The sequence below is a fragment of the Streptomyces sp. NPDC048338 genome, from assembly GCF_043201055.1.
In the GTDB taxonomy this organism is placed as follows: Bacteria; Actinomycetota; Actinomycetes; order Streptomycetales; family Streptomycetaceae; genus Streptomyces.
In genome coordinates, this window is the sequence record NZ_JBICYQ010000008.1 from 1 (window position 1) to 57,671 (window position 57,671).

Here is a 57,671-nt window from a genome sequence, read left to right on the forward strand (position 1 = left end):
GTTGATTTTTGGCACGCTGTTGAGTTCTCAAGGAACGGACGCTTCCTTCGTACTCACCCTCTCGGGCTTTCCTCCGGGCTTTTCCCTTCGGTCTTTCGTGTTTCCAGCTTAGCAGATCCGATTTCCGTTTCTGCCACCCGCTGGAGCGGGCTGCCTTTCGGGAATTCGCTTTCGCGCTTTCCTTTCCGGCGGTTCCGACTTTATCAGAGATTCTGAGTCGGATTTCCCGCCTCCCGTTCGGCCGTTCTGGCACACAACGGTGCCGGGCTCACGTTCAGGCGGAGATGTCAACGTACTGGAGCGGGGCGCCCCGATGCAAATCGAGGGGCCCCGCTCCAGGTCGTGCGCGTGGTGGTGCCGGAGGATCAGACCTCGACGACCACCGGAAGGATCATCGGACGCCTGCGGTAGGTGTCCGAGACCCACTTGCCGATGACGCGCCGGATCAGCTGCTGGAGCTGGTGCGGTTCGACCACACCGTCCTGGGCCGACTTGTTCAGGGCCTGGTCGACCTTCGGGATGACGGCGTCGAACGCCGAGTCCTCGATGCCGGAACCGCGGGCGTGGATGTTCGGGCCGCTGACGATCTTGCCGGTCGAGGAGTCGACCACGACGAAGACCGAGATGATGCCCTCGTCGCCGAGGATCCGGCGGTCCTTGAGGTGGACGTCGGTGACGTCGCCGACCGAGAGGCCGTCGACGTACACGTAACCCGCCTGGACCTTGCCGACGATCCGGGCCTTGCCGTCGACCAGGTCGACGACCACACCGTCCTCGGCGATGACGATGTGGTCCTTGGGGACACCCGTCATCGCGCCGAGTTCCGCGTTGGCGCGCAGGTGTCGCCATTCGCCGTGGACCGGCATCAGGTTCTTCGGCTTGCAGATGTTGTAGAAGTACAGGAGCTCGCCGGCCGAGGCGTGGCCCGAGACGTGGACCTTGGCGTTGCCCTTGTGGATGACGTTCGCGCCCCAGCGGGTCAGGCCGTTGATCACGCGGTAGACCGCGTTCTCGTTGCCGGGGATCAGCGACGACGCCAGGATCACGGTGTCGCCCTGGACGATCCGGATCTGGTGGTCGCGGTTCGCCATGCGGGAGAGCGCCGCCATCGGCTCGCCCTGGGAGCCGGTGCAGACGAGCACGACCTCGTCGTCCGGGAGGTCGTCGAGCGTCTTGACGTCGACGACCAGGCCGGCCGGCACCCGCAGGTAGCCCAGGTCACGGGCGATGCCCATGTTGCGGACCATCGAGCGGCCGACGAAGGCGACCCGGCGGCCGTACTCGTGGGCGGCGTCCAGGATCTGCTGGATGCGGTGCACGTGGCTGGCGAAGCTGGCCACGATGATGCGCTTCTGGGCGTTCGCGAAGACGTTCCGCAGGACGTTGGAGATGTCCTTCTCCGGCGGGACGAAACCGGGGACCTCGGCGTTCGTCGAGTCGGTCAGCAGGAGGTCGATGCCCTCCTCGCTGAGCCGCGCGAACGCGTGGAGGTCGGTGAGCCGGCCGTCCATCGGGAGCTGGTCCATCTTGAAGTCGCCGGTGTGCACCGCCATGCCCGCGGGGGTGCGGATGGCGACGGCCAGCGCGTCGGGGATGGAGTGGTTGACCGCGATGAACTCGCAGTCGAAGGGTCCGAGCTGCTCGCGCTGCCCCTCGACCACCTCGAGGGTGTAGGGGCGGATGCGGTGCTCCTGGAGCTTGGCCTCGATGAGCGCGAGGGTCAGCTTGGAGCCGATCAGCGGGATGTCCGGCTTGAGCCGGAGCAGGTACGGGACGGCGCCGATGTGGTCCTCGTGGCCGTGCGTGAGCACGATGCCCTCGACCTCGTCGAGGCGGTCCCTGATGGTGGTGAAGTCGGGCAGGATCAGATCGATGCCCGGCTGCTCCTCCTCGGGGAAGAGGACGCCGCAGTCGACGATGAGCAGGCGGCCTTCGTACTCGAAGACCGTCATGTTGCGGCCGATCTCGCCGAGCCCGCCGAGCGGGGTGACGCGCAGGCCACCCTTGGGGAGCTTCGGCGGGGCGCCGAGTTCGGGATGCGGATGACTCAAAAGACTCTCCTCACCACACGCGCCACGTACCGCTCGGGCACGTGGCGCGCGTGACATTCGTGCACTTGCTGTTGTCTGTCGGTCGGCCTCGTCGGACGCGGGATGCGCGGTTCGTGCTGCGTGGTGCGTCCGCAGGCCGGTATTCACTTGTGAAGTCCGATGTCAGAGATCTACCCCGCCGGCGGCGAGATCGATCTTGAGCTGGGCGGTTTCCTCGGGCGAGAGCTCCACGAGCGGCAGCCGCAGGGGGCCGGCCGGGAGTCCCTGGAGGGCGAGGGCGGCCTTGGTGGTGATCACGCCCTGGGTGCGGAACATGCCGGTGAACACCGGGAGCAGCTTCTGGTGGATCTCGGTGGCCTTCTGCACGTCGCCGTTGAGGTGGGCGTCGAGCAGGGCGCGGAGCTCGGGGCTCACGACGTGGCCGACGACGGAGACGAAGCCGCAGGCGCCCACGGAGAGCAGCGGCAGGTTGAGCATGTCGTCGCCGGAGTACCAGGCGAGGCCGGACCGTGCGATGGCCCAGCTCGCGCGGCCCAGGTCGCCCTTGGCGTCCTTGTTCGCGACGATCCTGGGGTGCTCGGCCAGACGGACGATCGTCTCGGTGGCGATCGGGACGCCGCTGCGGCCGGGGATGTCGTAGAGCATCACCGGGAGGCCGGTGGAGTCGGCGATGGCCGAGAAGTGCCGGTACAGGCCCTCCTGCGGGGGCTTGTTGTAGTACGGCGTGACCGCGAGCAGGCCGTGCGCGCCGTCGCGTTCGGCGGTGCGGGCGAGCTCGAGGGAGTGGTGGGTGTCGTTGGTGCCGATGCCGGCGACGACGTGGGCGCGGTCGCCCACCGCCTCCAGTACGGCCCGTACGAGCTCAGATTTCTCCGCGTCGGTGGTGGTCGGGGACTCGCCGGTGGTGCCGTTGACGACGAGGCCGTCGTTGCCTGCGTCCACCAGATGGGCCGCCAGTCGCTGCGCGCCGTCGAGGTCGAGTGCGCCGTCCGCCGTGAAGGGCGTGACCATGGCGGTGAGGACCCGCCCGAAGGGGGTCTGCGGAGTGGAGATCGGAGCCATGGGTAACACGCTACTCGCTGCTCAGCGCCCGGTCCCCCCTCGGGGGACGTGTGAAGAGGAGCCCGGCACTGCCTGCTCGGGGGTTCAAGCAGTGCCGGGTCCGTTTGATCAGCCTAGATGAACTTCGTGAAACGCCGCAATACGGACACTTCGTGTGAGGGTTCGTACTGGTGTGCCTTACGGGGCCACACGGCCGTTCTGATTGAAGGCCGCGTAGGTCAGCGGCATGAGCTCGGCCCAGTGCCGCTCCATCTTCTCGCCGACCATCTCGATCTCCCGCTGCGGGAACGACGGCACCTTGGCCAGCTCGTGCTGGGTGCGCAGGCCGAGGAAGTGCATGAGCGAGCGGGCGTTGCAGGTGGCGTACATGGAGGAGAAGAGACCGACGGGCAGGACCGCGCGGGCCACCTCGCGGGCGACGCCGGCGGCGAGCATCTCCTGGTACGCCTCGTACGCCCGGACGTAGGAGTCCTCCATCGTGCGGCCGACCAGCTCCTGCTGGGCCTGGCTGCCCTCGACGAAGACGTACTTGCCCGGACGGCCCTCCTGGACCAGCTTGCGGGAGGCGTCCGGCACGTAGAAGACCGGCTCCAGCTCCCTGTAGCGGCCCGACTCCTCGTTGTACGACCAGCCCACGCGGTGGCGCATGAACTCGCGGAAGACGAAGATCGGGGCGCTGATGAAGAAGGTCATCGAGTTGTGCTCGAACGGGCTGCCGTGCCGGTCCCGCATCAGGTAGTTGATGAGCCCCTTGGACCGCTCGGGGTCCTTCTGCAGCTCTTCGAGCGACTGCTCACCCGCGGTGGAGACGCGGGCCGCCCACAGCACGTCGGAGTCGGCGGCACTGTGCTTCACCAGCTCGACGGTCACATCGCTGCGGAAAGCGGGCTTGAGGTCTGCGGTGGGGGTGTCGGTCACCGACGGGTCCTTCCGATGGCATCGCACGGGCGGCGCCCACTCTACGGGGACCCACCGACAGCCCCGGGACGCACCCGCCCGGACGACGTTCTTTGGCCGATTCGGGGAAAACTCAGGGAAAACGGCACCGAACGGCGACTTCGCTCGTCTGTCTCTGTGACACCGCACACCACGCACACAGCCCTGAGGAGTGTTTCCGATGTTCCGCCGGCGAGAGCCCGTCCCGTTCTCCTTCGTCGCCGAGGCCGACCGTTTCCGCAGTAACGTCACTCCGCCGCCCAGGGAGCGCCTCGCGGCCTCCGAGGTCGTGGGCCGTACGCTGGTCGGGCTGACCGTCGTGGCCGGGCTCGTCGGGTCGTTGCTCTTCGGCATGCCGTCCCTGCAGTCGGGCGCGGCGGAGGGGCATCGGCAGCAGTCCGAGGCGTCCGACGGCCGTTGATCTGTACGGCCACCCTGGGGTGGCCCGGTCGGGACCATCTGGGTAGCCTCACCGGGCACAGCCCCTTCGAGCGTGCTTGTGAGTGAGGATCAGTCGTGCCCCTGCCCTTCCTGACGGCAGACCGCGCTTTCGACGCGACGGACGACGTCGCGCTGCCCTTCGACGACCACGACCAGTGGCGACGTCCCTACCGACCGGGCCCCTGGCGGGTCGGCGCCGCGGCGCTGGCGCTGCTGCTCGCGTCCTTCGTGCTCTTCGCCGCGGTGATCATCGCCGCCGCGGGGGCGATGTCCGGCTCGATCGCCACCTTCGGGCTGGCCACGCTGATCATCGCCGCCTCGCTGCGGATGCTGCGCGTGGGCGCCTGGGTCAGTCGGCACGGCGTGCGCCGCGTGGGGTTCTTCTCCACCACGACCGTCGCCTGGCAGCAGGTGACGGCCGTGCGCACGGCCCAGCAGCCGGTGCGCTGGCTGGGACTCCCCCGCACCGTGCAGGGCCAGGCCCTGCTGCTCGACTGGCGCGGCGGTGAGCAGGTCGCCCTGCTCACCGACCACAACGCCGACTTCCTGTCCCGCATCGAGGCCTTCGACCGCGCCGCCGACACCGTCGAGGCGTGGAGCGCCGAGTACGGCGCCCCCGCTACGCGCTGACCGAGGGGGCCGCCGGGCGGCCCTCGTGGAGCGCGATCGCCCGCTGCATCGCCTTGCGCGCGCGAGGGGTGTCGCGGGCGTCGTGGTACGCGACCGCGAGCCGGAACCAGCAGCGCCAGTCGTCGGGCGAGTCCTCGGTCTCCGCGCGGCGCCGCGCGAAGACCTCGTCGGCCGAGTCCCGGTCGATCCGGCCGCCGGCCGTACGCCTGAGCTCGTCCACCGGCAGGCCGCCCTCGGCCTCCAGCTCCTCGGCGAGGTGCTGGGCCCGGCGGGCGAAGCGGGTGTTCTTCCAGAGGAACCAGCCGCCGACGCAGGGCAGCAGGAACGCTATGGCGCCCATGCCCATGGCGAGCGGCTCGCCGGTGAGCAGGAGCAGGACCCCCTCCATCGCCACCACGCCGAAGACGAGCACCAGCACGGTGGCGAGGAAGAAGTACGTGATCTTTCCGCCCATGGCCGTCAGCCCAGGTCCAGGAAGTGTTCCAGGCCGAAGGTGAGGCCGGGAACGTCGACGACACGGCGGGCGCCCAGCAGGATGCCCGGCATGAAGCTGGAGTGGTGCAGGGAGTCGTGGCGGACGGTGAGCGTCTCGCCCTCGCCGCCGAGCAGCACCTCCTGGTGGGCCAGCAGGCCCCGGAGCCGTACGGCGTGCACGGGGACACCGTCCACGTCCGCACCACGCGCCCCGTCCAGCGCGGTCTGGGTCGCGTCCGGCTGGGCGCCGAGGCCGGCCTCGGCGCGTGCCGCCGCGATCAGCTGCGCGGTACGGGTCGCCGTGCCGCTGGGGGCGTCGACCTTGTTCGGGTGGTGCAGTTCGACGACCTCGACGGACTCGAAGTACGGGGCCGCGAGCTGGGCGAACCTCATGGTCAGGACCGCGCCGATGGAGAAGTTCGGGGCGATCAGGACGCCGGTCCGCGGAGAGCCGTCGAGCCACGTCCGCAGCTGCGCGAGGCGGTCCTCGGTCCAGCCGGTGGTGCCGACGACCGCGTGGATGCCGTGGCGCACGCAGAAGTCGAGGTTCCCCATCACCGAGGCGGGGGTGGTCAGCTCGACCGCGACCTGGGCGCCCGTCTCGGCGAGCGTCTCCAGCTTGTCGCCACGGCCCAGGGCCGCGACCAGTTCCATGTCCTCGGCGGCCTCGACGGCGCGTACCGCCTCGGATCCGATGCGGCCCTGGGCTCCGAGGACCGCCACACGCAGCTTGCTCATTGCTCTGAACTCTCTCTAGGAGACGGATTCGTGCAGGCGTGCCGCCTGCTTGTCCTTCAGCGGCCCGATGACCGACAGCGAGGGGCGCCGGCCGAGCACGTCGCGGGCGACCTCCCGGACCTCGTCCGGGGTGACCGCGGCGATCCGGGCGAGCATGTCGTCGACCGACATCTGCGTGCCCCAGCACAGCTCGCTCTTGCCGATGCGGTTCATCAGGGCGCCGGTGTCCTCCAGGCCGAGGACGGTCGAGCCGGAGAGCTGCCCGATGGCGCGGGCGATCTCGTCGTCGGACAGTCCGTCGGAGGCCACCTTGTCGAGCTCGTCCCGGCAGATCCCGAGCACGTCGTGGATCTGGTTGGGGCGGCAGCCCGCGTACACGCCGAAGAGGCCGCAGTCGGCGAAGCCGGACGTGTACGAGTACACGCTGTACGCCAGGCCGCGCTTCTCGCGCACCTCCTGGAACAGGCGCGAGGACATGCCGCCGCCGAGCGCGGTGTTCAGGACGCCCAGCGCCCAGCGGCGCTCGTCCGTGCGCGCCAGTCCCGGCATGCCGAGGACGACGTGGGCCTGCTCGCTCTTGCGGCCGAGGACCTCGACCCGGCCCGCGGTGCGGATGGTGCGCCGGCCGTCGCGGGGGGCGACCGGGCGGGCGTCGGTACGGCCGAGGGCGCCGGCCTTCTCGAAGGCGCCGCGGACCTGGCGTACGACCGTGGCGTGGTCGATGTTGCCCGCGGCGGCGACGACCAGGTGGGTCGGGTCGTAGTGCTTCTTGTAGAAGCGGGCGATCCGGTCGCGGTCGAGGGCGTTGATCGTGTCGACGGTGCCGAGCACCGGGCGGCCCAGCGGGGTGTCGCCGAACATGGTGTGCGCGAACAGGTCGTGCACGACGTCGCCCGGGTCGTCCTCGGTCATGGCGATCTCTTCGAGGATGACGCCGCGTTCCGCGTCGACGTCGCTCTCCAGGATCAGTGAGCCGGTGAGCATGTCGCAGACGACGTCGATCGCCAGTGGCAGGTCCGTGTCGAGGACCCGCGCGTAGTAGCAGGTGAACTCCTTCGCGGTGAAGGCGTTCATCTCGCCGCCGACCGCGTCGAGCGCGGCGGAGATGTCGAGTGCGCTGCGCCTGCCGGTGCCCTTGAAGAGGAGGTGCTCCAGGTAGTGCGTGGCGCCGTTGAGAGCGGGGGTCTCGTCACGGGAGCCGACGTGCGCCCAGATTCCGAAGGTGGCGGAGCGCACGGAGGGCAGGGTCTCGGTGACGATCCGCAGGCCGCCGGGGAGGGTCGTGCGCCGGACCGTGCCGATGCCGTCCTTGCCCGGGAGAAGCGTTTGGGTACGGGCGACGGCCCGCCCCTCCGAAGAGGTGCGGGCCGTCGTCACGGAACTACGGGACGTCACTGGTCGGTGTCGTCCTTCTGGTCGGTACCCTCGGCGGCACCCTCCTCGTCCGCGATCACGGGGATCAGGGAGAGCTTGCCGCGCTGGTCGATCTCGGCGATCTCGACCTGCACCTTGGAGCCGACCGCGAGCACGTCCTCGACGTTCTCCACGCGCTTGCCACCGGCGAGCTTGCGGATCTGCGAGATGTGCAGCAGGCCGTCCTTGCCCGGGAGCAGGGACACGAACGCACCGAAGGTGGTGGTCTTGACGACCGTACCCAGGTAGCGCTCGCCGACCTCCGGCATGGTCGGGTTGGCGATGCCGTTGATCGTGGCGCGGGCGGCCTCGGCCTGCGAGCCCTGGGCGGCACCGATGTAGATGGTGCCGTCGTCCTCGATCGTGATGTCGGCGCCGGTGTCCTCCTGGATCTGGTTGATCATCTTGCCCTTGGGGCCGATGACCTCACCGATCTTGTCCACCGGGATCTTGACGGTGATGATGCGCGGCGCGTTCGGGGACATCTCGTCCGGAACGTCGATCGCCTCGTTCATCACGTCGAGGATGTGCAGACGCGCGTCACGGGCCTGCTTCAGCGCGGCGGCCAGGACCGAGGCGGGGATGCCGTCGAGCTTGGTGTCGAGCTGGAGCGCGGTGACGAAGGTCTTCGTGCCGGCGACCTTGAAGTCCATGTCGCCGAACGCGTCCTCGGCGCCGAGGATGTCGGTGAGGGCGACGTAGTGCGTCTTGCCGTCGATCTCCTCGGAGATCAGGCCCATGGCGATACCGGCGACGGGGGCCTTGAGCGGCACACCGGCGTTCAGCAGCGACATGGTGGAGGCGCAGACCGAGCCCATGGACGTCGAGCCGTTGGAGCCGAGGGCCTCGGACACCTGGCGGATCGCGTAGGGGAACTCCTCGCGCGTCGGCAGCACCGGCACGATGGCGCGCTCGGCGAGCGCGCCGTGGCCGATCTCGCGGCGCTTGGGCGAGCCCACGCGGCCGGTCTCACCGACGGAGTACGGCGGGAAGTTGTAGTTGTGCATGTAGCGCTTGCGGGTCACCGGGGAAAGGGTGTCCAGCTGCTGCTCCATACGGAGCATGTTGAGGGTGGTGACGCCCAGGATCTGGGTCTCGCCACGCTCGAACAGCGCCGAGCCGTGCACGCGCGGGATGGCCTCGACCTCGGCGGCGAGCGTACGGATGTCCGTGATGCCGCGGCCGTCGATGCGGACCTTGTCCTTGATGATCCGCTCGCGGACCAGCTTCTTGGTCAGCGCGCGGTAGGCGCCGGAGATCTCCTTCTCGCGGCCTTCGAAGGCCGGGAGGAGCTTCTCGGCGGCGAGCTCCTTGATGCGGTCGAGCTCGGTCTCGCGCTCCTGCTTGCCGGCGATGGTGAGCGCCTGGGCGAGCTCGCTCTTGACCGCGGCGGAGAGCGCCTCCAGGACGTCGTCCTGGTAGTCGAGGAAGACCGGGAACTCGCCGGTCGGCTTGGCGGCCTTGGCGGCGAGGTCCGACTGGGCCTTGCACAGGACCTTGATGAACGGCTTCGCGGCCTCGAGACCGGCGGCGACGACCTCCTCGGTCGGCGCCTCGGCGCCGCCCTTGACGAGCTCGATCGTCTTCTCGGTGGCCTCGGCCTCGACCATCATGATCGCGACGTCGCCGTCCTCCAGGACGCGACCGGCGACGACCATGTCGAAGACGGCGTCCTCGAGCTCGGTGTGCGTCGGGAACGCGACCCACTGGCCCTTGATCAGCGCGACACGGGTGCCGCCGATCGGGCCGGAGAAGGGCAGGCCGGCCAGCTGCGTGGAGCAGGAGGCGGCGTTGATCGCGATCACGTCGTAGAGGTGATCGGGGTTGAGCGCCATGATCGTCTCGACGATCTGGATCTCGTTGCGCAGGCCCTTGGCGAAGGACGGGCGCAGCGGCCGGTCGATCAGGCGACAGGTGAGGATCGCGTCCTCGGAGGGGCGGCCTTCCCGGCGGAAGAAGGAGCCGGGGATCTTGCCGGCCGCGTACATCCGCTCCTCGACGTCCACCGTCAGGGGGAAGAAGTCGAGCTGGTCCTTCGGGCGCTTGGACGCGGTGGTGGCCGAGAGGACCATCGTGTCGTCGTCCAGGTAGGCCACGGCGGAGCCGGCGGCCTGCTTGGCCAGGCGGCCCGTCTCGAAGCGGATGGTGCGGGTGCCGAAGGTGCCGTTGTCGATGACGGCCTCGGCGTAGTGGGTCTCGTTCTCCACTAGCAGTTTCTCCTACGTGTTCGTCTTTGCGTCCGGGGCCCGTGTGGCCGGGGACGGTGTGAGGAGAAGCCCGCCTTCGGTGCGGGCCGGTCTTCGATCGAAGCACCCGGGATTGAGGGGTCCGGGAGCCACTACCGAGGACCGGCGGCGGGCCGGCGGCTTCTCGCTCGTGAATGTGGCGTTGTGCGACCAGACTAAGTGCCGGTCGGCACATTGCGCACGTACAGCAAAGGGAGCGGCCCCCTATTCGTGGGAACCGCTCCCTTCACGGCGTCTTACTTGGCACCGCCGGCCGCGCCGCGGCGGATGCCCAGGCGGTCGACCAGCGCACGGAAGCGCTGGATGTCCTTCTTGGCCAGGTACTGCAGCAGGCGGCGACGCTGGCCGACCAGGATCAGCAGACCACGACGGGAGTGGTGGTCGTGCTTGTGCTGCTTGAGGTGCTCGGTGAGGTCCGAGATACGGCGGGAGAGCATCGCGACCTGCACCTCGGGGGAGCCGGTGTCGCCCTCCTTCTGGCCGAACTCGGCGAAAATCTGCTTCTTCGTAGCGGCGTCGAGAGACACTCGGTACTCCTCTGGTGTTCGTGCGCCCACGAGTGCCCCTGGTCTTGGTCTCAGGGGAGCTTCCGTGACTCGGAGGCGAAGGTCCGATGAGCGCAGCTTCCAGAGGATCCGGGATCCTGGGATCCGAGGATCAGGTGGATTCCGGGTGGTTCCGGGAGCGCGTACACAAACGGCCGTCACACAGCGTACCAGCTCGGCGGAGCGCCGTTACTTGCCGGTGAGCGAGCGGGCCGCCATGAAGACGTCCAGGACCGCGAGGCAGAGCGGGACGAGGGCGAGCAGGACGAAGCCCTCGGCGAGGTCGAGGAGCCGGCCCCAGAAGGGCGAGAGGCCCTTGCGCGGGATGATCAGGCCGATCGCGGTGACCAGGGCGGCACCGGCGGCGACGGCCGCGGTGAGCCAGATCGTGCGGATGTCCAGGCCGCCGCGGTCCCCGTACATCAGGAGGTCCTTGACCAGGTCGGCCGGCGGGTTCAGGGAGAGGCCGAGGATCAGCAGCGCGATCGCGGCGATGCCGGCGACCAGGACGCAGGCGACCTGCGAGGTGTAGCGGAAGAGGCGGGCGCGCAGCAGCATCGCGAGGCCGGCCGCGAAGGCCAGCAGCTGGCCCCAGACGTTGCCGGCGAAGCCGAGGACGGCGGCGGAGCCGACGACGACGGCCGCGCAGCCGCCGACGAGGCCGAGGAGCATCTCGTGGCCACGGCGGGCCTGGAGCGCGATGCGCTCGCCGTCGACGGGCTGGACCTCGTCGGGGAGGGACTGCCCGGGTTCGGCGTGGAACTCCTCGTCGGTGGCGCTGCGCGGGGAGGCGTAGCCGATGGGGAGGCGGGCGAAGCGGGCCGACAGGCCGGGCAGGAAGGCGACCAGTCCGATGGCGACGGGAGCGCAGACGGCGGCGGTCTCGGTGGCGGACGACTCGGACAGGATCGCGAGGAAGGTGGCGAGGGTGCCGACGGTGGCCAGGAAGGTCGCGGCCACGAAGGGGGCGTCACCGCTGGGGGTGAGCGCGACCAGGGTGACGGCGGCGACCAGGACGGTCACGCAGCCGAGCAGGAACTGCAGGCGCCCGGGTCCGTCGCCGGCGTCGGGGCCGATGATCCCGGAGCCGGCGATCAGCAGCAGCGGGAGGGCGCCGAGCCCGAGGGCGACGGCGGTGCCGCGGTCCTTGTAGACGCGGGCGCGGACGCCGGCGAAGGCGGTGAGCAGCGCGCCGACGGCGCCGGCGACGACGCCGGGCAGGCTGTGCATGTCGTGGTGCACCGGGTCGGCGAACCAGAGCACGAAGCCCATCAGGACGAGGAGCAGCACTCCGGCGACCAGTCCGGCGCCGCGCAGCAGGTCGTCGCTCCACAGGTGCCGGTCACGGGTGACGGCGGAGGCGACGGCGTCGGAGACGTCGTCGAAGACGGCGGGCGGCAGCGACTGGGAGAAGGGGCGCAGCGAGAGGACCTCGCCGTCGAGCACCTGCTGGGCGGCGAGCGTGCGGGCCCCGTCGAGGACCGAGCCGTCGCGCCGGACGAGGTGGTAGCCGGTCGGGGTGCCGGCGGCCTGGGTCTGCCCCGTGAGCCGCAGGATCTCCGGGTAGACGTCGGCGACCGCGATGTCCTCGGGGAGTGCGACGTCGATGCGGCTGTCCGGCGCCACGACGGTGACGCGGCAGAAGCCGGTCGCTGCGGTCGTACTCACGTGTCTGGACCCCCTGATTCGCGGTTGCGCACACTGCGGCGCCACCCTACCGGGCACAACCCCCGGTCGCTGCAAGTAGGATCGCCACTCTCGCGGGGGAGGCCGTCGTTGATGGGGGCGCCGGTGCGGAAGCTCCCCTCAAGAGGTCCGCCCGCAACGAGGGATTGATGCTCCGGTGAGCCAGATCGTCGTCAAACGACCGCCGAGGTCCCTTCCTCCGGAAGTGCCCGGTGAGGAACTGGTCCTGGAGTCGCCGCCCGAACTCCCGCGGGGGCAGCAGGAAGGCATGCTGATGCAGCTCCTTCCGATGCTCGGCATGGGCTCCTCGGTGGTGTTCTTCTTCATGCCGGGGGCGCATCCGTTCATGCGCATCATGGGCATCCTGATGCTGGTCTCGACGGTCGGCATGGTCATCGCCCAGCTCGTGCGGTTCCGAAAGGGTACGCAGGGGCAAATTGCCGATGTCCGGCGCGACTACCTCAAATACCTCGCCCAGACGCGGCGTACGGTGCGGCGCACGGCGCGCCGGCAGCGGGACGCCCAGCTCTATCTGCACCCCTCCCCCGAGCAGTTGTGGTCCGTGGTGGCCGAGGGCTCGCGGGTGTGGGAACGCCGGGTGGGCGACAACGACTTCGGGCAGGTGCGGATCGGCCTCGGCACGCAGCAGCTGGCGACGCCGCTGGTGGCGCCGGACACCGCGCCGGTGGACGAGCTGGAGCCGCTCTGCGCGGGCGCGATGCAGCAGTTCCTGGCCGTGCACGGCTCGTTGGACGGACTGCCGATGGCCGTCTCCATGCGGGCCTTCTACCACGTGACGGTCTCCGGTGACCCGGAGGCGGCGCAGGCCGCGGCGCGCGGTCTGGTCTCCCAGCTGGTGACGCTGCACTCCCCCGACGACCTGATGCTCGCGGTGGTGGCCGCGCGGAACGCGCAGGAACGCTGGGACTGGACGAAGTGGCTGCCGCACACGCAGGTCGCCGCGCAGGTCGACGGGGCGGGCACGAAGCGGCTGTTCGGCGACGACCTGGGCGAGCTGGAGCAGATGGTCCGCTCGCGCCTGGACGGGCGTCCGCGGTTCAGCCGCGACAACCAGCCGGTGCTGGACCAGCCGCATGTCGTCGTCGTCCTCGACGGCGGGATGGTGCCTCCGGACTCGCTGCTGGCGGCGCCGGAGGGCCTGCAGGGCGTGACCATCGTCGAGGTGGTGTCCGGTGAGCTCGACGAACCGCGCGGCGGGCTGTCCGTCGTGGTGCGGCCGGGCCGGCTGCGCCTGGAGTCGGGCGGCGGCTACGCGTACGAGGGGGTGCCGGACGGCATCTCGCTGCCGGCCGCCGAGGCGCTGGCGCGTCAGCTCGCCCCGCTGCGGATGGGCGGCGGGGACGACGACGAACCGCTGCTCGCCAACCTGGACTTCACGGACCTGCTGAACCTCGGCGACGCGGGCTCGGTGGACGTGGCGCGGACCTGGCGGCCCCGCTCGGTGGCCGAGCGGCTGCGGGTGCCGATCGGTGTCGGCGAGGACGGCCAGCCGGTCATGCTGGACCTCAAGGAGGCCGCGCAGGAGGGCATGGGCCCGCACGGCCTGTGCGTGGGCGCGACGGGTTCCGGAAAGTCGGAGCTGCTGCGCACGCTGGTCCTGGGGCTGGCGGTGACGCACTCCTCGGAGACGCTGAACTTCGTCCTCGCGGACTTCAAGGGCGGTGCGACGTTCGCGGGCATGTCCCAGATGCCGCACGTCGCCGCGGTCATCACCAACCTGTCCGACGACCTGACGCTCGTCGACCGCATGGGCGACGCGATCCGCGGTGAGCTGCAGCGCCGTCAGGAGCTGCTGCGCTCGGCGGGCAACTACGCCAACATCCACGACTACGAGAAGGCGCGGGCGGCGGGCGCTCCGCTGGAGCCGCTGGCCTCGCTGGTCCTGGTCATCGACGAGTTCTCCGAACTCCTCACCGCCAAGCCCGACTTCATCGACATGTTCATCCAGATCGGCCGTATCGGCCGGTCGCTGGGTGTCCATCTGCTGCTGGCCTCCCAGCGCCTGGAGGAGGGCAAGCTCCGCGGCCTCGACACGTACCTGTCGTACCGGATCGGTCTGCGGACGTTCTCGGCGGCCGAGTCGCGTACGGCGATCGGCGTCCCGGACGCCTACCACCTGCCGTCGGTGCCGGGTTCGGGCTATCTGAAGTTCGGCACTGACGAGATGACCCGCTTCAAGGCGGCGTACGTCTCGGGCACGTACCGGACGGGCGGGCCGCGGCTCGCGGCCGGGCAGCTCCCGATCGAGCGGCGGCCCGCGCTCTTCACGGCCTCGCCGGTGCCGGTGGTGTACGCGGCGCCCGACCCGGCGTACCTGACGGCGCAGCGCGAGGAGGAGGACGAGGCGCTCGCGGACACCGTCCTCGACGTGATCGTGCGCCGGCTGGAGGGGCAGGGCGTGCCGGCCCACCAGGTGTGGCTGCCGCCGCTGGACCAGGCGCCCTCCCTGGACCAGCTGCTGCCGGGGCTCGCGCAGACCGCGGACCGGGGTCTGACGGCGACGGAGTACACGCGGCCGGGCGGTCTGACGGTGCCGCTGGGCCTCATCGACAAGCCCTTCGAGCAGCGGCGCGAGGTGCTGTACCGGGACTTCTCCGGTGCGGCGGGCCACATGATGGTGGTCGGCGGTCCGCAGTCGGGCAAGTCGACGATGATGCGCACGCTGGTCTCGTCGTTCGCGCTGACCCACACCCCGGCCGAGGTGCAGTTCTACGTACTGGACTTCGGTGGCGGCGGCATGGTGTCGCTGGCCGACCTGCCGCACGTCGGCGGGGTCGCGTCCCGGCTGGACCCGGAGCGGGTACGGCGGACGGTCGCCGAGGTGCTCGGCGTGCTGAACCGGCGCGAGGAGTTCTTCCGGTCGAACAACATCGACTCGATCGCGACCTACCGGCGCAAGCGCGCCGCGGGTGAACTGCCCGGCGAAGCCTGGGGAGACGTCTTCCTGGTCGTCGACGGCTGGGGCGGCTTCCGCAACGACTACGACATGCTGGAGCCGATCGTCTCGGACATCGCGGCACGGGGTCTCGGCTACGGCATCCACGTGGTGATCACCGCGGCCCGGTACATGGAGGTGCGGGCCGCGCTGAAGGACCAGATGCTCGGCCGGCTGGAGCTGCGGCTCGGCGACGTCATGGACTCCGAGTTCGACCGCAAGGTGGCGGCCAACGTGCCGGCGGGTGTCCCGGGTCGGGGCCAGGTGCCGGAGAAGCTGCACTTCATGGGCGCGCTGCCGCGGATCGACGGGTCGAGTTCGGCGGGCGACCTGTCGGACGGCACGGCGGCGTTCGTGCAGGCGGCGAAGAGCTCCTGGGCGGGCGCCCCGGCCCCGGCCGTGCGGCTGCTGCCGCGGCGGCTGCCGGCGGAGCAGTTGCCGAAGGGCTTCGAGTACCCGCAGCACGGCATCGCGATCGGCATCGACGAGACGAACCTGGAGCCGGTGTTCGTCGACTTCGAGACGGATCCGTTCTTCCTGATCTTCGGCGAGAGCGAGTCCGGGAAGACGGCGCTGCTCCGGCTGATCGCGAAGCAGCTGTGCGAGCGGTACACGCCGGAGCAGGCGCGGATCGTGGTCGGCGACTACCGGCGCACGATGCTGGAGGCGGTCGCTCCCTCGCACCTGCTGGAGTACGCGCCGATGGCGTCCGCCATGCAGATGCACATGGACGCGATCAACACGGTGATGACGAAGCGGGCTCCGAAGCCGGACATCACCCCGCAGCAGCTGCGGGACCGCAGCTGGTGGACGGGTCCTCAGCTGTTCGTGCTGGTCGACGACTTCGAGCTGGTCGCGACGAACTCGACGAACCCGCTCCAGGTGCTGGTGGAGAACCTGCCGTTCGCGCGTGACGTGGGTATCCGCTTCATCGTGGCGCGCAGCGCGGGGGGCGCGTCGCGGGCGATGTACGAGCCCTTCATGCAGCGCGCGAAGGAGCTGGGCGCGCAGGGTGTGCTCCTCTCCGGCGACCCGAGCGAGGGCGACATCCTGGGCAACGTCCGCGCCCGGCCGATGCCTCCGGGCCGCGGCACCTTCGTCTCCCGCAAGCGGGGCACGCCGCTGGTGCAGCTGGGCTGGCTGCCGGACCGGACGTAGCGGGCCGCGCCGGCAGGGCCCCCGAGGGGGCCGCCGGCGGATCGTGCGAGGGCCGGGGGACGGGCGCCGTGGGTGGCGTCCGTCCCCCGGCCCTCGGTGCGTCGAACCGTTCGCGCGGACGGCCGCCGGCGATAAGCGGAAGGGCCCGTTCGAGTGATCTGCCGGCGTGGGACCGTTGCCCTAGGCTGGCGGACGCAGCTCGTCCGTACGACCGCGAAGGGACCCGCCATGGCCGACGCCGGCGAGAAGGAACGTCAGAAGGAAGCGCTGTACGCGCTCGACATCTCCGGGGTCGAGTGGCTGGGCGCGCCCGGGACGAGTCCCGACGAGGAGCGCGTCGAGATCGCGCACCTGCCGGAGGGCGCCGTGGCCATGCGGTCGTCGCTCGACAAGGAGACCGTGCTGCGGTACACGAAGGCCGAGTGGGACGCCTTCGTCCTGGGCGCCCGGGACGGGGAGTTCGACCTCACCTGAGGGGCGTCCAGGGGTGCCGTCGGAGTTCCCCCCGTGGGTGCGGACATGCGTGAGGGGGTGGTCCGCCGGAACGGGCCACCCCCTCACGCGGGGACGCGTGATCTCATCCCATGTTCATGCGGAACCGGGCCGCGTTGCCCTTGTCGGTGTCCCGGTAACCGATGACGGACTCGTCGAGCAGCTGCGCGATGCGCATGAGGTCCTGGTTCATGCCCGACATGTCACGGGTGAGGCGGTCCTGGCTCTCGCGGTACGCGGTCTTCGCCTCACCGTCCCAGTTGGAGGCGACGCGGTTGACCTCGGTCATGAGGTCCTCCAGCTTCTGGGTGAGCTGGGTGGAGGTGAGGCGGACGTCGCCCGCCGCCTGCGTCACGGTGTCGTAATTGACGGCAGTCGTCATGTTCTTGGCTCCTGAGGTGAGAGGGACGAGAAAGGAGAGTGGCCGGGCCCGGAGCCTCAGGCCATGCCGAGGATGGCGCTCTGACCCTGGCTGGTGTCGTCCATCTTGCGGAAGCCGCGGATGCGGTCCTCCTCCTCGCGCGTGAAGCCGTCGGCGCTCATGCGCATGACCTCTTCGAGCTTGATGAGCTCGACGCGCATGTTCTTCAGGCGCAGGTTGAGGTCGTTCTGGACCCGGTCGTACTCCTTGCTGGCCGCACCCTGCCAGCCCGCCTGGATGCGGTCCACGACGCCGTTGAGCGAGGTGATGCGCGACTGAAGCTCGTCGTGGAAGTCCTGGATCCGGCCGGCGAGCTTGGTCTGTTCGGCACTGGTTACGTTCAGGTCTTTCGACATCTTGCCCCTTCTTCCTTCGGTGACGTCGACGGTCGCTGCCGTCGGGCCTTCCGATGCTGATTCGGACGGGAATCTCTTGATGCCGCCCCCGTGCTGGGTCACTGCACTCTCGTGCACCACCCGACGGTCACTCTAGCCAGTTGATACGACAGTTCCAACTGCAAAGTACGGAACCGGTACTTGGTGATTCGGTTCATCGGGCGACTCCGTGACGGCGCCTGCTGTCGCGGATCACGATGGCGGACGTGGCGACGACCGCCACCAGGACACCACCGATGCCGAGGGCGTAGGTGGCGAGTCGTTCGGTCCGCTCCTGCGGCGTCTCCGTCAGGGCCAGATGGGCCGGTTCGGGCGCGGGCGCTTTGGGCGGGCCGGGGTCGGGAACGGGCTGCGACTGCCGCTCGGCCCCGTCGGCGAGCGCCCGGACCGGATCGACGACGCCCCAACCCACGTGATTGTCACGGCCGTTGACGGACCGCACCGCGGTCTGCTCGATACGGGCCACGATCTCGGCGGCCGTCCAGTCCTTGTACTTGGCGCGCAGCAGGGCTGCGACACCGGCGACGTACGGGGCCGAGAAGCTGGTGCCGTTGTCGACGCACTGGCCGCCGCCGGGCACGGTGGAGACCATGTCGACACCGGGCGCCGCGACGCCCACGAAGGTGCCGGACTGGGAGAACGCGGCGCGTTCGTTGTTGCGGTCGGAGGACGCGACGGCGAGCACCCCGGGGAAGGCCGCGGGGTAGGTGTTCTTGAGTTTGCCGTCCATGCCGTCGTTGCCCGCGGAGGCGACGACCACGACCTCCTTGGCGAGGGCCCGGGCCACCGCCCTGGCCATCGAGGAGTCGGCGCTCAGCGGCTGCGTGGTGTCCTGCGAGATGTTGATGACCTGGGCGCCCTTGGCGACCGCGTGGTCGATCGCCTGGGCCATCGTGTCGGACTTGCCGCTGTTCTTCTCGTCGTTCTGGCGGATCGGGATGATCGTCGCCTCGGGCGCGAGCCCGACGAAGCCGGTGCCCGGCCGCGGGCGGGCGGCGATGATCCCCGCGACCTTGGTGCCGTGGCCGACCTCGTCGACCGTGCCGTCGGTCTTGCCGCGCTTCTCGTCACCCGGCCCCGGGTTGTCCTTGTCGGGCTTCAGGTAGTCCTTGCCCGCCTTCGCGTCCACCGCGGTCTTCAGCTGCGGGTTGACGTCGTCGACGCCGGTGTCGATCACGGCGACGCGGACGCCCTTGCCCTTGGTGTCCTGCCAGAGCTCGTCCAGGAGCACCCGCTGGAGCGACCAGGGGATGCCCTCGATCTGCTTCTTCATCGGGAAGGTGCACTCGCCGCTGCCGTCGAGCCCGCCCACGGCCGGGCCGGCCGCGCCGACGCCCGGGTCGCCGGCGGCGTACGCGGGCTGGGGCATCGCGAGGAGACCCGTCAGGGCCGTGGCGGCGAGCAGGGCCGCGCCTCGGTACGTCGTCACCCGTGCCACCCCCTCAGGAACCCTGCGGCTGACGCGCGCTGTTGGTGTCGAGCCTCGGCCCCTTGGACAGGAACTCCGACCAGGTGATCGGGACGAGGACCGGCGTCACCTTCTCGTAGCCGAGACGACTCTGCGCCTCGCTCGGTTCCGGGCGGCCGTCGGTCTGCTTGTTCTCCCCGGCACCGATGTCGGAGTGCGCGGCGTCGCTGTCGCCGTTCGCCTGGACCGCGTAGCGCAGTCCTGTGTCGGTCACGAGGAACAGCGAGCCGTCCGGCTTGGTCTGGTTGCCCTGCACCTGGGTGTAGAGCAGGCCGCTGCCGGGCGTGACGTAGGTGCTGGTGCCGCCGGCGGTGATCTCGGCCGGGTACTTCGTGCCGGCCCACGTGGTCAGGGTGGTGCGGCCCTTGTCGTCGACCTTGTTGAGCACGCTGCACACGGTGTCGCGGGCGCCGTCGCCCGTCGCCGCGTTGACCTGGGTCGACTTGCGGGTGGGCCAGCGCCGTTCGGCCCCGAACGTGCCGGAGTCGGGCGTGAAGGACGCCGCGTCGACCGTGGTGGCCCTGCCGTCCATGTCCAGGGTGTCGGTCTGCGGGGAGTTGATGAGCAGCCAGGCGGTGAAGTCGGACACCGGCTGCACCTTGCCCGGCAGGACGACGTAGTGCTGCGGTCCGGAACCGGTCTGGGCGAGCAGGACCATGCCGACCCGGTCCTCGGTCTGGCTCAGTCCGCTCCCGCCCGCGCCGCCGATCCCGGCGGCGGTGCCGACCTGGCCGGGGATCTGCGGGAACTCGACGGGACTGCCGGTGTGCAGGGTGGCGAGCCAGTCGTCGGTGACCTGCTGCGGTTCCTTGTTGAGGCCGACGAGCGCGGTGGTGAGACCGGCCGACTGGGCCGGGTCGCCGGGCACCGCGTACTTCGTCCCGGTGTGGTCGACGAGGTAGCGGGCGTTGTCCTTCTGTCCCTTGACGTACAGGATCTGCCCGTCGCCGAGCTTCTCGCCCTTGCCCTCGGTGCGCTTGAAGTCCCGTTCGGCGAAGACGAAGGTCGCCTTCTGGACGCTGGATCCCTTGCCGCCGCCGGGCTGTTCGCACACCGCCCAGCGCTTGGCGCGGCCGGCCTCGTCGGCGCCGGGGAGACGGTCGGGCGCGTACGGGATGCCGAGGATCGGGCCGCGCGGCGGGTTGCCCCCGTCCAGCACCTTGTCGTCGACCTGGATGACGGCGAACTCCTGCGGGGTGAGCAGGAGCCGGGCGGACGCGAGGTTCAGGACGGGGTGGAGCAGCGTCTTCTTGCCGTTGCCCTTGCCGGTGGTGAGCACGACGTACCGGGTCGTCGACTGCTTGCCCACGATCACCTTGGTGCCGGGCTTGTCCCAGCCCTTGGGCGCCTTGGGGCTGAACATGCCCCAGGCGCCGAAGCCGGCGAGCACCAGCGCGCCGACGATGAGGCCCGGCACGACCGCGCGCAGCGGCCTCGGCGCCCCCTCCTCCGTACCCGAGGGAGAGGGTTGGAGAAATGCGGCCACCGTGCGCTTCTTCGCAAAGGTGTACGCGTTGAGTTCGTCCCGCCGTGATGCCATGAGTCCCCATTTTCGTCAGGCGCAGTCTTCACCGACGGATCCGGGGAGCATGGCACCCGGGCCCCGGCTGTCGGACCGGCCCCCTACTATGCCTGCTGTCCGGTGGTGCTTGTGGGGCGGGTAGGGTGATCCAGCCGCCAAAGCCCTGGCGGGCCAGGGGTGATCGGGACGAATTGGGGGGATTCTCCATGATGGCATCCGCGACGCGGACACGGTCCGCTGCGGGGGCACCCTCCTCCGCGCCTCGGACGCGGCCTTCGACCGACGGTCCGGGGACTCCGGCGTCGGTCTCCCCGCGACTGCAGGCACGGCCGGGACACTTCGGATCGTTCCGATTGCAACAACTCGTACTGATTGAGGTCGCGGCCGCGTTGCTGCTCGTGGCCTGGGTCGTGGAGCCGTTGTTGCTGGTCCCCGCCGGTGTGGTCGCGGCGCTGCTCGTCCTGCTGGCCGTCGTGCGCCGGCACCGCCGCTCGATGCCGGAGTGGCTGACCACCTTCCTGGCGCTGCGCGCGCGCACCCGCCGTGCCGCCGCGCTCGTCGTGCCGGAGGGCACGGAGCCGGGCCTGGCACCGGTGGTGGAGTGCGATCCGGCCCTGCGCACCTACGCGTACAGCGACCGGGACCGCCGTCCGGTCGGGATGATCGGCGACGGCACCTTCCTCACCGCGGTCGTGCGCGTCGAGTCCGACGCCACGGCACTGCGCCCCGACCGCTCGGCCCGGCCGCTGCCCGTCGCGCTCGTCCGGGACATGCTGGAGGTCGACGGCATCCGGCTGGAGTCCGCCCAGATCGTCCAGCACACCCAGCCCGCGCCCGCTCCGCACCTGCCCGCGCAGTCGATGGCGGCCCGCAACTACGCGCCCCTGCAGGCCCAGACGGGGTCGCCGGCGCTGCGCATCACCTGGATCGCGCTGAAGCTCGACCCCGAGCTGTGCCCGGAGGCGGTCGCCGCCCGCGGCGGCGGCATGGAGGGCGCGCAGAAGTGCGTGGTGCGCGCGGCGGACCAGCTGGCCAGCCGGCTGGCCGGAGCGGGCTTCCGGGCGACGGTGCTGACCGAGCAGGAGCTGACGGCGGCGATCGCCACCTCGACCTGCGCGAGCCCGATGGCCATCGCCCAGGCGGGCCGGGGGCAGGCGCAGGCGCGCCGCACCCAGGAGACCGCGCGGACGTGGCGGGTCGACGACCGGCGGCACACGACGTACTGGGTCGGGCGCTGGCCCCAGTTGGGCGGGGCGGGCGGCGGCGCCGGCGCCTCGATGCCGCAGCTGATCGCGCTGCTGACCTCGCTCCCGGCACTGGCGACGACGTTCAGCCTGACCCTGAGCGGCGGCGACCGCCAGGAGGTGACGGTGACCGGCCACGTGCGCATCACCGGCCGGAGCGACGAGGAGCTGGTCGCGGCCCGCCACGAACTGGAGCGCGCGGCGCGCGGGGTGAAGACGGGTCTGGTGCGGCTCGACCGCGAACAGGTTCCGGGAATGCTGGCCTCGCTGCCGCTCGGAGGTGCGCGCTGATGTCCTACCCTTCTGCCTCTCCCTCTTCTTCCCACCCGTCCTCCGCCTACCCGGCGCCCGCGCCGTCCTCGCGCGGCACGGCCGGGAGTTCGGGTTCCGGCCGGCGTGCGGGGCGGTCGGCACGGCCGCGGTTCGGCTTCGGGCTCGTGGGCCCGCGCCGCGACCGTCACGCCGTACCGCTCGACCAACTGGGCGCGCTGACCCTGCCGGTCGGCGACGACGGCCTGGTCATCGGCGTGGACGCCGAGAGCCGGCCGGCGGTCCTGGGCATCAACCGGCCCACTCCGTACGAGGTCACGCTGATCGGCGGCCTGTGGACGGCCCAGGTCATCGCCCTGCGTGCCGCCGCGACCGGTGCCCGCATCGCGGTGGAGACCGGGCGCGCCCAGGCGTGGACCGCCCTCGCGCAGGCCGCCGGGGGCGGCCAGCCGTGCATCACGCTGCACGACGTCGGCCGGGTGCCGCCGCAGGGCGCGTCGGCCGGCAGCCCCGTGGTCGTGGTGCGGGACTGCGGCATGCGACCGCCGCGCGGCCGGGTCGTGTCCGGTCCCTGGCAGTCGGTGGTGACGCTGCTCCCGTATCTGAGCCCGGTGGCGCCCCGGCTCCTGGAGAAGTCCTCGCTCGTCGGCGTCCAGCGGGTGTCCCCGGACGAGGCGACGCAGATCGGCCGCATCATGGGTCTGCCGCGCGGGGAGTCGGAGGCGCTGTCGACGCTGGCCGACGGGGTGACCCTGTGGTGCACGCCGAGCGACCGGCAGTTCGTGATGACGCAGGCGACCGACGCCGAGACCGGATTGTTGGGCAGCGCGCGCCGTATGGACTGAAGACACGATTGCCTTCAAGTCCGTCCGTTTATGTACCGTTTTGGATCGCCATGGGATCGCCGGGGTGTTCACTCTGCGGCGCGGGTAGGTCACTTGAGGGCGAGACCTGACCCCGGGGGACGGGCGCGGGCGGGCCGACGGCCCTGCCCCACCGACACGGATGGCGATTAGGGTGGGAAGGGCCCGCCCACGACGGCACAAGGGTGCGCGACCACACCAGGAGGCAAAGTGAACGGCGATCGGGACGAGATCCGGGGGGGCTGGAATCCGCCCGTCGACGATCAGTCCGACGCGGATCCCGCCGAGATGACGGGTGAGTTCACCATCGACTACACCCCTCCGGCCTGGTACACGCAGAACGCGTCGGGAGGTTCGGGCACGGCGGGCGCCACCGCCCCGCCGCCGACCGGTGCGCCCGTCGCCGTGCCGGGGCTCCCGGCGGGCAGCGGTTTCGAGCCCAACTGGGCCCCCGCGCCCCAGGCTCCCGCACCCTCCGCGCCGGTGCCTCCCGCGCCCGTTCCGCCGGCGCCGCCCGCGACTCAGGCACCGGCACCGCAGGCGCCGACACCGCAGGCACCGCAGGCAGCACTGCCTTCCGCGCCGCAGCCGCCCGTCCCGTCGGCGGCCGTACCTCCCACTCCTCCCGTACCGGCACCCGCCCCTCAGGCACCGGTGGCCCCGTCGCCCGTCACCGCGAGCGCTCCCGCCGACGGCGGTTCGCTCGGGGGCGGCGACCTGGAGAGCGGTGCCACGATGCGCTTCTCCCCCGCCGCGCTCCGGCGCGAGATGGCGGAGATCTCCGAGCGCGCCGAGAACGCCCGGTCCGAGACGCCCCCGGCCGCTCCGACGGTGGACGCGCAGGCCGGTGACGTGCCCGCTGCCACCGGCTCCGGCGAAGGCCCGGCCGACGGTGCGGACGGCGCCGCGGGTTCCGGCGCGGAGGCCGAACCGGCGGCGGTCCAGGCCGTCTCCGGCGACGCGGCCACCCCCTCCGACGACGCCGGCTCCTCCGCGGAGGCACAGCCCGATGCCGCCGCCGCGGACGCTCCCGAGGCGGCTCAGCCGACGCCCGTGGGCGCGACGGACGACGCGCCCGAGGTTCCCGTGGCGGACTCGGCGGGCGGCGACCCGACGCGGCTCGGCCAGGAGCCGGTCGACGCCCAGGCCGCCGACGCCCAGGCCGCCGACGAGGAGCAGGACGGAGCGGCTCCGGTCGCGCCGGCCGCGGACGCGACCGCGGCGGGGACCGAGCCCCCTCGGGACGCCGTGCCGGGCGGGCAACCCGCCGCGGCACTGCCGCCCGCCCTGCCCCCGGCCCCCGAGCAGTGGAGCCCCGCCGCCCCGCAGGGCGGTGCCGGGCTTCCCCCGCTGCCGCCGTCCTTCCAGCCGGCCGCTCCCGCCGCCGCTCCGCAGTGGCCGGCGTCCGCGCCGCAGGGCGACCCGTCGGCTCCGCAGCCCGCGCCGCAGCCCGGAGCCGCACCCGCGCCGTGGCCCGCACCCGCGACGCCGGCCGCCGGCGCGCCCGTGCCGCCGCAGGCACCGGGCGGCTACGGCTTCCCACAGCAGCCCACCGCCGATTCCCCCGCCCCGCAGGGCGGCTACGGCTTCCCGCACCCGGGGCAGCCGGGGCCCGCGCCCGTGCCGCCACAGGCACCCGGCGGCTACGGCTTCCCACAGCAGCCCACCGCCGACTCCCCCGCCCCGCAGGGCGGTTACGGCTTCCCGCACCCGGGCGCCCAGCCGCCGGCCGCGCAGCCCCCGGCCGTCCCCGTACAGCCCACCCCCGCCGCCCCGGCGCCGCAGGACGGTTACGGCTTCCCGCACCCCGGTGCCCAGCCCCCGGCCGTCCCCGTGCAGCCGATCCCCGACCCCTCGGCGGCGCAGGGCGGTTACGGCTTCCCGCACCCGGGCGCCCAGCCGCCGGCCGCGCAGCCCCCGGCCGTCCCCGTACAGCCCACCCCCGCCGCCCCCGCGCCGCAGGACGGCTACGGGTTCCCGCACCCCGGGGCCCAGCCCCCGGCCGTCCCCGGACAGCCCGCCCCGGGCTACCAGGCACCCGTGCCGCACCAGGACGTGTCGCAGGCGCCGGTCGATCCGCGGACCGGTGCCGCCTGGCCCACGCCGGTCACGCACGACCAGCGGGAGCGGTCCGTGCCCGGCGCCCCGCTCGGCTACAACGCCGCCGTGGAGCTCTCCTCCGACCGGCTGCTGCGCAACAACAAGCAGAAGGCCAAGTCCAGCCGGAATCCCGGCGCCTCGGCCCGGTTCAAGCTCGGCGGCAAGAAGGAGGAGGCGGAGCGGCAGCGGAAGCTCGACCTGATCCGCACGCCCGTCCTGTCCTGCTACCGGATCGCGGTCATCTCCCTCAAGGGCGGTGTCGGCAAGACCACGACGACGACCGCGCTCGGCTCGACCCTGGCGACCGAGCGGCAGGACAAGATCCTGGCGATCGACGCCAACCCGGACGCCGGCACGCTCGGCCGCCGCGTGCGGCGCGAGACCGGGGCAACGATCCGTGACCTCGTCCAGGCGATCCCGTACCTCAACTCGTACATGGACATCCGCCGCTTCACCTCGCAGGCGCCCAGCGGTCTGGAGATCATCGCCAACGACGTGGACCCGGCCGTGTCGACGACGTTCAACGACGAGGACTACCGGCGGGCGATCGACGTCCTGGGCAAGCAGTACCCGATCATCCTCACCGACTCGGGCACCGGTCTGCTCTACAGCGCGATGCGCGGTGTGCTCGACCTCGCCGACCAGCTGATCATCATCTCGACGCCGTCCGTCGACGGTGCGTCCAGTGCCTCGACGACGCTCGACTGGCTCTCCGCGCACGGGTACGCGGAGCTTGTGCAGCGGTCGATCACGGTCATCTCGGGTGTCCGCGAGACCGGCAAGATGATCAAGGTCGACGACATCGTGCAGCACTTCCAGACGCGCTGCCGGGGGGTCGTCGTGGTGCCGTTCGACGAGCACCTGTCCGCGGGCGCCGAGGTCGACCTCGACATGATGCGTCCGAAGACCCGCGAGGCGTACTTCAACCTGTCGGCGATGGTCGCGGAGGACTTCGCGCGGGCGCAGCAGGCCCAGGGCCTGTGGACCGGCGACGGCCAGGGCGGCCTGCCGCCGCACATGGCCCCGCCGATGCCCGGCCAGCCCCAGGCGTACCCCGGCCAGCCCGGCCAGCCCGGCCAGCCCGGCCAGCCCGGCCAGCAGCCGTACCCGCCGCACTACGGCCAGCCCGGTGTCCCGGGGCAGCAGCAGCCGTACGCGCCCCAGGCCCCGCAGCCCGGGCAGCCGTACGGCGCCCCGGGAGGCCACCCGCAGGCTCCGCAGCAGCCGTACCCGCCGCAGCACGGCCAGCCCGGCCAGCCCGGGCAGTACGCCGCTCCGCAGCAGCCGGGGCAGCCCGGCATGCCGCAGGGCTGGCAGCAGCAGCCCGCGCCGCCGCAAGCGGAGCAGCAGGCTTCTGCGCCGCCCGCCGGATGGCCGCATCAGCAGCCTCCGCAGGCACCCCCGCAGGCTCCGCCAGCCCCTCAGCAGTAAGGCGTCAGAGGACTGGACCAATGAGGCTCCGCATCGGCTCCCCGATGCGGAGCCTCATCGCATTCCCGCAGCCCACAAGGGGTTTGAGTCATCGTTGACGCATGTCGGCCACCGCTGATAGACCTTCGCTTCACCAGTTGGCGCCCCAAGATCCACGACGCGAGGTCACGTCCCATGGTCATGGTCACGAAGGTTCCACCCCGTCCGGTCGCCCCACGCAGACTCGTCCGACTCCTCCTCGCCGCCGGTGTCACCGCCACCGCGCTGGCGGCCGCACCGCAGGCCGCCCAGGCCGCGCCGGCCGCCGAGGGCGACGCCAAGAGCGGCGGCAACACGCTCACCGTGGCGGTCTCCCAGAGCATCGACTCGCTGAGCCCGTTCCTCGCCCAGAAGCTCACCTCGACCAGCATCCACCGGTTGGCCTACGAGTACCTGACGAACTACGACCCGAAGGACGCCAAGCCCATCCCGGGCCTGGCGACCTCGTGGACGTCGTCACCGGACAAGCTGACCTGGACCTACACGATCCGCAAGGACTCGAAGTGGTCCGACGGGCAGCAGGCCACCGCCGAGGACGCGGCCTGGACCTTCACCAAGATGATGACGGACGAGAACGCCGCCACCGCGAACGGCAGCTTCACGTCGAACTTCAAGAAGGTCAGCGCACCCGACCCGCAGACGCTGGTCATCGAGCTGAAGAAGCCTCAGGCCACCATGACGGCCCTCGACGTGCCGATCGTGCCCCGGCACGTCTGGGAGAAGGTCGGCGACTTCTCGAAGTTCAACAACGACAAGCAGTTCCCGATCGTCGGCAACGGCCCGTACGTCATCACGGACTTCAAGGTCGACCAGTACATCAAGCTGAAGCCGAACAAGTCCTTCTGGCGCGGCGCACCGAAGTTCGACGAGCTGGTGTTCAAGTACTACAAGGACGGTGACGCGGCCGTCGCCGCGCTGCAGAAGGGCGAGGTGTCCTTCGTACCGAACCTGACGCCCGCTCAGGCCGATGCGCTGAAGACCGCGAAGAACATCAAGGTCAACGACGCTCCCGGCCGGCGCTTCTTCGCGCTCGCCACCAACCCGGGCGCCCGCTCCAAGGACGGCAAGACCTTCGGCAACGGCCACCCGGCGCTGCTCGACCCCGCCGTCCGCAAGGCGCTCTTCCTCGCCGTGGACCGCACGACGATCGTCGACAAGGTCTTCCAGGGCCACGCCGTGGAGGGCGAGGGCTACATCCCGCCTCGCTTCGGCTCCTACTTCTGGAAGCCCGGGAGCGCGCAGAAGCTGGCCTACGACCCCGCCAGGGCCGGGCAGGTCCTCGACCAGGCCGGGTACCGGAAGAACGGCGAGGGCAAGCGCGTCGGGAAGGACGGCAGGCCGCTGGACTTCCGGATCCTGTGTCACGCCACCGACCCGAACGACAAGGCGATCGGCAAGTACCTCCAGGAGTGGTGGGGCAAGCTCGGCATCGGCCTGAAGGTCGAGTGCCTCGACAGCGTCAGCGACCCGTGGCTCAAGGGCGACTACGACCTGGCCTTCGACGGCTGGTCGGTGAACCCCGACCCGGACTACGTGCTGTCCATCCACACCTGCGGGACCCTGCCGGCGACGCCGAAGGACTCCGGCGCCACCGACAACTTCATCTGCGACCGGCAGTTCGACACGCTGTACGCACAGCAGGCGGTGGAGTACGACGCCGCCAAGCGGGCGGATCTGGTCAAGCAGATGCAGTCCAGGCTGTACGACACCGGGTACATGAACATCATGGCGTACCCGAACGCCCTCGAGGCGTACCGAACGGACCAGATCAAGTCCATCACGACGATGCCGGAGGCCGCAGGCAACCTGTGGGGCCAGGACGGCTACTGGAGCTGGTGGTCGGCCGTGCCGGCGGCCTCGGCCGGCGGTTCCGGCTCGGACGGCGGCTCCTCCACCGGAGTGATCGTGGGCATCGGTGCGGCCGTGGTGGTCGTGGTCGGCCTCGGCGTCCTCCTCGGCCTGCGGCGCCGCTCCACCGCCGACGACCGCGAGTAGTCCGTGACGACGGCAGGCACCCCCGCCGACGTGGCGCGGACCGGACAGGTCCGCGCCACGGACGGCGCCTCTCGCACCGGTACGACCCTCCACTACCTCCGCTACGTCGCGGGCAAGCTGGGCGGCGCGGCCGTCTCGCTGCTCGCCGTGCTGGTCACCAGCTTCTTCCTGTTCCGGATCATCCCCGGTGACCCGGTCAAGGCGATGACGCACGGCATCCCGACCTCGGCCGAGCAGCTGGCCACCCTTCGCCGGCAGTTCGGGCTCGACCTGCCGCTGTGGCGGCAGTTCGCCGAGTACTGCACCAAGGCGCTGAGCGGCGATCTCGGCACCTCGTACCAGTTCCACGCCCCGGTCGGCGAGCTGATCGCGCAGAAGCTCCCCGCGACCCTGCTGCTGACCGGCGTGGCCGTCCTCGTCTACTCGGCACTGGGGCTCTGGCTCGGCACCCGCTCCGCCTGGAACCACGGCGGGCTCGGCGACCGGGTGAACACCGGCCTCGCGCTGACCCTGTGGTCCGTGCCCTCGTTCTGGCTGGGCCTGCTGCTCATCATCGTCTTCTCCGTCGGCGTCGGTCCGATCCCGGGCCTCTTCCCGACCGGCGGCATGGAGTCGGGGACCGGCGAGACGGGCTTCGCGTACGCGCTCGACGTCGCCCACCACCTGGTCCTGCCGGTGGTCACCCTGGTCGCCGTCGGCTACGCCCAGACGCTGCTCGTCATGCGTTCCTCGCTGCTGGACGAGATGGGCAGCGACTACCTGACGACCGCGCGGGCCAAGGGACTGCGCGACGACGTCGTCCGGCGCCGGCACGCGGTGCCCAACGCACTCCTGCCGACGGTGACGATGGTCTTCATCAACCTGGGGCACGTGGCGGCCGGATCGATCCTGGTCGAGACGGTCTTCTCGTGGCCCGGCCTCGGCGGCCTGTTCTACCAGGCGCTCAGCGTGCCCGACCTGCCGCTCGTCCAGGGCCTGTTCGTGGTCTTCGCCGGTGCGATGATCCTGATGAACCTGATCGCCGACCTGCTCTATCCGCTGCTCGACCCCCGGGTGGGCCGATGACGACGACCTCTCTGACGTGGACCCGGCGCAGGAACGCCGTGTCCCGCTTCTGGCGGCAGTACCGCGGCCACCGTGCCGGGCTCTACGGCCTGGCGGGGCTCGCCCTGATCGCCCTGCTGGCGGTCACGGCCCCGCTGACCGTCGGCGCCGACGTGCAGTCGGTGACGAACGCCCCCGGCACCGCGCTGGAGTCGCCGAGCGCGGAGTTCCCGCTCGGCACGGACCAGTTCGGCCGGTCCCTGCTCGGCCTGCTGATCTGGGGCGCGCGGATCTCCCTGCTGGTGGGACTGCTCGCGGCGACCCTGTCGGTCGCCATCGGCACCCTGGTCGGGATCATCGCGGGCCATTACGGCGGCTGGTTCTCCACCGTCGTCATGCGTGTCACCGACTGGTTCCTGGTGATGCCGACGCTCGTCCTCGCGATCGTGCTGGCCACGGTCATGGACCGGTCCATGTGGACGGTGATCCTGGCGATCGGCGTCACCAGCTGGCCGACCACCGCCCGGCTGGTGCGGGCGCAGACGATCGCGGTGGAGTCCCGGCCGTACATCGAACGGGCCACCGCGCTGGGCGGCGGGCACGGGCACGTCATGACCCGGCACGTGCTGCCCAACGTCATGCCACTGGTGCTCGCGCAGACCACGCTGGGCATCTCCACCGCGATCCTCACCGAGGCGACGCTGGCCTTCCTCGGGCTGGGCGATCCGACGGTGGTGTCCTGGGGAGGCATGCTCCAGGACGCCCGGGAGGCGGGCGCGGTCTCCTCCGGCCACTGGTGGTACCTGGCCCCGCCCGGGATCGCGATCGCCCTGGTGGCGCTCGCCTTCACGCTGTGCGGACGTGCCATCGAGTCCGTTCTCAACCCGAAGCTGGGGGTGGGGCGTTGAGCCTGCTCGAAGTACGGAATCTGACGGTGACGTACGGCACGGGAGGGTCCGCCGTCCCCGCCGTGCGCGGTGTCGACCTCACCCTGGCGCCGGGACGCAAGCTCGGCGTGGCCGGCGAGTCCGGCTGCGGGAAGTCGACGATGGCGCTGGCGATGCTGCGGCTGCTGCCGCCCTCGGCCCGGCTGACCGGCGAGATCCTGCTCGACGGCGAGGACGTGCTGGCGATGAAGTGGGGCCGGCTGCGGGCGGTGCGCTGGGCGGGGGCGTCGATCGTCTTCCAGGGCGCGATGCACTCGCTGAACGCGGTGCAGCGGATCGGCGACCAGATCGCCGAGCCGCTGCTCGTGCACGCGCGGGCGACCCCGGCCGCCGCGCGCAGGCGGGTCGGCGCGCTCCTGGAACAGGTGGGGCTCCCCGCGTCGCGGGCACAGGCGTACCCGCACGAGCTCTCGGGCGGCCAGCGGCAGCGGGTGATGATCGCGATGGCGCTGGCCTGCGACCCGCGGCTGATCGTGGCCGACGAGCCGACGACCGCGCTCGACGTGATGATCCAGGCGCAGATCCTGCGGCTGATCGAGCGGCTGGTGGCCGACGAGGACATCAGTCTGCTGATGATCAGCCACGACCTGGCCGTGCTCGCCGAGACCTGCGACCGGCTCGCGGTGATGTACGCGGGCCGGGTGGTCGAGGAGGGCCCGGCGCGGGAGGTGTACGAGGCCGCGCAGCACCCTTACGGGCGGGCGCTGTCCTCGGCCTTCCCCCGGATCGGCGACCCGGCGTCCCGGCGGGCGCCGCGCGGGCTGCCGGGCGATCCGCCGGACCCGGCGGACCTGCCGGCCGGCTGCGCGTTCCACCCGCGCTGCCCGGTGGCGGTGGAGGAGTGCGGCGAGCGGGACCAGGAGCTGCGGGTGGCCGGCGCGGAGCGCCGGGCGGCCTGCGTACACGTCGGGAGCACGTCATGAGCACGGTGGTGTCGGACGCCTCGGCCCCGGAGCCCCCGGAGCCCGTGGGGCCTTCCCCGGAAGCGGACGGGTCAGCTCCGGAGAGGAGCGGGCCGGGTCCGCGGGCGGGCGGGGACGGGGACCGGGTGACGAGCCCGCTGCTGTCGGCGTCCGGACTGCACGTCACCTTCCCCGGGCGGCGCGGCGCGCCGGCCGCGCGCGCCGTGGACGGGGTGGACCTGGACATCGGCGCGGGCGAGATCGTGGCGCTGGTCGGGGAGTCCGGCTGCGGCAAGACGACGCTGGCGCGCTCGCTGCTCGGGCTGGTGCCGCCGACGTCCGGCGGGATCACCTTCGCCGGCGAGCCGCTGTCGTACACCTCCCGTGCCCTGAAGGCGTACCGGAAGCGGGCCCAGCTGGTCCTCCAGGACCCCAGTGGCTCGCTGAACCCGCGGCACACGGTCTACGAGGCGGTGGCGGAGGGGCTGCGCATCCACGGCTACCGGGGGGACGAGCGGGCGGCCGTGGCCGGGGCGCTGGCGCGCGCCGGGCTGCGCCCGCCGGAGCGCTTCTTCCTGCGCTACCCGCACGAGCTGTCCGGCGGGCAGCGGCAGCGGGTCGTCATCGCGGGCGCCCTGGTGCTGGAGCCCGAACTGATCGTCGCGGACGAGCCGGTGGCCTCGCTGGACGCGTCGGTGCGGGGCGAGATCCTGGCGCTGCTGCTGCGCCTGCGGGACGAACTGGGCCTGTCGGCGCTGGTGGTGACGCACGATCTGGGTCTCGCCTGGAACATCGCGGACCGGGTGGCGGTGATGTACCTGGGGCGGATCGTGGAGACCGGGACCGTGGAGTCGGTCCTGACGTCCCCTCGGCATCCGTACACGCAGGCCCTGTTGTCGGTGCTGCCCGAGTCGGGGACGGAACCGGTGATCCTGACGGGCGAGCCGCCGGACCCCTCCCGTATCCCGTCCGGCTGCCGGTTCCACGCCCGCTGCCACGTCCTGGCCTCGGGCCGGGCCGCCGCGGTCGCGGACCGCTGCCGGGGCGAGGCCCTGCCGGTCCTGTCCGGCGACGGGACACGCGACGCGGCCTGCCACTGGGCGGCCGCCGGGAGCTGAGCGGGTCCCGGGAAGCCGAGCCGGCCGCCCGCCGCGCACCGGACGGGCGGGGGCCGGTGGCGACCCGGCCCCGTCCGTCCGGACGGGACAGCCCTCAGCGCAGGTCGTAGGCCTCGGTCAGCTCGCGGCACCGCTTGACGTCCGCCGCCATGGCGACGAGCAGATCGTCCAGGGTGTCGAACTTCAGCATCCCCCGGACGTACGCGAGGAAGTCCACGGCCACGTGCAGGCCGTACAGGTCGAGTCCCTCACGGTCGATGGCGTACGCCTCGACGGTCCGCTCCGTGCCGTTGAACTGGGGGTTCGTGCCGACCGAGATCGCCGCCGGCATCCGCTCGCCGTCGGCCGTCAGCCAGCCGGCGTACACGCCGTCCGCCGGGATCGCCGTGTGCGGCAAGGTCTCGACGTTGGCCGTCGGGAAGCCGAGCTCGCGGCCCCGCTGCGCGCCGCGCACGACCACGCCCTCGACACGGTGCGGCCGGCCGAGGATCTCGGCGGCGCCCGCCATGTCGCCCTCGGAGACCAGCCGGCGGGTGAGCGTGGAGGAGAACGGATCCCCGCCGCCCGCGGTGCCGCTCACGTACAGGTCGATGACCTCGACCTCGTAGTCGTAGGTCGCGCCCAGTTCCGTCAGGAAGGCGACGTTGCCGGCCGCCCGGTGACCGAAGCGGAAGTTCGGGCCCTCGATGACGGCCTTCGCGTGCAGCTTGTCGACCAGGACCTTCACGATGAAGTCCGCCGGGGACAGCTGGGAGAACTCGGCCGTGAAGGGCAGGATCAGCACCGCGTCCACGCCCAGCTCCGCCATGAGCTCCGCGCGCCGGTGGTGCGGGGCGAGCAGCGGCGGGTGGCTGCCGGGCCGCACGACCTCGGAGGGGTGCGGGTCGAAGGTGACGACGACCGCGGGGACGCCCAGCTCGCGGGCGCGCTCCACCGCCCGTCCGATGATCAGCTGGTGCCCGCGGTGCACACCGTCGTAGGAGCCGATGGTGACAACACTGCGCCCCCAGTCCTGGGGGATGTCCTCCAAGCCACGCCAGCGCTGCACTGTGACCGCTCCTCGTCCGCCTGTTCGCCGATTACGCAGGTCTAAGACTGCCATGTCCCCGGCCGTCCGTTCGCATCGGCATGGAACTGCCGAGGCCCGACAGGGTACGTCGGGTGCTCGGGCCGACGAGCAGGGCCCAGTCGTCCGGGGCGGCCGACAGCCAGCCCACCAGCAGCACGCCGAAACGGGGGACTTCGCGCGCGAGCTCGACGAGGCGCCGGTCGAAGCGGGTGGCACCCTGCGGAGTGCGCACGAGGAGCAGCCCGACCCGGTGGACGAGGTCCCGGGTGCGGCCTTCCGTGCGGCGCTCGCAGTCGAGGGCGGCGGCGCGCAGCAGGGCGTCGAGGACGGCGGGATCCCGCGTCCGGTCGTACTCGAAGTGGAGGAGTACGTCGAGGAGCTCGCTCCGCAGGAGCCGGGAGGCACCGGTGCCGGGCGCGGCGAGGACGGGGGCCAGGGCGCACCGGACCTCCGCCGGATGGCCCAGGATCAGGCCGGTGACCAGGGGGAAGAGGACGGCTCGGGCGGTGGGGCCGTCTTCGAGGCGGCGGTCGACGAAGGCGGCGACCGGCCCGGCGTTCTCGGGGTGGCGGCCGGCGTGGTCGCGGACGAGGGCGGCGGCCCGGCGGGCGAGGGCGGGCGTGGTGAGGCCGGCGAGGACGCGCAGGACCTCGCCCGCCCGCTCGGCCCCGGCGGTGTCCAGGCGGTCGCGGAAGGCGGCGAGGACCGGCTCGGGATGGGTGGCGAGGGCGGCGGCGAGGGCCGCCGCCGGGACCGTCGGATCCGCCAGTGCGCGTGCCAGGTGCCCGGGACGGCTGTGCGGGTCGCGGACCAGCAGCCCGAGGGCGGGGCCGTGGAGGGCGGGATCGCCGGGCCGGGCGAGCAGGGCGAGCGCGGCGTAGCGCAGGAGCTCGCGGTCGGGTCCGGTCGTGACGTGTCCGGCGACGAGGCTGCCGTACGCCGCGGCCGCCGCGCGCCGCTCCGGGCGGCCGTCGTCGTGCGCCCAGCGGTCGACGGCCCGGGCGACGGCGGCCGGCTCGTCCTCGGCGAGCGCGGAGAGCAGCCCTTCGGCCAGCGGGTGCGTGGTGGCGACGAGTGCCTCGCACAGGTCGTCGACGGCGAGCCGGCGGTGGGTGTGGAGCAGCGCCTGGGCGGCGGTCGCGACCGTGGCGTGCGGGGCCGCGGGCAGTGCGCGCACGTCGGCGAACCAGCGGCAGAGCGCCGGCTGCACGTCCCGCGGCCGGGCGGCCAGACGGTCGGCCACGGTGTCCAGGTACCGGGCCGGGCCGGCCGGGCCGCCGGGCGCGGGGTCGGCGGTCACGAGGCGCCGCAGCAGGTCCATCCGCTCGTCCTCGCCGAGGCGCAGCTCCTCCCAGAACGAGGGGCCGAAGGGGGCGAACACCCCGGGCGGTCCGGGGGCGGGGGCGGGCGTGCCGGACCCCACGGGCGGGACCGCGACGGGGCCGCGCGGCTGCGGGACGGTCGGGGGTTCCGGCCGCCGGCGGCCGATCCGGTCCGCCAGGAGGCGCAGGACCGGCAGGCAGGGCCTGGGGTCGGGCAGTCCGAGCAGGGTCCCGGCCAGCAGGCGGGCCGCCCACCACGCCTCGTCGGTGCCTCCGAGGTCCGCGTCCGCGCGGCGGTCCAGGGATTCGGCCAGGGCGGCCAGCCGGGGCACGAGGGCCGTGGTGCCGTCGTCCCGGGCGAGCTGGAGCAGGGCCTGCAGGACCGGGCCGATCCGGTGGCGCGGGACGGGGGCGGCGCACGGGGGCCCGTCGTCCGCCGCGGTCCGGTCGCGGTGGACCAGGGTGTGCAGGGCGCCGTCGACGTCGAGGTGCGCGCCCTGGAGCCGGTCGGCGAGTTCCTCGTGGCCGAAGCGGTATCCGTCGCCGGCGGGCACGAGGAGGCCCTCGGCCAGGACGGCCGGGGCCCAGCCCGTGCTCCACGGGAAGAGCGTCTCGAAGGACGCGCGGTCGAGCGCGCCCTGCCCGGGGCCGAGGCAGCGGCGGGCGGCCTCGTGGACCTGTCCCGAGACCCTCGCCGCGAGCCGGCGCACGGCGGCGCCGCGCGGGACGGGGTGGCGGGCCGCGGCGATCCGCACCGCGATCCGCAGGCACACCAGGTCGAGGTGTGCGGTGAGGATCTCCGTACGTCCCGGTCGGCCCGGCACGTCCGCGGGCAGTGCCGCCCGCACCTCGGCGAGCAGCCGCAGCGCGAGCGGGTGCCGGGCGTCCTCGGCGGCGAGATCGGTGTCGGCGAGCCCGTAGCGCTCCCGCGCGGTGCGCGCCTCGTCCTCGGACAGGTCGCCGAGGAGGACGGGGTCGGCGGCGCCGCCGGGCCCGTAGAGCGGCCGGGCCTGTTCCCAGTGCTCCGGCCGGCAGCCGAGCAGCAGGCGGACGCCGTGGGCGCGGAGCCAGCGTTCGGTCCCGCGCGTCCACGCGGAGAGGCGGGCGGCGAGGGCGGGCGGCATCTCCTCCGGGCCGTCGAGGACGACCAGCAGCGGTCGGCCGGCGTCCCGGGCGAGGGCGGCCACGCGCTCGGGGGTGGCGGTCGTGACGTCGCCGCGCGCGCCGGACGCGGCGACGATCCGGCCGGCCCGTTCCAGGGCGCGGCCGACCGCGGCGGCGACCGTGTCGTCGTCGGTGCGCAGGTCGGCGCCCCGCAGCCAGACGGTGGGGGCGGGCTCCGCTCCCCGGGCCCGGTGGGCGCAGTGGGCCGCGAGGGCGGTGGTCCGCCCGCTGCCGGGGACGCCGACGAGGGCGAGGACCGGGGCCGGGGCCGCCGCGAAGGCGGCGAACGCCCGCGCGCAGTCGGCCCGCTCGACGGGTGCGGGCCACGGCTGCGGGGTGCCGTCGGCGGTCCGGTGGCCGGGGGCGCCCCCCGCGGCTCCCGCGCCGCCGGCGGTGGCGAGTGCGGTGCAGGTGGCGGTGAGCTCCACGACGCCCGCCAGGTTCAGGTCGCGTCCGTAGCAGGGGACGGTGGCGCCGTTGTGCCGGAGCAGCGCCGCCAGCGGCCGGGCGGCCGCGGGCGGGACGGCGTGTCCGGCGGCCGGCCGGTCGCCGTGCAGCATCGCCCCGAGGACGCCGAGGACGGCGCCGGTGGCGGCGTCCAGGACGGGTCCGCCCGCCGCCAGGCCGCCGGGCCGCAGCGCCTCGGCGCCCTCGGTGCCGACGGCCAGGGCGAGCGCGTCGCCGATCAGGTGGCTGCGGCCGCCGGTCGTGTAGGTGGCGGGCCCGGTGCCGAGGACCCGGGCCTCCCGCCAGCCGTGGGCGGCGATCCGGACGTACTCGCCGGGCTCGGCCGCGGGCCGTTGCGCGATCGGCAGCGGGGGGACGCCGAGCCCTTCGGTCCGCACCAGGGCGAGGCCGTGCTCGGGCAGCGGGGTGACGGCGTCCGCCGCGGAGAGGCACGTCCGGTCGCCGGGGGCGTGCACGACGACCCGGGAGAGTCCGTCGACGACCTCGTGGGCGGTGACGACGGTGCCGCGGTCGTCGGCGAGGAACCCGGTCCCCCGGGGCAGTCCCGCCGGATCGCAGATCCGTACCAGTGTCGCCAGGTCCCCGCTCGCCATGGGTCGACGTTAGGTCGGCGGTGATCACCGGGAGAAGCGCGCACCCCGAAAGCGCCCTGTGCGCTCCCCCGGTTCACTCCGAGCGCCTGCCCGAACGGGTGAGATGGGCGGCGGCGGTGGACAGACAGTCCTCCGAGGGGGGGTGGGGGCGGGCACGCGTGGGGGCGGGCCCGCACGCGTGCCCGCCCCCACGAAGAGACGGCGAAGTGAGCCGAGGGGACGCCGGAGAGCGTCAGCCGAAGACGGCCAGGCTCTTGGCCTTGCCCTTCTGCTCCTCGACCAGGGCGAGCAGTCCGCCCTCGGGGCCGAAGACCGCGACCGGACCCGGCGGGTACGCCGGCATCTCCAGGCGGACCCCGTTCAGCAGCAGCCGGGCCCGCTTCTCGTCGACGTCCCAGCGGGGGAACGCCGCCGAGGCGGCCTCGGCGACCGGCATGACGGTCAGCTCCTCCTGGAGCTGCTCGAGGGTCTTCGCGGCGTCCAGCTTGTACGGGCCGACCCGGGTGCGGCGCAGGGCGGTCAGGTGCCCGCCCACGCCGAGTCCCGCGCCGAGGTCCCGGGCGAGTGCCCGGATGTACGTCCCGGAGGAGCACACCACCGAGACGACCAGGTCGACCACCGGTGTGCCGTCCTCGGCGACGGCCTCGCGGACGTCGTAGACCTGGAAGGAGTGGACGGTCACCGGGCGGGCCGGGATCTCGAACTCCTCGCCGCCGCGCACGCGCGCGTACGAGCGCTTGCCGTCGATCTTGATGGCGGAGACCTTCGACGGCACCTGCATGATGGCGCCGGTCAGTTCGGCCACGCCCGCGTCGATGCCTTCGCGGGTGACCCCGGACGCGTCCACGGAGGCGGTGATCTCGCCCTCGGCGTCGTCGGTGACCGTGGTCTGGCCGAGCCGGATGGTGCCGAGGTACTCCTTCTCGGTCAGCGCGAGGTGACCGAGCAGCTTGGTCGCCCGCTCCACGCCGAGGACGAGGACGCCCGTGGCCATGGGGTCGAGCGTGCCGGCGTGGCCGACGCGACGGGTCCTGGCGATCCCGCGCATCTTGGCCACGACATCGTGCGAAGTGAAGCCCGACGGCTTGTCGACGATGACAAGGCCGTCGGGCGTCTTGTTCTGCGTGCTCATTCGGCGGTCGTGCCGTCCTCGTCCTCGTCAGGCTTGCGGTACGGGTCGGCCTCGCCGGCGTAGGCGGCGCCCGAGGACGCCTCCCGCACCTTGGCGTCCGAGGCCCGCGCCTTGTCGAGGAGGTCCTCGATCGTCTTGGCGGTCTCCGGAAGGGCGTCCGCGACGAAGGTCAGCGTCGGGGTGAACTTCGTCCCGGCCGCGGCGCCGACGGCGGACCGCAGGATGCCCTTGGCGCTCTCCAGGCCCGCTGCGGCGCTGGCCCGCTCCTCGTCGTCGCCGTAGACCGTGTAGAAGACCGTGGCCTCCCGCAGGTCACCGGTGACGCGGGTGTCCGTGATGGTCACGTGCGTACCCAGGCGCGGGTCCTTGATGCCGCGCTGCAGCTTCTCGGCGACCACCTCCCGGATGAGGTCCGCCAGCTTCTTCGCCCGCGCGTTGTCGGCCACTGGTCCTTCTCCTCTTTCGTACTTCTCGTACGACTCGTACTTCTCGTGGTGCTCAGGTTCAGTCTTCGTCGGTGTGGAGCCTGCGTCGAACCGACAGCAGTTCCACCTCCGGCCGGGCGGCGACCAGCCGCTCGCACCGGTCCAGCACGCCGCTCAGGTGCCCGGGATCCCCCGAGACCATCGCGACGCCGATCCGGGCCCGTCGATGGAGGTTCTGATCGCCGACCTCCGCCACGCTCAGCCCGAATTTCCGCTGGAGCTCGGCGACGATCGGCTTGACGACGGAGCGCTTCTCCTTCAGCGACCGCACGTCGCCGAGGAGCAGATCGAAGGACAGTGTCCCCACATACATGTATGTCCGGATGTCCCGCCGGTTCGGGTTCAGTGGCCCCGCCGACCACTCGGCGGGGACATCGGAACCGACCGTACACGCAACGGCCGGGGCCGATCGACGGAATAGTTTCCGCCGACCGGCCCCGGCTCACTGCTGCGATCAGACGCGCGGCTTCTCGCGCATCTCGTACGTCGCGATGACGTCGTCGATCTTGATGTCGTTGAAGTTTCCGAGGTTGATACCACCCTCGAAGCCTTCGCGGATCTCGGTGACGTCGTCCTTGAAGCGGCGCAGACCGTGGATCGTGAGGTCCTCGGCGATGACCTTGCCGTCGCGGACGAGGCGCGCCTTGGTGTTGCGCTTGACCTCGCCGGAGCGGATGAGGACACCGGCGATGTTGCCCAGCTTCGACGAGCGGAAGACCTCGCGGATCTCCGCCGTACCGAGCTCGACCTCTTCGTACTCCGGCTTGAGGAGGCCCTTGAGCGCCGCCTCGATCTCCTCGATGGCCTGGTAGATCACCGAGTAGTACCGGACGTCGACGCCCTCGCGCTCCGCCATCTGCGCGGCACGGCCGGCCGCACGGACGTTGTAGCCGATGACGATGGCGTCGGAGCCCATCGCCAGGTCGATGTCGGACTCGGTGACCGCACCCACACCACGGTGCAGGACCCGGATGTCGACCTCTTCACCGACGTCGAGCTGGAGCAGCGAGGACTCGAGAGCCTCGACCGCACCGGACGCGTCGCCCTTGATGATGAGGTTGAGTTCCTGGACCAGACCGGCCTTGAGCACCTTGTCGAGGTCCTCGAGGGACACCCGGCGGACGCGCTTGGCGAAGGCGGCGTTGCGCTCACGCGCAGCACGCTTCTCGGCGATCTGACGGGCCGTACGGTCCTCGTCGACGACCAGGAGGTTGTCGCCGGCACCCGGCACGTTGGTGAGACCGAGCACCAGGACGGGAGTCGACGGGGTCGCCTCCTCGACGTTGTTGCCCTTGTCGTCGAGCATCGCCCGGACGCGGCCGTACGCGTCGCCGACCACCACGGTGTCGCCGATGCGCAGCGTTCCGCGCTGGACCAGGACGGTCGAGACGGCACCGCGACCGCGGTCGAGGTGGGACTCGATCGCAATACCCTGCGCGTCCTGCTCCGGGTTGGCCCGCAGGTCGAGCGAGGCGTCGGCGGTGAGGACGACGGCCTCGAGCAGCGAGTCGATGTTCAGACCCTGCTTGGCGGAGATGTCGACGAACATCGTGTCGCCGCCGTACTCCTCGGCCACCAGACCGAACTCGGTCAGCTGACCGCGGACCTTGGTCGGGTCCGCACCCTCGACGTCGATCTTGTTGACCGCGACCACGATCGGCACGTCGGCCGCCTTGGCGTGGTTCAGCGCCTCGATCGTCTGAGGCATCACACCGTCGTTGGCCGCCACCACGAGGATCGCGATGTCGGTCGACTTCGCACCACGGGCACGCATGGCGGTGAACGCCTCGTGACCCGGGGTGTCGATGAAGGTGATCTTGCGCTCTTCACCGTTGACCTCGGTGCCGACCTGGTAGGCACCGATGTGCTGGGTGATGCCACCGGCCTCGCCCGCGACGACGTTCGTCTTGCGGATCGCGTCGAGGAGTCGGGTCTTACCGTGGTCGACGTGACCCATGACGGTGACGACCGGCGGACGGGAGACCAGAGCCTCTTCGCCGCCCTCGTCCTCGCCGAACTCGATGTCGAAGGACTCGAGGAGCTCGCGGTCCTCTTCCTCCGGCGAGACGATCTGAACGGTGTAGTTCATCTCCTCGCCGAGCATCGTCAGCGTGTCGTCGGAGACGGACTGCGTGGCCGTGACCATCTCACCGAGGTTCATCATCACCGCGACGAGCGACGCCGGGTTGGCGCCGATCTTCTCGGCGAAGTCGGTGAGGGAGGCACCGCGCGACAGGCGAATGGTCTCGCCGTTGCCGCGAGGCAGCATCACGCCGCCGACCGACGGGGCCTGCATGGCCTCGTACTCCTGGCGCCTCTGCCGCTTCGACTTGCGACCGCGACGCGCGGGACCGCCGGGACGACCGAAGGCGCCCTGCGTGCCACCACGGCCACCGGGGCCACCGGGACGGCCACCGAAGCCGCCGGGACGACCGCCGAAGCCGCCGCCGCCACCGGGACCGCCGGGACGACCGCCACCGCCGCCACCGGGACCGCCGGGACGACCGGCGAAGCCGCCACCGCCACCGCCGGGACCGGCCGGACGGCCGGCGAAGCCGCCGCCGGGACGACCGCCACCGCCGCCGCCCGCGGGACGACCGCCGGGGCCACCGGGACCACGACCGCCAGGGCCGGGGCGCGGGCCGGCAGCGGGACGCTGCGGCATCATGCCCGGGTTCGGACGGTTACCGCCGGGCGCGCCGCCCGGACGGGGAGCCTGCGGACGCGGCATGCCACCGGGGGTGGGACGCGCGCCGCCCGGGGCACCGGGGCCGCCGGAACGCGGCGCGCCGCCGGGGCCGCCCTGCGGACGCGGGGCACCCGGAACGGCACCGGGGCCGCCGGGACGGGGGGCACCGCCACCCGGACGGGGCGCCTGCGGGCGCGCCATTCCGGTGGAGCCACCCGACGTGAAGGGGTTGTTGCCCGGACGGGGACCGGCCGGACGGGCGCCCGGACGCGGCGCACCCTGACCCTGCGGACGCGGGGCACCCTGGCCCTGCGGACGCGGAGACTGCTGGCCCGGACGCGGCGCGCCCTGACCCTGCGGACGTGCCGCACCGCCACCGGAACGCTGACCGGCTGCCGGAGCGGCCGGAGGCGCGGTGAACTCGGGGGTGGCCGGAGCCGGGGTGACCGGCTTGGGCGCGGGCTTCGGGCCCGGGCGGGGGCCCGAGGCGGCCGGAGCCTGGGAGGGGGTGCTGCTCGCCGGGGCCGCCGGGGTGACCGGGGCGGCGGGCGCGGCGGGGGCCGGCTTGGGGGCCGGTGCGCCGGGCTTCGGGGCAGCGGGACGTGCCGCGGATGCCGGAGACGGCGCCGCGGGCTTCGAGGGGGCGGCCTTGCGAGGCGCGCCCGGCTTCGCAGCGGACTTGCCGGCGTTGCCGCCGGGCCCCTGCAGTGCGTCAGTCAACTTGCGCACGACCGGCGCCTCGATCGTCGAGGACGCCGAACGGACGAATTCACCGAGTTCTTGGAGCTTGGCCATGACGACCTTGCTCTCCACGCCGAACTCCTTGGCGAGTTCGTATACCCGGACCTTAGCCACTTCGCTCCTTTTAGGTCCGGATTACCGCCGGACCGTCGCTACTTCATGGGCGTACTCATCGCGTACTCATCGAGTGCTCATCGCAATCTCGACCTACTTCCAACTCGCGAGGTACCTGACCGCACGGTTATCCGTGCCGTACTTCTTCTTACGGTGCTGCCTGCTCGACGAACCGTCGGACCGAAGCCGCTTCGAGTGGTCCCTGGACCTTGAAGGCCCTCGGAAACGCCCTGCGGCGGACCGCCAGGTCGAGACAGACCGAGGCGGGGTGCAGGTACGCACCCCGGCCGGGCAGCGTACCGCGATGATCGGGGACACATTCGCCCTCGACCGCCACGATGCGCAGCAGATCGCTCTTGGCCGCTCGCTCCCGGCATCCCACACAGGTTCGCTCAGGGCACGCGCGGGCATGCGTCCGGCCAGACACGCTTAAGTCTACCTCCCCGTAACGACCCTCCCCGTTGGGGGGAGGGATCGAACGGTCGTTTGTCGTGATCTCGCCGTGGCACAACGTGACCGCGGCGCGATCTGTTCCTTCGGGAAAGGCTTCAGTCCCGGTCGCGACGGTCGGCCTGGTCGGCCGACGGCTGCTCGGTGTCCGGCCGGATGTCGATGCGCCAGCCGGTGAGCCGGGCGGCGAGCCGGGCGTTCTGCCCTTCCTTGCCGATGGCGAGGGAGAGCTGGTAGTCCGGCACGGTCACCCGGGCCGAACGGGCGGCCAGGTCGACGACCTCGACCTTGGAGACCCGGGCCGGGGACAGCGCGTTGGCGACCATCTCCGCCGGGTCGTCGGACCAGTCGACGATGTCGATCTTCTCGCCCAGCAGCTCGGCCATGACGTTGCGGACCCGGCCGCCCATGGGGCCGATGCAGGCGCCCTTGGCGTTCAGGCCCGAACGGGTGGACCGGACGGCGATCTTGGTGCGGTGACCGGCCTCACGTGCGATCGCCGCGATCTCGACGGAACCGTCGGCGATCTCGGGGACCTCGAGCGCGAAGAGCTTCTTCACCAGATTGGGGTGGGTGCGCGAGAGGGTGACGGACGGACCGCGGACACCCTTGGCGACCCGGACGACGTACGTGCGCAGCCGCAGGCCGTGCGTGTACTCCTCGCCGGGCACCTGCTCCTGCACCGGAAGGATGGCTTCCAGCTTGTCGTCGAGCCTGACGAGGACGTTCTTCGGGTCCTTGCCCTGCTGGACCTGGCCGGCGACGACGTCGCCCTCGCGGCGCGCGTACTCGCCGAAGGTGACGTCGTTCTCCGCGTCACGCAGCCGCTGCTGGATGACCTGGCGGGCGGTGCTCGCCGCGATCCGGCCGAAGTCCGACGGCGTGTCGTCGAAGTCCTTCGGCTCCTGGCCCTCCTCCAGCTCGGAGGGGTCCTCCTTCGCCCACACGGTCACGTGACCGGTGTGCCGGTCCAGCTCCACGCGCGCGTGGCGCCGGGCGGAGGGGGTGCGGTGGTAGGCGATGAGGAGGGCCGACTCGATCGCCTCGACCAGCAGGTCGAAAGAGATCTCCTTCTCTTGTGCCAAGCCCTTCAGGAGCTTCACGTCGATGTCCACGGCTACGCCTCCTCTTCCTTCTTGTCCTTGCGGCTGAACTCGATCTCGACACGCGCCTTGGCGATCTCGGCGAACTCGACGCGCCGGGCGGTGGGCTTGCGCCCCTTCACGCCGGGCACCTCGAGGTCGAGGCCGTCGTCGTCCACGGTCAGGATCCGCGCGATCACCTCGCCGCCGCCCGCGGAGTCGGTCAGCCTCAGCTTGACCAGGCGCCCGGTGGCGCGCACGTAGTGGCGGTGCTGGGTGAGGGGGCGGTCGGCGCCGGGGGAGCTGACTTCGAGGACGTACTCGCCCTCGCCCATCGCGTCCGTCTCGTCGAGCTTCTCGGAGATGACGCGGCTCAGCTCGGCGCAGGCGTCCAGCTCCACGCCCTCGTCCGAGTCGACGATGACCCTCAGCAGTCCGCGGCGGCCGGCCCGGGACACTTCGATCTCCTCGAGATCCAGGTCCTTCGCGTGGACGAGCGGCTCCAGGAGTCCGCGCAGCCTGTCGCTCTGGGTGGTGCTCATCCGGGTGACTCCTCGGCCGCGTGTGCTGTTGTGGGTTCGTCGCGTGTCAGACCAAAGGGTATCCGGTCCCGAGGGGTGTTGCCGTCCACGGTGTCCCCGGCCGCGGGTACGCTCGCCTGCGGTGATCTTCGACCGAGGCCGAGGGAGAGAACGTGGGGCGCACGGGGACGGTGGGCAGGCGTGCGCTGCTGCTCGCCGGGGCGGCGACACTGGGCGGGTGCACCACCACGCCGCCGCGGGAGAGGGGTCCCGAGCCACCCACCGCGGCCGAACGGGCGGCCCGCGCCGAGGCGGAGCTGCGCCGCAGGTCCGCGGCGGCCGGCCGGACCCTGCTGGAACGTTACGACGCGGTGCTCGCCGCGCACCCCTCGCTCGCGGCGCGACTGACGCCGTTGCGGACCTCGGCCGCGGCGCACGCCGCGGCCCTGGCCGAGGGGACGGCCGCCCCCGGCGCCCGGCCGGCGCCTTCGCCCACCGGCAGCGGACCGGCCCCCTCGTCCGCCTCCTCCCCCGCGAGCCCGTCGGCCGGCGCCTCCGCCGCGGGGGCCACCACCGTGCCGCCGACGCCGCCCACCGTCCCCGCGGACCCCGCGGCGGCACTGCGGCAGCTGGCGGCCGAGGTCCGGCGGACCTCCGACACCCACACGGCCGCGCTGCTCGACGCGCCGCCGGAGTACGCGCGGCTGCTGGCCTCGGTGGCGGCGGCCGGCGCGGCGCACGCCTATCTGCTGACCGAGGGAGGCCGGGGATGACCGAGCGGGAGGACGCGCTCGCCGCGGCCCAGGCCGCCCTCGCCGCCGAGCACGCGGCGGTGTACGGCTACGGCGTCGTCGGCGGCCGGATCGGGGCGGGGCGCCGGGCCGATGCCACCACGGCCCACGACGCCCACCGGGCCCGGCGGGACGCGCTGCGCCGGACCGTGCGCGACCTCGGCGGCGAGCCGGTGGCCGCGGCCGCCGGTTACGCGCTGCCGTTCCCGGTGCCGGACGCGGCCGCCGCCGTCCGGCTGGCCGCCGCCCTGGAGGACGGCGTCGCCGGGGTGTACTCCGATCTCGTCCGGGCCTCGACGGGTCCGCTGCGACGGGACGCCGCGGCGGCCCTGCGCGACGCCGCCGTGCGGGCCGTCCGCTGGCGCGGCAGCGACGTAACCTTTCCTGGGCTCGCCGAGCGGGTCTGAGCCCCGCTCCGGCCGGACTCGTCCGAACTGCAGAAGGAACAACGCACGCATGGCTTTCGAACCGCCGCAGCGACTCGTGCGGGCGCTGGGCGAGACGTACGGGGACGCCGTCGCGGCCGAGTGGCTCGGAGAGCTCCCCGAGCTCGCCCGGACCGCGCTGGAGACCGCCTCCCTGGACGTCGACCGGACGGTCGCCCCCGGCGGGCGCAGCAGCCTCGTGCTGCTCGTCCGGCGGCCGGACGGCACCCCCGCCGCGCTGAAGATCGCCCCGGACGCCGCCCGGCCCGGGGCCGAGGCGCGGGCTCTGGCGCACTGGGACGGCTGGGGCGCGGTGCGGCTGGTCGACACGACCGACGGCGGCGCACTCGTACTCGAACGACTGCACCCGGAAGTGTCCCTCCGCTCCCTGCCGGAGGCGAAGGCGCTGCTGGAGGCCGCCGGCATCGTGCGGCGGCTGTGGGTCGAGCCGCCCGCGGAGCACGACTTCGAGACGGTCGCCGAGCGCACGGCCCGGCAGGCGGCGGCCATGGAGGGTCACCGCGGTGACGAGTCGGCCGGCGGGCTGGCCGCGGCGGCTCTGGAGGCCCGCGCGGAGCTGGTCGCCGACTCCCCCGAGACGCTGCTGCTGCACGGCTGCTTCCGGCAGGGCAAGGTGCTGGCCGGCGACCGGACACCCTGGCTGGCCGTCGGGCCCGAGCCGTTGGTCGGCGAGCGTGCCTACGACCTGGCGCGGCTGGTCCGCGACCGGGTGGAGGACCTGGTGGCGGCGTCCGCGGGGGCCTCGTCGGCACGCCGCCGGGTGAACCGGCTCGCGGACTCCCTGGAGGTGGACCGCGAGCGGCTGCGCGGCTGGACGCTCTTCCGGGCCGTCGAGTCGGGCACGCGGGCGCTGGCCGCGGGACGGCGGCAGGACGCCGAGCTGTTGCTGGAGTTCGCGGGCTGGCTGTGAGCGGACGGCACTTTTCCGCGGCCTTCCGCCGGGGCATACCCTTGCTGTAAGGCTCGGCTCGGACGCCCGTCAGGGGGTCGTGATGATCGAAGCGCTGTTGATGGCCGCAGCGGGTGCGATAGCCGCCGCCGGGGTGTACACGGCGGCCGCGCTTCGCGTGGTGAAGCAGTACGAACGAGGCGTGGTGTTCCGCTTCGGCCGGCTCCGTGACGACGTCCGGCAACCCGGCCTGACGATGATCGTTCCGGCGATCGACCGGCTGCACAAGGTGAACCTCCAGATCGTGACGCTGCCGGTGCCCGCGCAGGAGGGCATCACCCGGGACAACGTGACCGTGCGCGTGGACGCGGTCGTGTACTTCAAGGTGGTCGACGCCGCGGACGCGCTGGTGCGGGTCGAGGACTACCGGTTCGCGGTCTCGCAGATGGCGCAGACGTCACTGCGGTCGATCATCGGCAAGAGCGATCTGGACGATCTGCTGTCCAACCGCGAGAAGCTCAACCAGGGTCTGGAACTGATGCTGGACAGCCCTGCCATGGGCTGGGGTGTCGCCATCGACCGCGTCGAGATCAAGGACGTGTCGCTGCCGGAGACCATGAAGCGCTCGATGGCCCGGCAGGCGGAGGCGGACCGTGAGCGGCGCGCCCGGGTGATCAACGCGGACGCGGAACTCCAGGCCTCGAAGAAGCTGGCGGAGGCCGCGGGAGTGATGTCGCAGCAGCCCGCCGCACTCCAGTTGCGGCTGCTCCAGACGGTGGTGGCGGTGGCGGCGGAGAAGAACTCGACGCTGGTGCTGCCCTTCCCGGTGGAGCTCCTGCGGTTCCTGGAGCGGGCCGCGCAGCCCCCGGCCGCACCCGCTGCCCAGCCCGTCCAGGAGCCCTTGCCGGGCCTGACCCCCTCGCCCCACCTCCAGGGGCTCACGGGTGCCGCGAACGCGACCGGCGCGGCCAACGGCTCGAGCGTCGAGGACCTGGCCGGCGCCCCGGTCGACCCGGCGCCGCAGGAGAGCTGAGCCGGACCTCGCACGACGGGAGCGGGTGGCAGGGGCAGAGGCCCCCGCCACCCGCTCCCGGGTGTCCCGCGTCAGGCGCTCAGACGCGCGATCGCCTCGTCGACGGTGAGCTCCTCGCGCTCGCCCGTGCGGCGGTCCTTCAGCTCGACGACGCCCTCGGCCGAACGGCGGCCGGCGACGAGGATCTTCGGGACGCCGATCAGCTCGGCGTCGGTGAACTTCACGCCCGGGGAGACGCCCGCGCGGTCGTCGACCAGGACCCGCAGGCCGGCGGCCTTGAGCTTCTCGGAGACCTCCAGGGCCAGCTCGGTCTGCAGCGCCTTGCCAGCCGCGACGACGTGGACGTCGGCCGGGGCGACCTCGGCGGGCCAGCACAGGCCCTTGTCGTCGGCGTGCTGCTCGGCGAGGGCCGCGACGGCGCGGGAGACGCCGATGCCGTACGAGCCCATGGTCACGCGGACCGGCTTGCCGTTCTGGCCCAGCACGTCGAGCTGGAAGGCGTCGGCGTACTTGCGGCCGAGCTGGAAGATGTGGCCGATCTCGATGGCGCGGTCCATCTTCAGACCGGTGCCGCAGTTGGGGCAGGGGTCGCCGTCCTGGACCACGACGACGTCCAGGTAGTCGTCGACCTCGAAGTCACGGCCCGCGACGACGTTCCGCGCGTGCTTGCCCTCCTTGTTGGCGCCGGTGATCCAGGCGGTGCCGGGGGCGATGCGCGGGTCGGCGATGAAGCGGACCTTCTCCAGGCCCTGCGGGCCGACGTAGCCCTTGACCAGGTCGGGGCGGCCGACGAAGTCCTCGGCGGTGACCAGCTCGACGACGGCCGGGGCCAGGTGGTCCTCCAGCTTGCCGAGGTCCACCTCGCGGTCGCCGGGGACGCCGACGCCGACGATCTCGCCGTCGACCTTGACCAGCAGGTTCTTCAGCGTCTCGGAGGCCTGGACGCCCAGGTGGGCGGCGAGCGACTCGATGGTGGGGGTGTCGGGGGTGTCCAGCTCCTCGACCGGGGCGTGCGCGGAGCCGTCGGCGGCCTGGGCCTTGAAGGTCACGGCCTCGGTGTTCGCGGCGTAGGCGCAGCTCGGGCAGTACACGAAGGTGTCCTCACCGGCGGCGGCCGGTGCCAGGAACTCCTCGGAGGCCGAGCCGCCCATGGCGCCGGAGATCGCGGAGACGATCTTGTGCTCCAGGCCGAGCCGCTCGAAGATCCGGACGTACGCCTGGCGGTGCAGCGCGTACGCCTCGGCCAGGCCCTCGTCGGTGGTGTCGAAGGAGTACGAGTCCTTCATCTGGAACTCGCGGCCGCGCAGGATGCCCGAGCGGGGACGCGCCTCGTCGCGGTACTTCGTCTGGATCTGGTAGAGGATCACCGGCAGGTCCTTGTAGGACGTGCACTGGTCCTTGACCAGCTGGGTGAAGATCTCCTCGTGGGTGGGGCCGAGGAGGTAGTCGCCGCCCCTGCGGTCCTGGAGGCGGAACAGCTCCGCGCCGTACTCCTCCCAGCGGCCGGACGCCTCGTAGGGCTCCTTGGGCAGCAGGGCCGGCAGCAGGACCTCCTGCCCGCCGATCTCGTCCATCTCCTCGCGCACCACGCGGGTGACGTTCTCCAGGACCTTCTTGCCGAGCGGCAGCCAGGACCAGATGCCCGCCGCGTTGCGACGGACGTAGCCGGCGCGGACGAGCAGCTTGTGGCTGAGCGTCTCGGCGTCCGCCGGGTCGTCGCGCAGTGTCTTGACCATCAACCGGGACATGCGCTGGACCTGGGCCATGGGGAACTCTCCTGCGGTGAAAAGTGTGATGGCTAGGAGGTTAGCCGGGTGGCCCCGGGTCGGTGAAATCAGTTCCGGCGCAGAAGCGGCAGCGGCGCGCCCATCACGGCGTAGGGACGGGGTGCGCTGGGGAAGTGGACCTGCCGGGCGAGGTCGGTGTAGCCGAGGTCGCGGTAGAGCCCGCGGGCCGGGCTCTCGGTGTCGATCGCGGAGAGGATCGAGCGCGGCTGGGAGGCGCCGTCGGTGATGGTGGTGATCAGTGTCCGGCCGACGCCCCGCCCCTGGAATGCGGGGTGGACGTGCAGTTCGGTGATGACGAAGGAGTCGTCGAGCCAGTCGGCGGTGCCGGTGGCGCGCAGGTACGGCTCGACGATGCCGGACCACCAGTGGCCGCGGTCGTTCGGCATGCCGTAGACGAAGCCGACCAGGCGGCCGTCGCCGGTGGTGGCCCCGTAGGCGCAGGCGCCGGGACTGAGCAGGTGGCGCAGGACGATGTGCCGGCGTACGACGATCTCGTCCTCGCCCAGTCCGAAGGCGAGCGCTTGCACGGCGAGGGCGTCGTCCACCCGCGCGGCGAGATTGACCGGTCCGATCGTGACGTCAGCGTCATCCATGCGCGCACCCTACAAGTGGATCAGAAGAGGACGCTCATGAAGGCCCCCACCTCACGGAATCCGACGCGGCGGTACGCGGCCCGGGCGGGGGTGTTGTAGTCGTTGACGTACAGGCTGACCACGGGGGCGACGTCGGCGAGGGCGTAGCGCAGGACGGCGGCCATGCCCGTCTCGGAGAGGCCCTTGCCGCGGTGTTCGGGGGCGACCCAGACGCCCTGGATCTGGCAGGCGTGGGAGGTGGCGGCGCCGATCTCGGCCTTGAAGACGACCTTGCCGTCCTCGATGCGGGCGAAGGAGCGCCCGGAGCCGACGAGCTCGGCGACCCGGGCCTGGTAGAGCAGTCCGCCGTCGCCGGCCATCGGGGAGATGCCGACCTCCTCGGTGAACATGGACACGCACGCGGGCATGATCACGTCCATCTCGTTCCTGCCGACCCGGCGGACGAAGGGGTCGGGCTCGACGTCGGCCGAGGGCTCCTCGGTCACCATGAGGGGCTGGCGGGCGCGGATGTCGCGGGCGGGGCCCCAGCCGGGCTCCAGGAGCCGCCAGAGCTCGGCGGTGGGTTCGGCGGGGCCGACGATGGAGGAGCAGCGGCGGCCGGTGCGGCGCGCGCGGTCGGCGAAGGCCCGGACGGCGTCCGGGGTGGCGCACATCGGGACGAGGTTGGCGCCGGAGTAGCACAGCGAGCGCAGCCGCCCGTCGGCGTACCAGCCCCACATCTCGCCGCCGAGGCGCCAGGGGTCGAGTCCGGCGGCCTGGACCCGGGCCGCGACGAAGGCGTTCTCGACGGGGGCGCTCTCCAGGACGGCGAGCGCGGCGCCGAGGTCGGCGGGTTCGAGGACCCGGGTGGTGGTCTGCGTCAACACGAGGGGGCCTCACCATGCGGTCTGCTGATTCTCCGCACTGTACCTGGCGCGTCGGGGAGGTGGTGGGTGAGTGGATGGGGCGGCCCGTGCGGGCCGGGGTGGGGCGGTCCGGCCCGGTCGGGGACGGACGAGGCCCCGGGCAGGAGCCCGGGGCCTCGTCGTGCGCGTGCGGGGTGCGGTCAGACGCCGATGGCGACCGTCGGCTCGCCGGACATCACGCCGTCCTTCTCCATCTGCTCGGCGATCTTCATCGCCTCCTCGATCAGGGTCTCGACGATCTTCGACTCGGGGACGGTCTTGATGACCTCGCCCTTGACGAAGATCTGGCCCTTGCCGTTGCCGGAGGCGACGCCCAGGTCGGCCTCACGGGCCTCGCCGGGGCCGTTGACGACGCAGCCCATGACGGCGACGCGCAGCGGGACCTCCATGCCCTCCAGGCCCGCCGTGACCTCCTCGGCGAGCTTGTACACGTCCACCTGGGCGCGGCCGCAGGACGGACAGGAGACGATCTCCAGGCGGCGCGGCTTGAGGTTCAGCGACTCCAGGATCTGGTTGCCGACCTTGACCTCCTCGACCGGCGGTGCCGAGAGGGAGACGCGGATGGTGTCGCCGATGCCCTCGGACAGCAGCGCGCCGAAGGCGACGGCGGACTTGATGGTGCCCTGGAAGGCGGGGCCCGCCTCGGTGACGCCGAGGTGCAGCGGGTAGTCGCACTGGGCGGCGAGCTGACGGTAGGCGTTGACCATGACGACCGGGTCGTTGTGCTTGACCGAGATCTTGATGTCGCCGAAGCCGTGCTCCTCGAAGAGGGAGGCCTCCCACAGCGCGGACTCGACCAGCGCCTCGGGGGTGGCCTTGCCGTACTTCTTCAGCAGCCGGGCGTCGAGGGAGCCCGCGTTGACGCCGATCCGGATCGGGGTGCCCGCGTCCTTGGCGGCGTGGGCGATCTCCTTGACCTTGTCGTCGAACTGCTTGATGTTGCCCGGGTTGACGCGTACGGCAGCACATCCGGCCTCGATGGCGGCGAAGACGTACTTCGGCTGGAAGTGGATGTCCGCGATCACGGGGATCTGCGACTTCTTCGCGATCGTGGCGAGCGCGTCGGCGTCGTCCTGCGTCGGGCACGCCACCCGCACGATCTGACACCCCGAAGCCGTCAGCTCCGCGATCTGCTGCAACGTCGCACCGATGTCGGACGTACGCGTCGTCGTCATCGACTGCACCGAGACGGGCGCGTCCCCGCCGACGGCGACGCTGCCGACCTGGATCTGGCGGCTCTTGCGCCGCTCGGCGAGCCGGGTCGGAACGGTCGGGATACCGAGAGAAATCGCGGTCATCTGAAGTGCAACCTCAAGGTTGTGCGTCGGCGGGCTCAGGTCTCCGAGGTTACCGCCCTCGGGAGGGATGGCCGGACACCGGCGGTGTCCGGCCTCCCCGCGGTCAGGTCAGCTTCACCGGATTGACGATGTCGGCGGCCAGCACCAGCAGCGTGAAGCAGACGAAGACGCCCGCCACCACGTAGGCGGCCGGCATCAGCTTGGCCACGTCGAACGGGCCCGGGTCGGGGCGCCTGAAGATCCGCGCCGCGTGGCGGCGGACGGACTCCCACAGCGCGCCCGCGATGTGTCCGCCGTCGAGCGGCAGCAGCGGCAGCATGTTGAACAGGAACAGCGAGACGTTGAACATGACGAGCAGCTGCAGGAAGACCACGAGGAGCGTCTGCGGCGGGGCGTCGATGGTCATCAGCTCGCCGCTGATCCGGGCGGCTCCGACGACGCCGACCGGGGAGTCGGCCTTGCGCTCGCCGTCGCCGAAGGTGGCGTCCCACAGGTCCGGGATCTTGCTCGGCAGGGCGAGGACGGACTCGAAGCCGGCCTGGAGCTGGTCGGTCATCCTGGAGGCGGACTCGCCGAAGGTGAGCGGGACGACCTCGCGGCTCGACTCGAAGCCGAGGTAGCCGGCGGAGACGTACTGGGCGGGCTGGAGGACCTTCCCGTCCGCGTCCTTCTTGAGGACCTTGTTCTCCATCAGCGTGACGGGCAGCTGCCGCTCCGCGCCGTCGCGCTGGACGGTGACGGTCGCGGGTCCGACGACCGCGCGGATCCGGTCGGAGAGGGTGTTCCAGTCCGAGACGCGTTCGCCGTTGAAGGCGACGATCCGGTCGCCCTTGAGCAGTCCGGCCGCCTTGGCGGGCGAGACGGGGTCGCCGGCCCGGCAGGTGTCGCGCTTCTGGCTCTGGTCGATGACGCAGTTGGTGACGCCGGCGACCTTGGTGGTCTGGGTCTCGAAGCCGACGGCCATCGCGCTGCCGAAGAAGAGCACCACGGCGAGGATCAGGTTCATGAACGGACCGGCGAACATCACGATGACGCGCTTCCACGGCTTGCGCGTGTAGAAGAGCCGGTTCTCGTCGCCGGGCTGGAGCTCCTCGAAGGACGCCTCGCGGGCGTCCTCGATCATCGAGCGCCACGGCGAGGTGGAGCGGGCCTCGACCCGGCCGTCCTTGCCCGGCGGGAACATGCCGATCATCCGGATGTAGCCGCCGGCGGGAACGGCCTTGAAGCCGTACTCCGTCTCGCCCTTCTTCCGCGACCAGATGGTCGGGCCGAAGCCGACCATGTACTGCGGCACGCGGATGCCGAAGAGCTTGGCCGTGGAGAGGTGGCCGAGCTCGTGCCAGGCGATGGAGACGAGCAGTCCCAGCACGAACAGCACGATGCCGAGAAGCGTCAGAAGTACGGTCATGCGCGCGCCTCCGCGGTCGCCTTCGCTGTGAGCTCTGCCAGTTCACGGGCCCGGGCGCGTGCCCAGGTCTCCGCTTCGAGGACGTCGGACACCGTCAGGGAGGTTCCCCGGGCGGGGGTGCCGTGTTCGGTGACGACTGCCGTGACCGTATCCATGATTCCGTTGAACGGCAGCCTTCCGGCGAGAAACGCCTCGACGCACTCCTCGTTCGCGGCGTTGAACACGGCCGGTGCGGTGCCGCCGAGCTCGCCGACGTGGCGGGCGAGTCCGACGGACGGGAAGGCCTCGGTGTCGAGGGGGAAGAACTCCCAGGTGGACGCCTTCGTCCAGTCGAAGGCGGGGGCCGCGTCCGGGACCCGCTCGGGCCAGCCGATGCCGATGGCGATCGGGCCGCCCATGTCCGGCGGGGTGGCCTGGGCGAGGGTGGAGCCGTCCGTGAACTCCACCATCGAGTGGACGTACGACTGGGGATGGACGACGACCTCGATGCGGTCGAAGGGGATGTCGTAGAGGAGGTGCGCCTCGATGACCTCCAGGCCCTTGTTGACCAGCGTGGCGCTGTTCACCGTGATGACCGGCCCCATGGCCCAGGTGGGGTGGGCGAGCGCGTCCTCGCGGGTGACGTCCGCCAGCTCCGCCCGGGTGCGGCCGCGGAAGGGGCCGCCGGAGGCGGTGACGACCAGCTTGCGGACGTCGGCGCGGGTGCCGGCGGCGAGCGCCTGGAAGAGGGCGGCGTGCTCGGAGTCGACCGGGATGATCTGGCCGGGCTTGGCCAGCGCCTTCACCAGCGGACCGCCGACGATCAGCGACTCCTTGTTGGCGAGGGCGAGGGTGCGGCCCGCTTCGAGCGCGGCGAGGGTCGGCGCGAGGCCGATGGAACCGGTGATCCCGTTGAGCACCGTGTGGCACGGGGAGGCGGCCACCTGCGTGGCGGCGTCGGGCCCGGCCAGGATCTCGGGGAGGGGCTCGGTGCCGTACAGCGCGGTGAGCGCGTCGCGGAGCTCGGGCACCACGTCCTCGCGGGCGACGGCGACCGTGGCGACCCTCAGCCGGTGCGCCTGCTCGGCGAGCAGGGCGACCCGGCCGCCGGAGGCGGCGAGGGCGGTGACCCGGAAGCGGTCGGGGTTGCGCAGGACCAGGTCGATGGCCTGCGTGCCGATGGACCCGGTGGAGCCGAGGACGACGATGTCCCGGCGGCCTTCGGCTGGATCGAAGGCGATGTGCGGGTCGGCGAGAGGAGAGGGGCGGTCGCTCATGCCCCCCATTCTTGCCCCAAAGGCGTTGCGCTCCGACAGCACGTCCGGCTCAGGGCGCTCGCCGGGCCTGTTGCGGGCCTCCCCGGGCGGCCGGCGGGAGGCACGGCGGACCGGGCGGTGGCCGCCGGCGGCTCGCTGCCGGCGGCCGGGAGCCGGCTCAGAGGGCCGCGCGGAACTCCTCGAAGGCGCGGTGGAAGTCGGGGAACGTCTTCCGTACGCAGCCGGGGTCGTCGAAGGCGATCCCGGGTGCGCGCAGGCCGGTGACCGCGAAGGACATCACGATGCGGTGGTCGCCGTGGGTGGCGATCTCGACGCCGTGCCCGGACGGAGTGCCGGGCAGGATCTCGATCCAGTCGGGGCCGGTCGCGACGTCGACGCCGAGCCGGCGCAGGTTCTCGGCGCAGGCGTCGAGGCGGTCGCACTCCTTGACGCGGGTGTTGGCGACGTCCTCGATGCGGACCGGCCCGTCGGCGAAGGGCGCGATGGCGGCCAGCGTGGGCATGGTGTCGGAGATGTCGCGCATGTTGACCGTCAGGCCGCGCAGAGTGCCGGTGCCGCGGACGGTGGTTCCGTCGGCGGCCACGTCGACCTCGGCGCCCATCCGCCGCAGCACCTCGACGAATCCGAGGTCGCCCTGGAGGGCGCCGGTGCCCAGGCCGGGGACGGTGACCGCGCGGCCGGCTTCGAGCGCGGCGGCGGCGAAGAAGTAGCTGGAGGTGGAGGCGTCCGGCTCGATGGCGTACGTGGTGGCGCGGTACCCGGTGGGGGCGACCCGGTAGGTCCGGCCCTCCCGGGTCACCTCGGCGCCGAAGCTGCGCATCATGGCGAGGGTGATCTCGACGTACGGCTCCGAGACCAGGTCCGTGACGGTGATGTCGAGGCCCTCGGCGGTGAGGGGGCCGAGCATCAGCAGCGCGGTCAGGTACTGGGAGGACTGGCCTGCGTCGAGGGTGAGCGCGCCGCCCTTGATGCCGTCGGCGTGGACCGTGAGGGGGTGGTGGCCCTCTTCGAGCGGGTGGTGGAGGTCGACGCCGAGGGTGCGCAGTGCGGTGGTGAGGGGCCCGAGGGGGCGGCGGCGCATCTGGGCGGAGGCGTCGAAGCGGAAGGTGCCGTGGCCGGCGGCGGCGAGCGCGGGCAGGAAGCGCGCGGTGGTGGCGCCGTCGCGGCAGTACACGTCGGCGTCGTCCGCGCCGGGGCCCTCGGGGCGGCCCTCGATGTGCCAGGCTCCCGGTTCCCGCCGGACCTCGTAGCCGAGGGCGGCGAGCCCCTCGGCGAAGCCCTCGGTGTCGTCGGAGACGAGCGGCCGGAGGAGCGTGGTGGTCCCGTGCGCGGCCGCGGCGAGGAAGAGCGCGCGGGCGGTGACGGACTTGGAGCCGGGGATGTCGATGACGGTCACGGCCCCATGGTGCCGTGACCGGGGGTGCCTCGGGGGCCGAGTCCGCTGTTCGGACAGCGCGGGGGGCGGTTTCCGGACGGGGTTGCCGGAAGGGCGCTCGGGGCGGTGTCCCGCCCCGAGCCGGCCCGTCCGTCAGCCGATGCGGCGGTGGACGTTCTCGTGGAGCGAGGGGCCCGGGGGCGTGTCCGCGATCCAGGGGCCGTCCCCGCTCGGATCGACGACGCCCTCCTCCAGCCACTCGTAGGTGCCCGCGAGCACGCCCTCCACCACGGCGCGGTCCACGTCGTCCGTGTTGGACCAGAGCCGGCCGAAGAGCTCGTCCACCCGCACCCGCGCCTGCCGGCAGAAGGCGTCGGCCAGCGCGTGGGCCTCGCGGCCGTGGTCCCCGGTGGACCGCAGCAGCTCCGCCCTGACGCACGCCGCGCTCATCGCGAAGAGCTCGGCGCCGATGTCCACGATCCGCCCGAGGAACGCCTGCTTCAGCTCCATCCGGCCCTGCCACCGCGACATCGCGTAGAACGTGGAACGGGCCAGCTTCCTCGACGTCCGCTCCACGTACCGCAGGTGCGTCGCGAGGGCGCCGAACTCCCGGTAGGCGCCCGGCACCTGACCCGGGCCCGCGACCAGCTTGGGCAGCCAGCGGGCGTAGAAGCCGCCCGCCCGCGCGCCCGCCTTCGCCTTGTCGGCGACGGACTTGTCCGGGTCGATGATGTCGCCGGCGACCGCGAGGTGCGCGTCCACCGCCTCGCGGGCGATCAGCAGATGCATGATCTCGGTCGAGCCCTCGAAGATCCGGTTGATCCGCAGGTCGCGCAGGAGCTGCTCGGCCGGCACCGCCCGCTCGCCGCGCGCCGCCAGCGAGTCGGCCGTCTCGTAGCCGCGGCCGCCGCGGATCTGGACGAGTTCGTCGGCGATGAGGCAGGCCATCTCGGAGCCGTAGAGCTTGGCGAGGGCTGCTTCGATGCGGATGTCGTTGCGGTCCTCGTCGGCCATCTGGGAGGCGAGGTCGACGACGGCCTCCAGCGCGAACGTGGTCGCCGCGATGAAGGAGATCTTGGTGCCCACGGCCTCGTGGCGGGCGACGGGCTTGCCCCACTGCTCGCGTACGGACGTCCACTCGCGGGCGATCTTCAGGGACCACTTCCCGGCGCCGACGCACATCGCCGGCAGCGAGAGGCGGCCGGTGTTGAGCGTGGTGAGGGCGATCTTGAGTCCGGCGCCCTCCGGGCCGATGCGGTTCTCCGCCGGGACCCGGACCCGGTGGAAGCGGGTGACGCCGTTCTCCAGGCCGCGCAGGCCCATGAAGGCGTTGCGGTGCTCGACGGTGACTCCGGGCGAGTCCGCCTCGACGACGAAGGCGGTGATGCCTCCCTTGTGCCCCTCGGACGCCGGGACCCGGGCCATCACGACGAGCAGGTCGGCGACGACTCCGTTGGTCGTCCAGAGCTTCAC

General features: G+C 72.2%; 46 protein-coding genes (1 of these 46 running past the window's edge). 16 read left to right on the forward strand and 30 right to left on the reverse strand.

Annotated features, from left to right (window positions below):
* Positions 1–365: 365 nt before the first annotated feature.
* From ACGFZF_RS19335 to thyX, 3 genes are all read right to left on the reverse strand, one after another.
* Positions 366–2,051, reverse strand: a complete 1,686-nt coding sequence (locus tag ACGFZF_RS19335; RefSeq protein ID WP_147979985.1) for a ribonuclease J — start codon at positions 2,049–2,051, stop codon at positions 366–368.
* Between the two features lie 162 nt (positions 2,052–2,213).
* On the reverse strand, positions 2,214–3,113 hold the full coding sequence (dapA, locus tag ACGFZF_RS19340) for a 4-hydroxy-tetrahydrodipicolinate synthase (RefSeq protein ID WP_393555642.1): 900 nt from the start codon (positions 3,111–3,113) through the stop codon (positions 2,214–2,216).
* Positions 3,114–3,290: 177 nt separating this feature from the next.
* Entirely contained in the window at positions 3,291–4,031 is a 741-nt protein-coding gene (gene thyX / locus ACGFZF_RS19345) for an FAD-dependent thymidylate synthase (RefSeq protein WP_356609333.1), read from the reverse strand.
* A gap of 199 nt (positions 4,032–4,230) precedes the next feature.
* On the opposite strand from thyX, the gene ACGFZF_RS19350 reads away from it, so the two are divergent.
* A complete protein-coding gene (locus ACGFZF_RS19350; RefSeq protein ID WP_147979982.1) occupies positions 4,231–4,470 on the forward strand; it encodes a hypothetical protein in 240 nt (79 codons plus the stop codon).
* Between the two features lie 95 nt (positions 4,471–4,565).
* The gene (locus ACGFZF_RS19355; protein WP_393555645.1) at positions 4,566–5,120 is read left to right on the forward strand and encodes a hypothetical protein; all 555 of its coding nucleotides are present in this window, start codon (positions 4,566–4,568) and stop codon (positions 5,118–5,120) included.
* Here the strand turns inward: ACGFZF_RS19355 and ACGFZF_RS19360 are convergent.
* The 6 genes from ACGFZF_RS19360 to eccD form a co-directional block, all read right to left on the reverse strand.
* Positions 5,110–5,574, reverse strand: coding sequence for a hypothetical protein (locus tag ACGFZF_RS19360; RefSeq protein ID WP_393555647.1), 465 nt, complete (start codon positions 5,572–5,574; stop codon positions 5,110–5,112). The genes ACGFZF_RS19355 and ACGFZF_RS19360 overlap by 11 nt on opposite strands.
* Before the next feature lie 5 nt (positions 5,575–5,579).
* The gene (gene dapB, locus ACGFZF_RS19365) at positions 5,580–6,332 is read right to left on the reverse strand and encodes a 4-hydroxy-tetrahydrodipicolinate reductase (RefSeq protein WP_147979979.1); all 753 of its coding nucleotides are present in this window, start codon (positions 6,330–6,332) and stop codon (positions 5,580–5,582) included.
* A gap of 15 nt (positions 6,333–6,347) precedes the next feature.
* Positions 6,348–7,727 carry a M16 family metallopeptidase gene (locus ACGFZF_RS19370; RefSeq protein WP_393555649.1) on the reverse strand — a complete coding sequence of 460 codons (1,380 nt, stop codon included), beginning with the start codon at positions 7,725–7,727 and terminating at the stop codon, positions 6,348–6,350.
* Positions 7,724–9,952, reverse strand: coding sequence for a polyribonucleotide nucleotidyltransferase (locus ACGFZF_RS19375; RefSeq protein WP_393555651.1), 2,229 nt, complete (start codon positions 9,950–9,952; stop codon positions 7,724–7,726). Before ACGFZF_RS19375 ends, ACGFZF_RS19370 begins: the two co-directional genes overlap by 4 nt.
* Positions 9,953–10,227: 275 nt before the next feature.
* Positions 10,228–10,518, reverse strand: coding sequence for a 30S ribosomal protein S15 (gene rpsO, locus ACGFZF_RS19380; RefSeq protein ID WP_147979976.1), 291 nt, complete (start codon positions 10,516–10,518; stop codon positions 10,228–10,230).
* A gap of 207 nt (positions 10,519–10,725) precedes the next feature.
* A complete protein-coding gene (gene eccD / locus ACGFZF_RS19385; RefSeq protein ID WP_356779375.1) occupies positions 10,726–12,204 on the reverse strand; it encodes a type VII secretion integral membrane protein EccD in 1,479 nt (492 codons plus the stop codon).
* Between the two features lie 175 nt (positions 12,205–12,379).
* On the opposite strand from eccD, the gene eccCa reads away from it, so the two are divergent.
* The gene (eccCa, locus tag ACGFZF_RS19390; RefSeq protein WP_393555654.1) at positions 12,380–16,336 is read left to right on the forward strand and encodes a type VII secretion protein EccCa; all 3,957 of its coding nucleotides are present in this window, start codon (positions 12,380–12,382) and stop codon (positions 16,334–16,336) included.
* 228 nt (positions 16,337–16,564) lie between these two features.
* Positions 16,565–16,810, forward strand: coding sequence for a DUF397 domain-containing protein (locus ACGFZF_RS19395; RefSeq protein ID WP_147979973.1), 246 nt, complete (start codon positions 16,565–16,567; stop codon positions 16,808–16,810).
* 103 nt (positions 16,811–16,913) lie between these two features.
* Here ACGFZF_RS19395 and ACGFZF_RS19400 read toward each other — a convergent pair whose 3' ends face one another.
* From ACGFZF_RS19400 to eccB, 4 genes are all read right to left on the reverse strand, one after another.
* Positions 16,914–17,210 carry a WXG100 family type VII secretion target gene (locus ACGFZF_RS19400; protein WP_147979972.1) on the reverse strand — a complete coding sequence of 99 codons (297 nt, stop codon included), beginning with the start codon at positions 17,208–17,210 and terminating at the stop codon, positions 16,914–16,916.
* 56 nt (positions 17,211–17,266) lie between these two features.
* Entirely contained in the window at positions 17,267–17,605 is a 339-nt protein-coding gene (locus ACGFZF_RS19405; RefSeq protein WP_147979971.1) for a WXG100 family type VII secretion target, read from the reverse strand.
* A gap of 193 nt (positions 17,606–17,798) precedes the next feature.
* Positions 17,799–19,013 (reverse strand): type VII secretion-associated serine protease mycosin, encoded by a 1,215-nt coding sequence (gene mycP / locus ACGFZF_RS19410; protein WP_393556187.1) that lies wholly within the window; start codon positions 19,011–19,013, stop codon positions 17,799–17,801.
* 73 nt (positions 19,014–19,086) lie between these two features.
* Entirely contained in the window at positions 19,087–20,652 is a 1,566-nt protein-coding gene (eccB, locus tag ACGFZF_RS19415) for a type VII secretion protein EccB (protein ID WP_393555657.1), read from the reverse strand.
* Positions 20,653–20,843: 191 nt separating this feature from the next.
* Here eccB and eccE point away from each other — a divergent pair, with 191 nt between their 5' ends.
* From eccE to ACGFZF_RS19455, 8 genes are all read left to right on the forward strand, one after another.
* Entirely contained in the window at positions 20,844–22,169 is a 1,326-nt protein-coding gene (gene eccE, locus ACGFZF_RS19420; RefSeq protein ID WP_393556189.1) for a type VII secretion protein EccE, read from the forward strand.
* Positions 22,169–22,993: a hypothetical protein gene (locus tag ACGFZF_RS19425; protein WP_393555659.1), complete on the forward strand. Its 825-nt coding sequence runs from the start codon at positions 22,169–22,171 to the stop codon at positions 22,991–22,993. Before eccE ends, ACGFZF_RS19425 begins: the two co-directional genes overlap by 1 nt.
* 228 nt (positions 22,994–23,221) lie before the next feature.
* Positions 23,222–26,542, forward strand: a complete 3,321-nt coding sequence (locus tag ACGFZF_RS19430) for an SCO5717 family growth-regulating ATPase (protein WP_393555661.1) — start codon at positions 23,222–23,224, stop codon at positions 26,540–26,542.
* Positions 26,543–26,722: 180 nt separating this feature from the next.
* Positions 26,723–28,576 (forward strand): ABC transporter substrate-binding protein, encoded by a 1,854-nt coding sequence (locus ACGFZF_RS19435; protein ID WP_393556191.1) that lies wholly within the window; start codon positions 26,723–26,725, stop codon positions 28,574–28,576.
* Positions 28,577–28,579: 3 nt separating this feature from the next.
* Positions 28,580–29,641 carry an ABC transporter permease gene (locus ACGFZF_RS19440; protein ID WP_393555663.1) on the forward strand — a complete coding sequence of 354 codons (1,062 nt, stop codon included), beginning with the start codon at positions 28,580–28,582 and terminating at the stop codon, positions 29,639–29,641.
* Entirely contained in the window at positions 29,638–30,528 is an 891-nt protein-coding gene (locus ACGFZF_RS19445; RefSeq protein WP_393555665.1) for an ABC transporter permease, read from the forward strand. The genes ACGFZF_RS19440 and ACGFZF_RS19445 overlap by 4 nt, the downstream gene beginning before the upstream one ends.
* Complete coding sequence (locus tag ACGFZF_RS19450; RefSeq protein WP_393555667.1) at positions 30,525–31,490, forward strand: ABC transporter ATP-binding protein; 966 nt, start codon at positions 30,525–30,527, stop codon at positions 31,488–31,490. Before ACGFZF_RS19445 ends, ACGFZF_RS19450 begins: the two co-directional genes overlap by 4 nt.
* A complete protein-coding gene (locus ACGFZF_RS19455; RefSeq protein WP_393555669.1) occupies positions 31,487–32,587 on the forward strand; it encodes an ABC transporter ATP-binding protein in 1,101 nt (366 codons plus the stop codon). Before ACGFZF_RS19450 ends, ACGFZF_RS19455 begins: the two co-directional genes overlap by 4 nt.
* Positions 32,588–32,681: 94 nt before the next feature.
* Here ACGFZF_RS19455 and ACGFZF_RS19460 read toward each other — a convergent pair whose 3' ends face one another.
* From ACGFZF_RS19460 to rimP, 9 genes are all read right to left on the reverse strand, one after another.
* Positions 32,682–33,635 (reverse strand): bifunctional riboflavin kinase/FAD synthetase, encoded by a 954-nt coding sequence (locus tag ACGFZF_RS19460; protein ID WP_356609364.1) that lies wholly within the window; start codon positions 33,633–33,635, stop codon positions 32,682–32,684.
* A 31-nt stretch (positions 33,636–33,666) separates the two neighbouring features.
* Entirely contained in the window at positions 33,667–37,203 is a 3,537-nt protein-coding gene (locus ACGFZF_RS19465) for a trypsin-like peptidase domain-containing protein (RefSeq protein WP_393555672.1), read from the reverse strand.
* 232 nt (positions 37,204–37,435) lie between these two features.
* On the reverse strand, positions 37,436–38,335 hold the full coding sequence (gene truB, locus ACGFZF_RS19470) for a tRNA pseudouridine(55) synthase TruB (protein WP_393555674.1): 900 nt from the start codon (positions 38,333–38,335) through the stop codon (positions 37,436–37,438).
* Positions 38,332–38,781 carry a 30S ribosome-binding factor RbfA gene (gene rbfA / locus ACGFZF_RS19475; RefSeq protein WP_147979960.1) on the reverse strand — a complete coding sequence of 150 codons (450 nt, stop codon included), beginning with the start codon at positions 38,779–38,781 and terminating at the stop codon, positions 38,332–38,334. Before rbfA ends, truB begins: the two co-directional genes overlap by 4 nt.
* Before the next feature lie 58 nt (positions 38,782–38,839).
* The gene (locus ACGFZF_RS19480; protein ID WP_147979959.1) at positions 38,840–39,133 is read right to left on the reverse strand and encodes a DUF503 domain-containing protein; all 294 of its coding nucleotides are present in this window, start codon (positions 39,131–39,133) and stop codon (positions 38,840–38,842) included.
* Between the two features lie 141 nt (positions 39,134–39,274).
* Positions 39,275–42,364 (reverse strand): translation initiation factor IF-2, encoded by a 3,090-nt coding sequence (gene infB, locus ACGFZF_RS19485; protein WP_356604374.1) that lies wholly within the window; start codon positions 42,362–42,364, stop codon positions 39,275–39,277.
* Positions 42,365–42,512: 148 nt separating this feature from the next.
* Positions 42,513–42,791, reverse strand: coding sequence for a YlxR family protein (locus ACGFZF_RS19490; RefSeq protein ID WP_147979958.1), 279 nt, complete (start codon positions 42,789–42,791; stop codon positions 42,513–42,515).
* 121 nt (positions 42,792–42,912) lie between these two features.
* Positions 42,913–43,929: a transcription termination factor NusA gene (gene nusA / locus ACGFZF_RS19495; protein WP_393555678.1), complete on the reverse strand. Its 1,017-nt coding sequence runs from the start codon at positions 43,927–43,929 to the stop codon at positions 42,913–42,915.
* A gap of 2 nt (positions 43,930–43,931) precedes the next feature.
* Entirely contained in the window at positions 43,932–44,438 is a 507-nt protein-coding gene (gene rimP, locus ACGFZF_RS19500; RefSeq protein ID WP_393555680.1) for a ribosome maturation factor RimP, read from the reverse strand.
* Positions 44,439–44,590: 152 nt separating this feature from the next.
* Between rimP and ACGFZF_RS19505 the strand changes: the two genes are divergently transcribed.
* From ACGFZF_RS19505 to ACGFZF_RS19520, 4 genes are all read left to right on the forward strand, one after another.
* Entirely contained in the window at positions 44,591–45,190 is a 600-nt protein-coding gene (locus ACGFZF_RS19505; protein ID WP_393555682.1) for a hypothetical protein, read from the forward strand.
* Complete coding sequence (locus ACGFZF_RS19510) at positions 45,187–45,615, forward strand: ferritin-like domain-containing protein (RefSeq protein ID WP_393555684.1); 429 nt, start codon at positions 45,187–45,189, stop codon at positions 45,613–45,615. The genes ACGFZF_RS19505 and ACGFZF_RS19510 overlap by 4 nt, the downstream gene beginning before the upstream one ends.
* A gap of 49 nt (positions 45,616–45,664) precedes the next feature.
* On the forward strand, positions 45,665–46,564 hold the full coding sequence (locus ACGFZF_RS19515; RefSeq protein WP_393555686.1) for an aminoglycoside phosphotransferase family protein: 900 nt from the start codon (positions 45,665–45,667) through the stop codon (positions 46,562–46,564).
* Between the two features lie 82 nt (positions 46,565–46,646).
* Positions 46,647–47,576, forward strand: a complete 930-nt coding sequence (locus ACGFZF_RS19520; RefSeq protein ID WP_393555688.1) for a slipin family protein — start codon at positions 46,647–46,649, stop codon at positions 47,574–47,576.
* A 71-nt stretch (positions 47,577–47,647) separates the two neighbouring features.
* Here ACGFZF_RS19520 and ACGFZF_RS19525 read toward each other — a convergent pair whose 3' ends face one another.
* The 8 genes from ACGFZF_RS19525 to ACGFZF_RS19560 all read right to left on the reverse strand — a co-directional run.
* Positions 47,648–49,342 carry a proline--tRNA ligase gene (locus ACGFZF_RS19525; RefSeq protein ID WP_393555690.1) on the reverse strand — a complete coding sequence of 565 codons (1,695 nt, stop codon included), beginning with the start codon at positions 49,340–49,342 and terminating at the stop codon, positions 47,648–47,650.
* Positions 49,343–49,410: 68 nt separating this feature from the next.
* A complete protein-coding gene (locus ACGFZF_RS19530; protein ID WP_393555692.1) occupies positions 49,411–49,956 on the reverse strand; it encodes a GNAT family N-acetyltransferase in 546 nt (181 codons plus the stop codon).
* Between the two features lie 20 nt (positions 49,957–49,976).
* On the reverse strand, positions 49,977–50,822 hold the full coding sequence (locus tag ACGFZF_RS19535; protein ID WP_393555694.1) for a GNAT family N-acetyltransferase: 846 nt from the start codon (positions 50,820–50,822) through the stop codon (positions 49,977–49,979).
* 179 nt (positions 50,823–51,001) lie between these two features.
* Entirely contained in the window at positions 51,002–52,159 is a 1,158-nt protein-coding gene (gene ispG / locus ACGFZF_RS19540; protein WP_356604392.1) for a flavodoxin-dependent (E)-4-hydroxy-3-methylbut-2-enyl-diphosphate synthase, read from the reverse strand.
* Positions 52,160–52,262: 103 nt separating this feature from the next.
* On the reverse strand, positions 52,263–53,567 hold the full coding sequence (locus tag ACGFZF_RS19545) for a M50 family metallopeptidase (RefSeq protein ID WP_393555697.1): 1,305 nt from the start codon (positions 53,565–53,567) through the stop codon (positions 52,263–52,265).
* Positions 53,564–54,823, reverse strand: a complete 1,260-nt coding sequence (dxr, locus tag ACGFZF_RS19550) for a 1-deoxy-D-xylulose-5-phosphate reductoisomerase (RefSeq protein ID WP_393555699.1) — start codon at positions 54,821–54,823, stop codon at positions 53,564–53,566. Before dxr ends, ACGFZF_RS19545 begins: the two co-directional genes overlap by 4 nt.
* A 157-nt stretch (positions 54,824–54,980) precedes the next feature.
* Entirely contained in the window at positions 54,981–56,219 is a 1,239-nt protein-coding gene (gene aroA, locus ACGFZF_RS19555) for a 3-phosphoshikimate 1-carboxyvinyltransferase (RefSeq protein ID WP_393555701.1), read from the reverse strand.
* Positions 56,220–56,351: 132 nt separating this feature from the next.
* Positions 56,352–57,671, reverse strand: the 3' portion of a protein-coding gene (locus ACGFZF_RS19560) for an acyl-CoA dehydrogenase family protein (RefSeq protein WP_393555703.1). Its footprint extends 669 nt past the window's final position; the window shows 1,320 of its 1,989 coding nt (coding positions 670–1,989); its start codon lies off the right edge, out of view; the stop codon is at positions 56,352–56,354.

Coding starts and splice junctions, on each gene's coding strand:
- ACGFZF_RS19480 (WP_147979959.1), bottom strand. CDS start 39,133: ATGTATGTGGGGACACTGTCCTTCGATCTGCTCCTCGGCGACGTGCGG.
- truB (WP_393555674.1), bottom strand. CDS start 38,335: ATGAGCACGCAGAACAAGACGCCCGACGGCCTTGTCATCGTCGACAAG.
- dxr (WP_393555699.1), bottom strand. CDS start 54,823: ATGAGCGACCGCCCCTCTCCTCTCGCCGACCCGCACATCGCCTTCGAT.
- ACGFZF_RS19435 (WP_393556191.1), top strand. CDS start 26,723: ATGGTCACGAAGGTTCCACCCCGTCCGGTCGCCCCACGCAGACTCGTC.
- dapA (WP_393555642.1), bottom strand. CDS start 3,113: ATGGCTCCGATCTCCACTCCGCAGACCCCCTTCGGGCGGGTCCTCACC.
- dapB (WP_147979979.1), bottom strand. CDS start 6,332: ATGAGCAAGCTGCGTGTGGCGGTCCTCGGAGCCCAGGGCCGCATCGGA.
- rimP (WP_393555680.1), bottom strand. CDS start 44,438: ATGAGCACCACCCAGAGCGACAGGCTGCGCGGACTCCTGGAGCCGCTC.
- ACGFZF_RS19525 (WP_393555690.1), bottom strand. CDS start 49,342: ATGGCCCAGGTCCAGCGCATGTCCCGGTTGATGGTCAAGACACTGCGC.
- ACGFZF_RS19400 (WP_147979972.1), bottom strand. CDS start 17,210: ATGACGACTGCCGTCAATTACGACACCGTGACGCAGGCGGCGGGCGAC.
- ACGFZF_RS19395 (WP_147979973.1), top strand. CDS start 16,565: ATGGCCGACGCCGGCGAGAAGGAACGTCAGAAGGAAGCGCTGTACGCG.
- ACGFZF_RS19520 (WP_393555688.1), top strand. CDS start 46,647: ATGATCGAAGCGCTGTTGATGGCCGCAGCGGGTGCGATAGCCGCCGCC.
- ACGFZF_RS19405 (WP_147979971.1), bottom strand. CDS start 17,605: ATGTCGAAAGACCTGAACGTAACCAGTGCCGAACAGACCAAGCTCGCC.
- ACGFZF_RS19510 (WP_393555684.1), top strand. CDS start 45,187: ATGACCGAGCGGGAGGACGCGCTCGCCGCGGCCCAGGCCGCCCTCGCC.
- ACGFZF_RS19360 (WP_393555647.1), bottom strand. CDS start 5,574: ATGGGCGGAAAGATCACGTACTTCTTCCTCGCCACCGTGCTGGTGCTC.
- eccB (WP_393555657.1), bottom strand. CDS start 20,652: ATGGCATCACGGCGGGACGAACTCAACGCGTACACCTTTGCGAAGAAG.
- eccE (WP_393556189.1), top strand. CDS start 20,844: ATGGCATCCGCGACGCGGACACGGTCCGCTGCGGGGGCACCCTCCTCC.
- ACGFZF_RS19545 (WP_393555697.1), bottom strand. CDS start 53,567: ATGACCGTACTTCTGACGCTTCTCGGCATCGTGCTGTTCGTGCTGGGA.
- ACGFZF_RS19445 (WP_393555665.1), top strand. CDS start 29,638: ATGACGACGACCTCTCTGACGTGGACCCGGCGCAGGAACGCCGTGTCC.
- ACGFZF_RS19425 (WP_393555659.1), top strand. CDS start 22,169: ATGTCCTACCCTTCTGCCTCTCCCTCTTCTTCCCACCCGTCCTCCGCC.
- ACGFZF_RS19350 (WP_147979982.1), top strand. CDS start 4,231: ATGTTCCGCCGGCGAGAGCCCGTCCCGTTCTCCTTCGTCGCCGAGGCC.
- ACGFZF_RS19515 (WP_393555686.1), top strand. CDS start 45,665: ATGGCTTTCGAACCGCCGCAGCGACTCGTGCGGGCGCTGGGCGAGACG.
- mycP (WP_393556187.1), bottom strand. CDS start 19,013: ATGCCCCAGCCCGCGTACGCCGCCGGCGACCCGGGCGTCGGCGCGGCC.
- ispG (WP_356604392.1), bottom strand. CDS start 52,159: ATGACCGCGATTTCTCTCGGTATCCCGACCGTTCCGACCCGGCTCGCC.
- ACGFZF_RS19530 (WP_393555692.1), bottom strand. CDS start 49,956: ATGGATGACGCTGACGTCACGATCGGACCGGTCAATCTCGCCGCGCGG.
- ACGFZF_RS19455 (WP_393555669.1), top strand. CDS start 31,487: ATGAGCACGGTGGTGTCGGACGCCTCGGCCCCGGAGCCCCCGGAGCCC.
- ACGFZF_RS19465 (WP_393555672.1), bottom strand. CDS start 37,203: ATGGCGAGCGGGGACCTGGCGACACTGGTACGGATCTGCGATCCGGCG.